General features: G+C 65.8%; 56 protein-coding genes and 1 other annotated feature (2 of these 57 only partly in view). Of the genes, 24 read left to right on the forward strand and 32 right to left on the reverse strand.

What is annotated here, in order from left to right; all coding sequences use genetic code 11:
* The 4 genes in view from C8J42_RS08600 to C8J42_RS08615 are tightly spaced (at most 40 nt apart) and all read right to left on the reverse strand, a layout consistent with a single transcriptional unit that may run on beyond the window.
* Positions 1–153, reverse strand: the 5' end (the start) of a protein-coding gene (locus tag C8J42_RS08600) for an arginine N-succinyltransferase (RefSeq protein ID WP_133019659.1). Its footprint begins 861 nt before the window's first position; the window shows 153 of its 1,014 coding nt (coding positions 1–153); the start codon lies at positions 151–153; the stop codon falls past the left edge of the window.
* A complete protein-coding gene (locus C8J42_RS08605) occupies positions 150–1,355 on the reverse strand; it encodes a hydrolase (RefSeq protein WP_133019660.1) in 1,206 nt (401 codons plus the stop codon). The genes C8J42_RS08600 and C8J42_RS08605 overlap by 4 nt, the downstream gene beginning before the upstream one ends.
* 40 nt (positions 1,356–1,395) lie before the next feature.
* On the reverse strand, positions 1,396–2,298 hold the full coding sequence (locus C8J42_RS08610; protein ID WP_056481996.1) for a DUF481 domain-containing protein: 903 nt from the start codon (positions 2,296–2,298) through the stop codon (positions 1,396–1,398).
* A 39-nt stretch (positions 2,299–2,337) separates the two neighbouring features.
* The gene (locus C8J42_RS08615; protein ID WP_133019661.1) at positions 2,338–2,832 is read right to left on the reverse strand and encodes an RNA pyrophosphohydrolase; all 495 of its coding nucleotides are present in this window, start codon (positions 2,830–2,832) and stop codon (positions 2,338–2,340) included.
* Between the two features lie 74 nt (positions 2,833–2,906).
* Between C8J42_RS08615 and C8J42_RS08620 the strand changes: the two genes are divergently transcribed.
* The 3 genes from C8J42_RS08620 (at position 2,907) to C8J42_RS08630 (ending at position 6,657) form a co-directional block, all read left to right on the forward strand.
* Positions 2,907–3,809: a histone deacetylase gene (locus C8J42_RS08620; RefSeq protein ID WP_133019662.1), complete on the forward strand. Its 903-nt coding sequence runs from the start codon at positions 2,907–2,909 to the stop codon at positions 3,807–3,809.
* 33 nt (positions 3,810–3,842) lie between these two features.
* Positions 3,843–5,204: a deoxyribodipyrimidine photo-lyase gene (locus tag C8J42_RS08625; protein ID WP_133019663.1), complete on the forward strand. Its 1,362-nt coding sequence runs from the start codon at positions 3,843–3,845 to the stop codon at positions 5,202–5,204.
* Positions 5,205–5,412: 208 nt separating this feature from the next.
* Positions 5,413–6,657: a cyclopropane-fatty-acyl-phospholipid synthase family protein gene (locus tag C8J42_RS08630; protein ID WP_133019664.1), complete on the forward strand. Its 1,245-nt coding sequence runs from the start codon at positions 5,413–5,415 to the stop codon at positions 6,655–6,657.
* Positions 6,658–6,738: 81 nt separating this feature from the next.
* On the opposite strand, the gene C8J42_RS08635 is transcribed toward C8J42_RS08630, so the two are convergent.
* Both C8J42_RS08635 and purF read right to left on the reverse strand, forming a co-directional pair.
* Positions 6,739–7,449: an SDR family NAD(P)-dependent oxidoreductase gene (locus C8J42_RS08635; protein WP_133019665.1), complete on the reverse strand. Its 711-nt coding sequence runs from the start codon at positions 7,447–7,449 to the stop codon at positions 6,739–6,741.
* Between the two features lie 16 nt (positions 7,450–7,465).
* Complete coding sequence (gene purF, locus C8J42_RS08640) at positions 7,466–8,923, reverse strand: amidophosphoribosyltransferase (RefSeq protein WP_133019666.1); 1,458 nt, start codon at positions 8,921–8,923, stop codon at positions 7,466–7,468.
* Between the two features lie 120 nt (positions 8,924–9,043).
* Between purF and hisI the strand changes: the two genes are divergently transcribed.
* From hisI to C8J42_RS08660, 4 genes are read left to right on the forward strand one after another with little or no spacing between them, the layout of a single operon-like run.
* Entirely contained in the window at positions 9,044–9,406 is a 363-nt protein-coding gene (hisI, locus tag C8J42_RS08645; RefSeq protein WP_133019667.1) for a phosphoribosyl-AMP cyclohydrolase, read from the forward strand.
* A complete protein-coding gene (locus C8J42_RS08650) occupies positions 9,403–9,888 on the forward strand; it encodes a hypothetical protein (RefSeq protein ID WP_133019668.1) in 486 nt (161 codons plus the stop codon). The genes hisI and C8J42_RS08650 overlap by 4 nt, the downstream gene beginning before the upstream one ends.
* 32 nt (positions 9,889–9,920) lie before the next feature.
* Complete coding sequence (locus C8J42_RS08655; RefSeq protein ID WP_056049049.1) at positions 9,921–10,373, forward strand: MerR family DNA-binding transcriptional regulator; 453 nt, start codon at positions 9,921–9,923, stop codon at positions 10,371–10,373.
* A gap of 3 nt (positions 10,374–10,376) precedes the next feature.
* Positions 10,377–12,179 (forward strand): acyl-CoA dehydrogenase C-terminal domain-containing protein, encoded by a 1,803-nt coding sequence (locus C8J42_RS08660; protein ID WP_133019669.1) that lies wholly within the window; start codon positions 10,377–10,379, stop codon positions 12,177–12,179.
* A gap of 141 nt (positions 12,180–12,320) precedes the next feature.
* Here C8J42_RS08660 and C8J42_RS08665 read toward each other — a convergent pair whose 3' ends face one another.
* The 3 genes from C8J42_RS08665 to C8J42_RS08675 are packed head-to-tail and all read right to left on the reverse strand — an operon-like array spanning position 12,321 to position 15,900.
* Entirely contained in the window at positions 12,321–13,634 is a 1,314-nt protein-coding gene (locus tag C8J42_RS08665; RefSeq protein WP_243644205.1) for a cell wall hydrolase, read from the reverse strand.
* Positions 13,631–14,551 carry a cysteine synthase A gene (gene cysK / locus C8J42_RS08670; RefSeq protein ID WP_133019670.1) on the reverse strand — a complete coding sequence of 307 codons (921 nt, stop codon included), beginning with the start codon at positions 14,549–14,551 and terminating at the stop codon, positions 13,631–13,633. The genes C8J42_RS08665 and cysK overlap by 4 nt, the downstream gene beginning before the upstream one ends.
* The gene (locus tag C8J42_RS08675) at positions 14,548–15,900 is read right to left on the reverse strand and encodes an MFS transporter (protein ID WP_133019671.1); all 1,353 of its coding nucleotides are present in this window, start codon (positions 15,898–15,900) and stop codon (positions 14,548–14,550) included. The genes cysK and C8J42_RS08675 overlap by 4 nt, the downstream gene beginning before the upstream one ends.
* Before the next feature lie 519 nt (positions 15,901–16,419).
* Here C8J42_RS08675 and pdhA point away from each other — a divergent pair.
* Both pdhA and C8J42_RS08685 read left to right on the forward strand, forming a co-directional pair.
* Positions 16,420–17,427 (forward strand): pyruvate dehydrogenase (acetyl-transferring) E1 component subunit alpha, encoded by a 1,008-nt coding sequence (gene pdhA, locus C8J42_RS08680; RefSeq protein ID WP_107955681.1) that lies wholly within the window; start codon positions 16,420–16,422, stop codon positions 17,425–17,427.
* On the forward strand, positions 17,427–18,857 hold the full coding sequence (locus tag C8J42_RS08685) for a pyruvate dehydrogenase complex E1 component subunit beta (protein WP_133019672.1): 1,431 nt from the start codon (positions 17,427–17,429) through the stop codon (positions 18,855–18,857). The genes pdhA and C8J42_RS08685 overlap by 1 nt, the downstream gene beginning before the upstream one ends.
* Positions 18,858–18,895: 38 nt before the next feature.
* Here C8J42_RS08685 and C8J42_RS08690 read toward each other — a convergent pair whose 3' ends face one another.
* The 3 genes from C8J42_RS08690 to C8J42_RS08700 are packed head-to-tail and all read right to left on the reverse strand — an operon-like array spanning position 18,896 to position 22,208.
* A complete protein-coding gene (locus C8J42_RS08690; RefSeq protein ID WP_133019673.1) occupies positions 18,896–19,687 on the reverse strand; it encodes a histidine kinase in 792 nt (263 codons plus the stop codon).
* Positions 19,678–20,277, reverse strand: coding sequence for a TadE/TadG family type IV pilus assembly protein (locus C8J42_RS08695; protein ID WP_243644207.1), 600 nt, complete (start codon positions 20,275–20,277; stop codon positions 19,678–19,680). Before C8J42_RS08695 ends, C8J42_RS08690 begins: the two co-directional genes overlap by 10 nt.
* Positions 20,274–22,208, reverse strand: a complete 1,935-nt coding sequence (locus C8J42_RS08700) for a TadE/TadG family type IV pilus assembly protein (RefSeq protein WP_133019674.1) — start codon at positions 22,206–22,208, stop codon at positions 20,274–20,276. The genes C8J42_RS08695 and C8J42_RS08700 overlap by 4 nt, the downstream gene beginning before the upstream one ends.
* Before the next feature lie 151 nt (positions 22,209–22,359).
* Here C8J42_RS08700 and C8J42_RS08705 point away from each other — a divergent pair, with 151 nt between their 5' ends.
* Together C8J42_RS08705 and C8J42_RS08710 are read left to right on the forward strand one after the other, a co-directional pair.
* Positions 22,360–23,016, forward strand: coding sequence for a squalene/phytoene synthase family protein (locus tag C8J42_RS08705; protein WP_133019675.1), 657 nt, complete (start codon positions 22,360–22,362; stop codon positions 23,014–23,016).
* A 50-nt stretch (positions 23,017–23,066) separates the two neighbouring features.
* Entirely contained in the window at positions 23,067–23,552 is a 486-nt protein-coding gene (locus tag C8J42_RS08710) for an EF-hand domain-containing protein (RefSeq protein ID WP_243644208.1), read from the forward strand.
* Here the strand turns inward: C8J42_RS08710 and trmFO are convergent.
* A complete protein-coding gene (gene trmFO, locus C8J42_RS08715; protein ID WP_133019677.1) occupies positions 23,488–24,855 on the reverse strand; it encodes a methylenetetrahydrofolate--tRNA-(uracil(54)-C(5))-methyltransferase (FADH(2)-oxidizing) TrmFO in 1,368 nt (455 codons plus the stop codon). The genes C8J42_RS08710 and trmFO overlap by 65 nt on opposite strands.
* Before the next feature lie 58 nt (positions 24,856–24,913).
* On the opposite strand from trmFO, the gene C8J42_RS08720 reads away from it, so the two are divergent.
* Entirely contained in the window at positions 24,914–25,357 is a 444-nt protein-coding gene (locus C8J42_RS08720; RefSeq protein ID WP_107955615.1) for a DUF488 domain-containing protein, read from the forward strand.
* A 172-nt stretch (positions 25,358–25,529) separates the two neighbouring features.
* Positions 25,530–25,585: a sequence feature (sul1 is cis-regulatory element that is thought to sense ions involved in sulfur or methionine metabolism; They are found in Alphaproteobacteria), on the forward strand.
* Positions 25,586–25,656: 71 nt separating this feature from the next.
* Positions 25,657–27,129 carry a SulP family inorganic anion transporter gene (locus C8J42_RS08725; RefSeq protein WP_133019678.1) on the forward strand — a complete coding sequence of 491 codons (1,473 nt, stop codon included), beginning with the start codon at positions 25,657–25,659 and terminating at the stop codon, positions 27,127–27,129.
* Between the two features lie 66 nt (positions 27,130–27,195).
* Here the strand turns inward: C8J42_RS08725 and C8J42_RS08730 are convergent, their stop codons facing one another.
* The 9 genes from C8J42_RS08730 to C8J42_RS08770 all read right to left on the reverse strand — a co-directional run bounded on the left by C8J42_RS08730 (position 27,196) and on the right by C8J42_RS08770 (position 34,389).
* Positions 27,196–27,537, reverse strand: coding sequence for a hypothetical protein (locus tag C8J42_RS08730; RefSeq protein WP_120300208.1), 342 nt, complete (start codon positions 27,535–27,537; stop codon positions 27,196–27,198).
* 11 nt (positions 27,538–27,548) lie between these two features.
* Positions 27,549–29,012 carry a L,D-transpeptidase family protein gene (locus C8J42_RS08735; RefSeq protein ID WP_133019679.1) on the reverse strand — a complete coding sequence of 488 codons (1,464 nt, stop codon included), beginning with the start codon at positions 29,010–29,012 and terminating at the stop codon, positions 27,549–27,551.
* Positions 29,013–29,140: 128 nt separating this feature from the next.
* A complete protein-coding gene (locus C8J42_RS08740; protein ID WP_133019680.1) occupies positions 29,141–29,956 on the reverse strand; it encodes an RNA methyltransferase in 816 nt (271 codons plus the stop codon).
* 126 nt (positions 29,957–30,082) lie between these two features.
* Positions 30,083–30,358 carry an HPr family phosphocarrier protein gene (locus C8J42_RS08745; RefSeq protein ID WP_133019681.1) on the reverse strand — a complete coding sequence of 92 codons (276 nt, stop codon included), beginning with the start codon at positions 30,356–30,358 and terminating at the stop codon, positions 30,083–30,085.
* Entirely contained in the window at positions 30,355–30,762 is a 408-nt protein-coding gene (locus tag C8J42_RS08750; RefSeq protein ID WP_056058662.1) for a PTS sugar transporter subunit IIA, read from the reverse strand. The genes C8J42_RS08745 and C8J42_RS08750 overlap by 4 nt, the downstream gene beginning before the upstream one ends.
* A 15-nt stretch (positions 30,763–30,777) precedes the next feature.
* Positions 30,778–31,692 carry an RNase adapter RapZ gene (rapZ, locus tag C8J42_RS08755; protein WP_056481931.1) on the reverse strand — a complete coding sequence of 305 codons (915 nt, stop codon included), beginning with the start codon at positions 31,690–31,692 and terminating at the stop codon, positions 30,778–30,780.
* Entirely contained in the window at positions 31,689–32,120 is a 432-nt protein-coding gene (locus tag C8J42_RS08760) for an aldolase (protein ID WP_133019682.1), read from the reverse strand. The genes rapZ and C8J42_RS08760 overlap by 4 nt, the downstream gene beginning before the upstream one ends.
* Before the next feature lie 9 nt (positions 32,121–32,129).
* The gene (locus C8J42_RS08765; protein WP_243644210.1) at positions 32,130–33,710 is read right to left on the reverse strand and encodes a stimulus-sensing domain-containing protein; all 1,581 of its coding nucleotides are present in this window, start codon (positions 33,708–33,710) and stop codon (positions 32,130–32,132) included.
* On the reverse strand, positions 33,682–34,389 hold the full coding sequence (locus C8J42_RS08770; protein ID WP_056058673.1) for a response regulator transcription factor: 708 nt from the start codon (positions 34,387–34,389) through the stop codon (positions 33,682–33,684). Before C8J42_RS08770 ends, C8J42_RS08765 begins: the two co-directional genes overlap by 29 nt.
* 180 nt (positions 34,390–34,569) lie before the next feature.
* On the opposite strand from C8J42_RS08770, the gene C8J42_RS08775 reads away from it, so the two are divergent.
* Positions 34,570–36,180 (forward strand): phosphoenolpyruvate carboxykinase, encoded by a 1,611-nt coding sequence (locus tag C8J42_RS08775; RefSeq protein ID WP_133019684.1) that lies wholly within the window; start codon positions 34,570–34,572, stop codon positions 36,178–36,180.
* A gap of 149 nt (positions 36,181–36,329) precedes the next feature.
* Here C8J42_RS08775 and C8J42_RS08780 read toward each other — a convergent pair whose 3' ends face one another.
* Together C8J42_RS08780 and C8J42_RS08785 are read right to left on the reverse strand one after the other, a co-directional pair.
* A complete protein-coding gene (locus tag C8J42_RS08780; RefSeq protein WP_133019685.1) occupies positions 36,330–36,803 on the reverse strand; it encodes an NfeD family protein in 474 nt (157 codons plus the stop codon).
* Positions 36,803–37,789 (reverse strand): SPFH domain-containing protein, encoded by a 987-nt coding sequence (locus C8J42_RS08785; protein ID WP_133019686.1) that lies wholly within the window; start codon positions 37,787–37,789, stop codon positions 36,803–36,805. Before C8J42_RS08785 ends, C8J42_RS08780 begins: the two co-directional genes overlap by 1 nt.
* A 119-nt stretch (positions 37,790–37,908) precedes the next feature.
* Between C8J42_RS08785 and guaB the strand changes: the two genes are divergently transcribed.
* The 3 genes from guaB to C8J42_RS08800 all read left to right on the forward strand — a co-directional run bounded on the left by guaB (position 37,909) and on the right by C8J42_RS08800 (position 41,577).
* On the forward strand, positions 37,909–39,366 hold the full coding sequence (guaB, locus tag C8J42_RS08790; RefSeq protein WP_056048837.1) for an IMP dehydrogenase: 1,458 nt from the start codon (positions 37,909–37,911) through the stop codon (positions 39,364–39,366).
* Between the two features lie 466 nt (positions 39,367–39,832).
* Positions 39,833–41,020 carry an RsmB/NOP family class I SAM-dependent RNA methyltransferase gene (locus C8J42_RS08795; protein WP_120300216.1) on the forward strand — a complete coding sequence of 396 codons (1,188 nt, stop codon included), beginning with the start codon at positions 39,833–39,835 and terminating at the stop codon, positions 41,018–41,020.
* A 56-nt stretch (positions 41,021–41,076) separates the two neighbouring features.
* A complete protein-coding gene (locus tag C8J42_RS08800) occupies positions 41,077–41,577 on the forward strand; it encodes a tetratricopeptide repeat protein (protein WP_183037968.1) in 501 nt (166 codons plus the stop codon).
* 119 nt (positions 41,578–41,696) lie between these two features.
* Here the strand turns inward: C8J42_RS08800 and rsmA are convergent, their stop codons facing one another.
* From rsmA to lptD, 4 genes are all read right to left on the reverse strand, one after another.
* Positions 41,697–42,512: a 16S rRNA (adenine(1518)-N(6)/adenine(1519)-N(6))-dimethyltransferase RsmA gene (rsmA, locus tag C8J42_RS08805; RefSeq protein ID WP_133019687.1), complete on the reverse strand. Its 816-nt coding sequence runs from the start codon at positions 42,510–42,512 to the stop codon at positions 41,697–41,699.
* Positions 42,513–42,523: 11 nt separating this feature from the next.
* Positions 42,524–43,531: a 4-hydroxythreonine-4-phosphate dehydrogenase PdxA gene (gene pdxA / locus C8J42_RS08810; protein ID WP_133019688.1), complete on the reverse strand. Its 1,008-nt coding sequence runs from the start codon at positions 43,529–43,531 to the stop codon at positions 42,524–42,526.
* A gap of 7 nt (positions 43,532–43,538) precedes the next feature.
* Positions 43,539–45,011 (reverse strand): peptidylprolyl isomerase, encoded by a 1,473-nt coding sequence (locus C8J42_RS08815; protein ID WP_243644212.1) that lies wholly within the window; start codon positions 45,009–45,011, stop codon positions 43,539–43,541.
* 97 nt (positions 45,012–45,108) lie between these two features.
* Positions 45,109–47,421, reverse strand: coding sequence for an LPS assembly protein LptD (gene lptD, locus C8J42_RS08820; RefSeq protein WP_133019689.1), 2,313 nt, complete (start codon positions 47,419–47,421; stop codon positions 45,109–45,111).
* A gap of 138 nt (positions 47,422–47,559) precedes the next feature.
* Here lptD and C8J42_RS08825 point away from each other — a divergent pair, with 138 nt between their 5' ends.
* From C8J42_RS08825 to C8J42_RS08840, 4 genes are all read left to right on the forward strand, one after another.
* The gene (locus tag C8J42_RS08825) at positions 47,560–49,035 is read left to right on the forward strand and encodes a leucyl aminopeptidase (RefSeq protein ID WP_133019690.1); all 1,476 of its coding nucleotides are present in this window, start codon (positions 47,560–47,562) and stop codon (positions 49,033–49,035) included.
* A 116-nt stretch (positions 49,036–49,151) separates the two neighbouring features.
* Positions 49,152–49,598 (forward strand): DNA polymerase III subunit chi, encoded by a 447-nt coding sequence (locus C8J42_RS08830; RefSeq protein WP_056058696.1) that lies wholly within the window; start codon positions 49,152–49,154, stop codon positions 49,596–49,598.
* Between the two features lie 72 nt (positions 49,599–49,670).
* Positions 49,671–50,093 (forward strand): nucleoside-diphosphate kinase, encoded by a 423-nt coding sequence (ndk, locus tag C8J42_RS08835; protein WP_056058698.1) that lies wholly within the window; start codon positions 49,671–49,673, stop codon positions 50,091–50,093.
* Positions 50,093–50,611, forward strand: a complete 519-nt coding sequence (locus C8J42_RS08840) for a GNAT family N-acetyltransferase (protein ID WP_133019691.1) — start codon at positions 50,093–50,095, stop codon at positions 50,609–50,611. The genes ndk and C8J42_RS08840 overlap by 1 nt, the downstream gene beginning before the upstream one ends.
* A 163-nt stretch (positions 50,612–50,774) precedes the next feature.
* On the opposite strand, the gene C8J42_RS08845 is transcribed toward C8J42_RS08840, so the two are convergent.
* From C8J42_RS08845 to purM, 4 genes are read right to left on the reverse strand one after another with little or no spacing between them, the layout of a single operon-like run.
* A complete protein-coding gene (locus C8J42_RS08845; RefSeq protein WP_133019692.1) occupies positions 50,775–51,380 on the reverse strand; it encodes a hypothetical protein in 606 nt (201 codons plus the stop codon).
* Complete coding sequence (locus tag C8J42_RS08850) at positions 51,377–51,742, reverse strand: MmcQ/YjbR family DNA-binding protein (RefSeq protein WP_133019693.1); 366 nt, start codon at positions 51,740–51,742, stop codon at positions 51,377–51,379. The genes C8J42_RS08845 and C8J42_RS08850 overlap by 4 nt, the downstream gene beginning before the upstream one ends.
* On the reverse strand, positions 51,739–52,311 hold the full coding sequence (gene purN, locus C8J42_RS08855; RefSeq protein ID WP_133019694.1) for a phosphoribosylglycinamide formyltransferase: 573 nt from the start codon (positions 52,309–52,311) through the stop codon (positions 51,739–51,741). Before purN ends, C8J42_RS08850 begins: the two co-directional genes overlap by 4 nt.
* Positions 52,304–53,419 (reverse strand): phosphoribosylformylglycinamidine cyclo-ligase, encoded by a 1,116-nt coding sequence (purM, locus tag C8J42_RS08860; protein WP_133019695.1) that lies wholly within the window; start codon positions 53,417–53,419, stop codon positions 52,304–52,306. The genes purN and purM overlap by 8 nt, the downstream gene beginning before the upstream one ends.
* Before the next feature lie 64 nt (positions 53,420–53,483).
* On the opposite strand from purM, the gene C8J42_RS08865 reads away from it, so the two are divergent.
* The 3 genes in view from C8J42_RS08865 to C8J42_RS08875 are tightly spaced (at most 16 nt apart) and all read left to right on the forward strand, a layout consistent with a single transcriptional unit that may run on beyond the window.
* Positions 53,484–54,728 carry a heavy-metal-associated domain-containing protein gene (locus C8J42_RS08865; RefSeq protein WP_133019696.1) on the forward strand — a complete coding sequence of 415 codons (1,245 nt, stop codon included), beginning with the start codon at positions 53,484–53,486 and terminating at the stop codon, positions 54,726–54,728.
* Positions 54,729–54,739: 11 nt separating this feature from the next.
* Positions 54,740–55,384 (forward strand): DnaA/Hda family protein, encoded by a 645-nt coding sequence (locus tag C8J42_RS08870; RefSeq protein ID WP_133019697.1) that lies wholly within the window; start codon positions 54,740–54,742, stop codon positions 55,382–55,384.
* Between the two features lie 16 nt (positions 55,385–55,400).
* A protein-coding gene (locus C8J42_RS08875) for an RNA degradosome polyphosphate kinase (protein ID WP_133019698.1) crosses the window boundary here: on the forward strand, positions 55,401–56,129 show its 5' portion. 1,437 nt of this gene lie beyond the right edge of the window; 729 of the gene's 2,166 nt are visible here — the first part of the coding sequence; it begins with the start codon at positions 55,401–55,403; its stop codon lies beyond the right edge, outside the window.

Here is a 56,129-nt window from a genome sequence, read left to right on the forward strand (position 1 = left end):
GGTGCGCGCGAAGGCGGCGTGGCTGCGTTCGAGCTTGGCGGTGAGCGCACGACGATCGGGCGGCAAATTGGTGAAGCCGCCGCCGGTCAGCTTGGCCATTTCATAGAGGTGCTGAAGGTCGTCGTCGACCGCAGCGCGGATCCTGAAGCTCACAAGCGGCCCTCCGCGATACGCAATATGGTGACCGCCGACAGCGCCGCGCGCTCGGCGAGGCTGTCGGGGATCATGAATTCGTCGGTCGAATGGATCGCGCCGCCGCGGACCCCCATCGTATCGACGACCGGTACGCCGGCGGCGGCGATGTTGTTGCCGTCGCAGACGCCGCCGGTGGCTTTCCAGGCGATGTCGAGACCGAGGTCCGCGCCCGATGTCTTGACGAGATCGAACAGTCGCGCCGCGCCGTCGTCGATCGGTTTGGGTGGGCGGTTGAAGCTACCATGGACCTCGATGCGGACGTCGTGCTCGGCAGCGACCATCGCGATCGCAGAGTCGATGTGAGACTGCGCCCGCGCGATGTCGTCGAGCGTGGCAGGGCGGAAGTTGATGCGGAGGATGGCGAGGTCGGGGACGACGTTGTTCGGGCCACCGCCCTCGATCCGCGCCGGGTTCACCGCGAGACGCGGGCCGCGGACCTTCGACAGCCGTACCGCGATGTCGGCGGCCGCGACGAGCGCGTTGCGGCCGTCCTCGGGGTTGCGGCCGGCGTGCGCGCTGCGACCGTGGACGATGATCGAGAAGTTGCCCGTACCGCCGCGTGCGCCGGCGAGCGTGCCGTCGGCGAGCGCGGGTTCGTAGGTCAGCGCGGCGACCTTGCCATGCGCGGCGCGGGCGAGCAGCCCGGCGGAAGAGAAGGAGCCGGTTTCCTCGTCCGAGTTGATGACGACGTCATAGCCGATCCGCGCGGCGAGGGGGCTGGCCTCGACCGCCTGAAGTGCGGCAAGCATCACCGCCAGCCCGCCCTTCATGTCCGCGACGCCGGGGCCGTTCAGTCGGCCGTCGTCGAGCCATTGCAGAGACTGGAACGCGTGATCGACCGGGTAGACCGTGTCCATATGGCCCGTGAACAGCATACGGACGGGCGCGTCGGGACGCACGACGAGGTGCAAGTGCTTGCCGTGCTCGATAGCAGAGACCACGCCGTCCGCGCCGACATTGTCGACAGGTGTTGGCTCGACCAGCGTGATCTCGCCCGGCAGGCTCGCGAACGCGTCGCCGAGCAATCCGGCCATCGCCGCCAACCCGGCAAGGTTGCGCGTGCCGCTGTTGACGGCCGCCCATGCCTCGACCTGCGCCAGCATCGGTGCAGCGCCCGCCGTGTCGACGGCATCGCGCTCTATCGGTGAAAGTCCCCTCATCACGCGACCCTAGCGAGGCCGGGCGCGTGTGGGAACAGCGTCAGAAGCTGTAGACCAGGGACGCGCGGCTGGTGGTGTCGGTCGAGACCGAGCCGACCGGCGGCTCGCTTTCATACTGGACGCTGTACGACAAGGCTGCGGAAAGCGGCCCGATCAGTTTGGCGTTCAGCGATGTCGTGCCGCTGAGCGTGCTGTTGTAGCGCTGGACATAGGCGGAAGCGACCTGGCTGACCGACAGGCCGCTCAGAATCCGCACGCTGAAATTCGCCGTGCCACGCGCGGCGATGCTGCTCTGCTCGGTATCGTCAGTAAATTCGGTGTAGCGATACGCCGGCCCGAGTTCGAGATCGAGCTTGGTCCCTGCGGTCTTGATTACGCTGTAGCCGGCACCGACCGAGGTCGAATAGCGGTTGAAATAGCCGAGGAACCGATCGCCTTCATATTGGGCGACGCCGTAGATATAGGCGCGGTCGTCGATCTTGTAGTTGGGCTCGTACGAGGCGAGGTAATGCTCGCGTGTCGTGATGTTCTGGTTCGACTGATAGTCCGCCTGCGCATGGAATTTCTGGCGCCAGCGAAGACCTTCGCGGTTGAGGTCGAGCACCGCGGTGCCGCCCGCCGTATCGGAATTGCCTGTCGTCAGATACCCGCCGACCTCGGCCTTGCCGCTCCACAGGTCGAGGAAGCTGGCTTGGCGAATGACCTGCGTGCGCTGCGCTGCACGGTCGGCTTTCCACTTTTCGGCGATCGCCAGCACCGCGTCGCCGCTGAGAGGATCCGCGGCGCGCGCGTATTTGGCGATCGTGTTGACGTCCGCTTCGTTCCCCGCCTCCAGCGCTGCGTCGAGCATCGCGCGGATCGTCTCGGGGATCATCACCGACTGCGGGTCGGGCGCGTTCGCCAGCAGCAGCGGGGCGAGCAGAAGAGGGGCTAAGCGGCGCACAGCCGTTCCGTAACGGCAGCGTGACGGAATGGGAACTGTTCAGCGTGTCGAGGTTGCGCCGAGATGTGGCGCGAAGGCGGCGAGTACCTGTTCGTAGAGCGCCTTCTTGAACGGCACGATCAGCCGCGGCAGGTCGGCGGGATCGCTCCAGCGCCATGCACGGAACTCCTCGTGGTCGGTGGCGATGTTGACGTCCGCGTCGGTGCCGAGGAAGCGGTACAGGAACCAGCGCTGTGTCTGGCCGCGCCATTTGCCCTTCCACACTTTCCCCAGCAATTCGGGGGGAAGGTCGTAGACGAATTCGCCGGGCGCTTCGGCGATCAGTTCGACCTTGTCCGGCATGACGCCGGTTTCTTCGCCCAGCTCGCGCAGTGCGGCGGCTTCGGCGTCTTCGCCGGGGTCGATCCCACCCTGCGGCATCTGCCATGCCTCCAGCGGCGAATCGTTGCGCTGACCGACGAAGATCTTCCCCTGCGCGTTCATGAGCATGATGCCGGCGCAGGGACGGTAGGGCAGGGTCGAAACGTCGGTCAAAATAATCTCCGCAACGCAGGTGCTTGGGACTCGGGGAACTTGGGGGTCGGCAGGCGCGCTCCTACCTACGGAGCATGATCCATGTCGTCCACCATCCCGACTATGTCACCCCCGCGCCGGCGCGCTCGACCTATCGCTGGAACAAGAACGGGCTGATCCGCGACCTTCTGCTCGAAAAGGGCGATGCGGTGGCGTGGCACTGCGCCGAGACGATTCCGACCGCGTGGTTGGAGGCGGTGCATGACGAGGATTACGTCGCCGAGGTGCTCTGCGCGGAGGTGCCGAAGGAGAAGGAGCGGCGGATTGGCTTCCCAGTAACGGCGGCGGTGGCGTCGCGCGCGGCGATCGTGCCGCACGGGACGTGGCTTGCGGCATGTCTCGCGCTGGAACACGGGTTCGCGGCGAATACCGCAGGCGGGAGCCATCATGCGCTGGCGAACACCGGCGCCGGGTTTTGCGTGTTCAACGATCTGGCGGTGGCGGCGGCGCGGCTGATCGACGAGGGGCGGGTGGCGCGCGTCCTCGTCGTCGATTGCGATGTGCATCAGGGCGACGGGACCGCGGCGTTGCTCGCGGGGCGGCCGGAGATCGCGACCTATTCGATCCATGCGGAGAAGAATTTTCCGGTGCGAAAGGCGCGATCGACGCTCGACGTTCCGTTGCCGGACAAGGTCGGCGACGCGGCGTATCTGGCGACGCTGGAGTCGACCCTGGTGCCGTTGCTCGACGAGTTCCGGCCGGAGCTGATCCTGTATCAGGCTGGCGTGGATCCGTTCGAGGGCGATCGGCTCGGGCGATTGGCGCTGACCTTGGACGGTCTGGCTCGACGGGAACGGCTTGTCGCTGGCCTTGCGATCGCGCGCGGCGTCCCCCTCGCGAGTACGGTCGGCGGGGGCTACGGCGACGATGCGCTCGCGATCGCCGAGCGGCACGTGGCGGCGATCATGACGCTGGGGGAAACTTTCGCAGCGGCGTGATGCTGGATCGCGGCTTGCTGCGTTGGGGATGCGATGACGACACCTGTTCTTCTCTGGCTGCGCCAGGACCTCCGCCTTCATGACCAACCCGCGCTGATCGCCGCCGCGCATGCCGGGCCGGTGATCCCGGTCTATGTGCTCGACGACGACGCGCCGGGGAAATGGACGATGGGCGGCGCCCAGCGGTGGTGGCTGCACCATACGCTCGACTCGTTTGCCAAGTCGTTGGAGGACAAGGGGTCGAAGCTGGTCCTGCGACGCGGCGATGCGGTCGAAGTGCTGACGGCGCTGATGGAGGAAACCGGTGCCGAGCAGGTGCACGCGATCCGGCATTACGAGCCTTGGTGGCGGAAGGCCGAAGCAGCGCTTGGCGATCGGCTGTGCCTGCATGACGGCAACCACCTTGCCCGCGTCGAGGATGTGAAGACGGGGTCGGGCGGGCAGTTCAAGGTCTATTCCTCGTTCTGGAAGGCGCTGAACCAGATGATGCCGCCCGGCAATCCCGAGCCGGCGCCGCGGACGATTCCGGCGCCATCGAAATGGCCGAAGAGCGAGGCGCTGGCGGAGTGGGATCTGCTGCCGACCAAGCCGGACTGGTCGACGGGGTTCGGCGACTGGACGCCGGGCGAGGCTCAGGCGTTGAAGAACGCGAAGGCGATGGCGCCGATCGTCGAGGCGTATGACGTCGACCGCAACATACCGTCGGTCGAGGGCACCTCGCGCCTTTCGCCGCATCTCCATTTCGGCGAGATCTCACCGCGTGCGGTGTGGCACGCGGTCGATGGACACGGCGACGCGACGACGTTCCGCAAGGAACTGGCGTGGCGCGATTTCACCGATGGCGTCGTCCTGACGATGCCGGAGTACGGCGATACGAACGGGCGGCCGAAGTTCGACAAGCTGCCCTGGCGCTCGGGCAAGGAGGCCGACGCGGACCTGAAGGCGTGGCAGGAGGGCAGGACCGGCTATCCGATCGTCGATGCCGGGATGCGCCAGCTTTGGGCGACCGGATGGATGCACAACCGCGTGCGGATGATCACGGCGAGCTTCCTGGTGAAGCATCTGCTGATCGACTGGCGCGAGGGGGAGCGCTGGTTCTGGGACTGCCTCGTCGATGCGGATTACGGGAATAACTCGGTGAACTGGCAATGGGTGGCGGGGACCGGGGTGGATTCGAACATGTTCGGGCGGATCATGGCCCCGCTGACGCAGTCGGAGAAGTTCGATGCGAGTGACTATATCCGCGAGTGGGTGCCGGAACTGGCGAAGGTAACCGGCGAAGCGATCCATGATCCGGACGAGTCGGGCTGCCGGCCGAAGGCGTATCCGGCCAAAATCGTCGGCCACCGCGAAGGGCGGGAGCGGGCGCTCGAGGCTGGGCGGCACGCGCGCTAGGGTTGATTCTTCTCCCCTTCCTGGAAGGGAGGGGTTGGGGGTGGGTCGGGTTCCGCTTGGTCGACGGTCGTTGGCTCGAACCGGCCTACCCACCCCCGGCCCCTCCCTTTCAGGGAGGGGAGCGCGTTGTGGCCTTGGATCGCGTTCCAACCGGTACGACGTGGACGCCTCTTTCCTAGCCGCCGCCCGTGTTGCATGGAGCGCCGCGATGACCGCCGTTCCCGCTTTCGACGATGTGCCCGCCGCGCAGGTTTCCCCGGTCGCGCGTCTCCTCGCGCCAATGTTTCACCGTCTGCTCGACCGGATCGACGCGGGGCTGGAGAGCGGTGGCATAGACGCGCACTTGCCCGACGGCACGCGGCGGCTGATCGGCGGACGGGCTCCGGGGCCTTTGCCCGTCGTGACTTTGCACCGCTGGCGCGCGCTGGTCCGTCTGGCGACCGCGGGATCGGTCGGCTGGTACGAGGGCTGGGCGGCAGGCGACTGGTCAAGCCCCGATCCGGTGCCGCTGTTCGACCTGTTCATGCGCAACCGCCGCTCGCTCGGGAGTTCGGCGCGGTCGGGCGGCGTGGTGCGGTTGGCTGCGCGCGCGTGGCACCGGATGCGGCGTAACGACCCGACTGGCTCGCGCAAGAACATCGCGGCGCATTACGACCTCGGCAACGACTTCTACGAGACGTGGCTCGACCCAAGCCTGACCTATTCGAGCGGGATCTTCTCCGAGCCGTTCGACGATGCCGAACCGCATGAGGCGGCGCAGGGGACCAAGCTGCGCGCAATCCTCGACCGGACTGGGGCGCGGGCGGGCGATACGATCCTGGAGATCGGCTGCGGTTGGGGATCGTTCGCCGAGATGGCGGCGCGTGCGGGGGTCGGCGTGCACGCACTGACGCTGTCGACCGAGCAGAAGCGGCAAGTCGACGACCGGATCGCGGCGGCGGGGCTCGACGGCGTGCGTGTGGCGCTGACCGATTACCGCGACGTCACCGGCACGTATGACGCGGTCGCGAGCATCGAGATGGTCGAGGCGGTCGGCGAGGAATACTGGCCGGTGTATCTCGACGCGATCGCGCGCGCGCTGAAGCCGGGCGGGCGCGCGGCGTTGCAGTATATCTCGATCGATGATGCGATCTTCGATTCCTATTCGCGGAGTGTCGATTTCATCCAGCGTTACGTGTTTCCGGGCGGGATGCTGTTGTCCGAGCCGCGGTTTCGCGCGCTGTCGGAGGCGCGGGGGCTCGTGTGGGAGGACCGGCGTGGGTTCGGGCTGCATTATGCCGAGACGTTGCGGCGGTGGCGCGTGGCGTTCGATGCCGCGGTAGCGGAGGGGCGGTTGCCGGCGCGGTTCGATGCGCGGTTCGTAGCGTTGTGGCGCTACTATCTGATGTATTGCGAGGGCGGGTTTCTCGGCGGCGGGATCGATGTCGCGCAGGTTACGCTGGTGAAGCGGTAGTGTTTTCCTGCGAACGCAGGAGCCCAGGGTAACGGGGGGTGGCGATTGTGATCCTGGGCTCCTGCGTTCGCAGGAGAACGGTTAGCCGACCCGCTCGAAGTGACCGGCTTCAAAACCTTCGATTGCCAGCGCGACGATGCGATCGGCCACGACTGTCGGTTCCTTGACCGAGCTCGGATCCTCGCCCGGATAGGCGCGTGCGCGCATCTTGGTCCGCGTTGCGCCGGGATCGACGATCGCGGTACGGATAGCGCTGATCTCGGCCATCTCGTCGCCGTACGCGCCGAGCAGAGTCTCGAACGCCGCCTTCGACGCGCCGTAGAGGCCCCAATAGGCGCGGGGTTTGCGGCCGACGCTGGAGGTCACGCCGATCACGCGGGCCGACTTCGCCTTCTTCAGCATCGTGTCGAACGCAGCGATCATGGCCGCCTGCGCGCTGACGTTGAGCGTCAGAACCTGCGCCATTTCCTTCGGATCGATCGCCGGCACCGACGACAGCGAGCCGAGCATGCCGGCGTTGAGCACGAGGATGTCGAGCGCATCCCAGCGGTCGCCGATCGCCGTCGCCAGCCGCCCGATGGCTTCGCTCTCCGCCAAGTCGAGTGGTGCGATTGTCGCCGAGCCGCCGGCTGCGTGGATCGCCGCCTCGACTTCTTCGAGACCACCCGGCGTACGCGCCGTCAGGACGACGTGCGCACCCTTTGCCGCCAGCGCGACCGCGGTCGCGGCGCCAATGCCGCGGCTGGCACCAGTGACCAGCGCCAGCCGGCCTTCGAGAGGCTTGTCCGTCATATCAGCTCCGCGAGTATCAGATGACGCGTTCGGCGAGCATCGCGAACTGGTCGACTTCCGAGCCTTCGTCATGGTCGGTCAGCGTCGTCGGGTAATCCCCGGTGAAGCACGCATCGCAATATTTCGGGCGGACATCCGCGCGCTTCGCCTCGCCGAGCGCCTTGTAGAGGCCGTCGATCGAGATGAAGTTGAGGCTGTCGGCATGGATGAAGCCGGTCATGCCGCCGAGATCGAGCTTGGCCGCGAGCAGCTTCTCGCGCTCGGGCGTGTCGACGCCGTAGAAGCACGAATGCCGCGTCGGCGGGCTGGCGATCCGCATATGGACTTCGGCCGCGCCTGCCTCACGCATCATCTCGACGATCTTGAGCGAGGTCGTGCCGCGGACGATCGAATCGTCGACGAGGATGACCCGCTTGCCCTTGATCAGCGCGCGGTTGGCGTTGTGCTTCAGCTTCACGCCAAGATGGCGGACCTTGTCGCCCGGCGAGATGAACGTGCGTCCGACATAATGCGAGCGGATGATGCCGAGCTCGAACGGGATGCCCGATTGCTGCGCATAGCCGATCGCCGCCGGCGTGCCCGAATCGGGGACCGGGATGACGAGATCGGCATCGACCGGCGATTCGATCGCAAGCTGCGCGCCGATCGCTTTCCGCACCGAATAGATCGAGTGATCGTCGACGATCGAATCGGGGCGCGAGAAATACACCCACTCGAAGATGCACGGCCGCGCCGCCATTGGCGCGAACGGGCGGATCAAGCGGATCTCCGAACCCTGGACGATGACCAGTTCGCCCGGCTCGATCGCGCGGACGAAGGTGGCGCCGACGACATCGAGAGCGACCGTCTCCGAGGCGAAGATCACCGCGTCGCCGAGCTTGCCCATCACCAGCGGACGAATGCCCAAAGGATCGCGGCAGGCGATCATGCCCTCGGGCGTCATCACGATCAGCGAATAGGCGCCTTCGATCTGCTTCAGTGCGTCGATGAAGCGATCGAGCAGCGTCCGGTAGTTCGACGTTGCGACGAGGTGGATGATCGTCTCGGTATCGCTGGTCGACTGGAAGATCGAGCCGCGGCGGACGAGTTCGCGCCGCAGCCGCATCGCGTTGGAAATGTTGCCGTTATGCGCGATCGCGAAGCCGCCGGTTGACAGCTCGGCATAGAGCGGCTGGACGTTGCGCAGCGCGGTCTCGCCGGTCGTCGAATAACGGACATGGCCGCAGGCGACGGTGCCCGGCAGCGACCGGATCACGTCGTCACGGTCGAAGTTCCCGGCGACGTGACCCATCGCGCGGTGCGTATGGAAATGCGCGCCGTCGAAGGTCGTGATGCCAGCGGCTTCCTGGCCGCGGTGCTGCAACGCGTGCAGCCCCAAGGCTACGAGTGCGGCCGCGCCATCGGTGGCCGAAACGCCAAACACCCCGCATTCTTCGCGGAGTTTGTCGTCATCATAAGGGTTTGTCGTCAGCATGCCGGTTCTCACGTCGTGCGGAAGCTGCCCTATACGAGCGGATCGCCGGCTTGTCGCCTGTTTGTAATAACATTGCGCGCTGCTGGTCGCATCGGGCCGGCTTTTGGGTATATCCAGGCCATGACACACAGCCGCGACACGGGCCTGACGCTCGATCCGAAATTCGATTCCGCCGGGCTCCTGACCGCGGTCGTCACCGATCGCGTATCGGGCGACGTGCTGATGGTCGCGCACATGAACGCCGAGGCGCTGGCGGAAACTCAGGCGACCGGCGAGGCGCATTTCTGGTCGCGGAGTCGAGAGAAGCTCTGGAAGAAGGGCGAGACGTCGGGGAACGTCCTGCGCGTCGCCGAGCTTCGGATCGATTGCGATCAGGATGCGGTGTGGGTGATCGCGGACCCGGCGGGGCCAGCGTGCCATACCGGCGAGCGTACCTGCTTCTTCCGGCGGATCGAAGGGGGCAAGTTGGTGCCGGCCGAATGAAGCGGGTGCTGTTGCTCGCGCTCATGCTCGGCGGGTGTGGGCGGGAGCCGACGACTGCGGTGGCGGACAGCGCGGGAGCTCGGCTCGAGTCTGCGGCGGAGACGGCGGGGATCGTGCCCGACCCGAATGCGCCGCTAGAAGGATCATGGGCGCGCGATACAGACCGGGTCTGCGTTGTCGGCATCGAGAAGACCGCCCGTATCGGCGTCAGCGTCGACTATGGCGAGGATCAGGCGTGCGCCGGATCGGGGACCGTCGAGCGCGCGAACGATGCGCTGAAACTCGCGTTCGGCGCATGCAAATTCGACGCGCGCTTCGACGGCGATCGGATCGTGTTTCCCGCCGAAGTCCCCGAAGCCTGCGAGTCCCTCTGCACCGGCCGCGCCTCGCTCGCGGCACTGACCGTCGACCGGCTGAGCGAATCGCGATCGGAGGCCGCGACGCTACGGTCGACTAAGGGAAAGTTGCTTTGCGGCAATTGACGTTGACGTAAACGAGAGTTATTTCTCCGGGGATGGCGACACAAGCATCCCCTCGATTGCAGGCGACCCCGCAATCCTACGCGGTGATCGAGCCGCGACATGATCGCGAGAGCTTCACGATCTCCGACCTGTCGGCCGAGTTCGACGTGACCGCGCGGGCGCTCCGGTTCTACGAGGACGAGGGCCTGATCGCGCCCGAGCGTCGCGGGACGCAGCGTATCTATTCGCACCGTGATCGCGCGCGGCTCGCCTGGATCCTGCGCGGCAAGCGCGTCGGGTTCAGCCTCGGCGAAATCCGCGAGATGATCGATCTCTACGATCTCGGCGATGGCCGCCGTGCGCAGCGCCAGGTCGTGATCGAGCGCAGCCAGGCGCGGATCGCGCTGCTGACCGCGCAGAAGCGCGACATCGATCTCGCCATCGACGAACTCACCAGTTTCGTGGCCCTCCTCGAAGTGAGCCGCGCCCAGGACAACCAAGGATAAACCATGCCCCAGTATACGCCCCCCGTCCGCGACACGCGTTTCGTCCTCGAGCATGTCGTCGGTCTCGATCGCTACAATAACCTCCCCGGCTTCGATGCGGCCTCGCCCGACGTCGTCGACGCAGTGCTCGAAGAAGGCGGCAAGTTCGTCGCCGAAGTGCTGTTTCCGCTCAACCTGTCCGGCGACCAGCAGGGTTGCACGCGGCACGAGGACGGCTCGGTGACGACGCCGGACGGCTTCAAGGAAGCGTACAAGCAGTATGTCGAGAGCGGCTGGGCGACACTCGGCAACCAGCCCGAATATGGCGGGCAGGGCATGCCGCACGTCGTATCGACCGCGTTCCAGGAATACATGATCTCGTCGAACATGGCGTTCGCGATGTATCCAGGGCTCACGCACGGCGCGATCGCCGCGCTGATCGCCAAGGGCTCGGACGCGCAGAAGGCGATGTACGTGCCGAAGATGGTGTCGGGCGAATGGGGCGGCACCATGAACCTGACCGAGCCGCAGTGCGGCACCGATCTGGGCCTGATCCGCACCAAGGCCGAGCCGCAGGCAGATGGATCGTACGCGATCACCGGCACCAAGATCTTCATCTCGAGCGGTGAACACGACCTGACCGAGAACATCATCCACCTCGTGCTGGCCAAGACGCCGGGCGCGCCGGACAGTTCGAAGGGCATCTCGCTGTTCGTCGTGCCGAAGTTCCTCGTCGAGGAAGACGGGTCGCTCGGCGCGCGCAATGGCGTCACCTGTGGGTCGATCGAGCACAAGATGGGCATCCACGCGAACTCGACCTGCGTGATGAACTATGATTCGGCGACCGGCTGGCTTGTCGGCGAGGAGATGAAGGGCCTCGCCGCGATGTTCATCATGATGAACGCCGCACGTCTTGGCGTGGGCTTGCAGGGTCTCGGCGTTGCCGAGGTCGCCTACCAGAACGCCGTTCAGTATGCGCAGGACCGTCGCCAGGGCCGCGCGCTGACCGGGCCGAAGGAGCCGCAGGAGAAGGCGGACACGCTGTTCGTCCATCCCGACATCCGCCGCATGCTGATGGAGGGCAAGTCGCTGACCGAGGGCCTGCGCGCGCTGATCCTGTGGACCGCGCTCCAGGCCGATCTCGAGCATCATGCCGAGACCGAGGAAGAGCGCCAGCTCGCCGGCGACATCATCAGCCTGCTGACCCCGGTCATCAAGGGCTACGGCACCGACATGGGCTATGCGATCGCGACCAACGCGCAGCAGGTTTACGGCGGTCACGGCTACATCGCCGAATGGGGCATGGAGCAGTATGTCCGCGATGCCCGGATCGCGATGATCTACGAAGGCACCAACGGCGTGCAGGCGATGGACCTGGTCGGGCGCAAGCTCGCGCAGAATGGCGGGCGCGGGATCCAGGCGTTCTTCAAGCTGGTGGCGGACGACGTCGCTGCGGCGAAGGGCGATGAAGCGACGTCTGTGTTCGCCGAGGCGTTGGAGAAGGCGAACGGCCAGCTTCAGGCGGCGACGATGTGGTTCATGGCCAACGGCATGAAGAACCCCGAGAACGTGGGTGCGGGCGCGGTCAGCTACATGCACCTGATGGGCATCGTCGCGGTTGGCACGATGTGGCTGCGGATGGCGGTCGCTGCGGCGAAGCTGAAGGCAGCGGGCGAGGGCGAGACCGCGTTCCTCGACGCCAAGCTGGTGACGGCGCGGTTCTACGCCGAGCGGATCCTGCCGGATGCGGGCGCGCTGCGTCGCAAGATCGAAGGTGGGGCGGAGTCGCTGATGGCGCTGCCACCCGAGATGTTCATGGCCGCCTGATCGGATCTGCCTTTTGCTCCCCTCCCTGGAAGGGAGGGGCAGGGGGTGGGTCGGTTTCCGCGGATCCGAACCGTTGTGGCTCAAGCGGGCCGACCCACCCCCAACCCCTCCCTTTCAGGGAGGGGGGCAGGTTGCGCTTCCCTACTTAGGAGCGGCGGTAGAGACTGGCGTGGTCGTCGGCAGGGGCGGGGTAGCCACCACCGTCTTCCGCCGCACTCCGTTCAATTCGGCAGCCGCCGGAGCAGTTGGCAAAACCGCGGCAGGCACCGGCACAGCCGTCAGCGTCGCCTGAACCTTCATGCACTGCGTCGGATCGACGCGCTTGAACTGGCGGCAGTTCCACAGCGACTTCTCATAATTGCTCGACCGGTCGCGCAGGTAGCTGAAGCCCAGCGCGGCGGTCTGGGCGGGTGCCAGCGGGAGCGATGTCGCCGCCTTGCTGCCGTCTGTCCACGCCATGTACCGGCAGAACGGCTTGTCCCCGCACGCCTGTGCCGCGAGCGTAGTGAGTCCGTCGGCGGTCTGGCCACGGGGCAGGGCTACGAGGATAGTATCGCCATCGACTGGCACCGCGGGAGCAGGCGTCGTTTCCGCAACGGGTCCGAACCCCATCGCGATCGACGCCTCTGCAAGCGCGGCATCCGCCTCAGCCAACGCAGCGCCGGTTTTGTGCGCGTCCGACAGTTCCGCGAGCTGCGCGATGACCGGCTCGACGGTCTCCGGGTGACGCCCGAACGCAGGCGGCGTGCCCCACCAGCCCGACCAGCGGAAGAACAGGTGCGTGTTCACCGCGGTGATCTTGTCGAGGCTCGACTGCCAGTACGGCACGACCCAGTCGGTATGGTAATGCGTGGCATAGCCGACCTGCTTGAACACCGCGCCGGACAGTGACGCCGCAGCAACTTCGCGCGCGCGACGCCAGGCGTCGTCGGTCGGGTGCCACCGGGTAAGCGCGCCGTCGCAGCTGAAGCTGAACTGGCAGCCGGTCGAACGGTCCTGCCCCTCGAACACGACGCCGCACACGGTCTTCGGAAAGGCCGGGTGGCGCAAGCGGTTCAGCACGACCTGCGCGACCGCGCGTTCGCCAAGCGTATCATCGCCCGCCTCGTAGAGGATGCCCGCCGCCATGCAGTCCGTCGCGCGCGCCAGATCCTCCGGCCCGCCGGCGAAGCGGAACGGCCGCGCCGCCGGGTTGGGATCGGTCGAGAACGGCACGGTCGCGTTGAACGCACGCGCGTCTTCGGGGCTGAGATCGACGAACTTGACCGGCTCGACCTCAGGCACTTCGGCTTGCGGCACGACCCGGCCCGCGGGCAGCTTCACCCGCTTCGACACGTGGACGATCGTCGGCGCGTTGGCGACGACCAGCACAGGCCCAACGATCGCCAGCCCGGAGACGCCGACGAGGATGGCGCGCAGCACGTTCGTGCCGCGCGCGGAAAGCTCTGCTGTCACTGTTCGGGCAGGAAGTCCGGGACCGACAGATAGCGCTCGCCGGTGTCGTAGTTGAACCCGAGAACCCGAACGTTGTCAGGCAGATCGGGGAGCTTCTGAAGGATCGCTGCGAGCGTCGCGCCCGAGCTGATGCCGACCAGCATGCCCTCTTCGGTCGCCGAACGGCGCGCCATGTCCTTCGCCACCGCGGCGTCGACCTCGATCACGCCATCGAGCGCCTGCGTGTGCAGATTGACCGGGATGAAGCCTGCGCCGATGCCCTGGATCGGGTGAGGCCCCGGCTGGCCGCCGGCGATCACCGGCGATGCGGCGGGCTCGACCGCGTAGACCTTGAGCGACGGCCATTCCTTCTTCAGCGCCTCGGCGACGCCGGTGATGTGACCACCGGTGCCGACGCCGGTGATGATCACGTCGATCGGCGTGTCGCGGAAGTCGGCGAGGATTTCCTGTGCGGTCGTAGCGAGATGCACGGCGATGTTCGCAGGGTTTTCGAACTGCTGCGGCATCCACGAGCCGGGCGTCTGCTCGACCAGTTCCTTCGCACGCTCGATCGCGCCCTTCATGCCCTTCTCGCGCGGAGTCAGGTCGAAGGTCGCGCCGTATGCGAGCATCAAGCGACGGCGTTCGATCGACATGCTCTCGGGCATGACGAGGACGATCTTGTAGCCCTTCACCGCGGCGACGAGGGCGAGGCCGATGCCGGTGTTGCCGCTGGTCGGCTCGATGATCGTGCCGCCGGGCTGAAGATGGCCGTCCTTCTCCGCTGCCTCGATCATGGCTAGCGCGATGCGGTCCTTGATCGACCCGCCTGGGTTCGAACGCTCGGACTTCACCCACACTTCGGATTCGGGGAACAGCTTCGACAGGCGGACGTGCGGCGTGTTGCCGATCGTATCGAGGATCGAGTTGGCCTTCATGGCTTGGCTTCTCCGTGTTCGGGTTCGGTCTCTAGGATCTCTGGGGGATCAAAGGTTTTCGCGCGGCCTAGTTCCGGGAACAGTCGCGCCCAGCCGATCGTGATCGCAATAGCACCGACGCCGCCGAACACCACCGCGCCGACCGGACCGAGCAGCGACGCCATCACGCCGCTCTCGAATTCGCCCAGTTCGTTCGAGGCCGAAATGGTGAGCTGCGACACCGCGCTGACGCGGCCGCGCATCGCGTCGGGCGTGTGGAGCTGGATGAGCGACTGGCGGACATAGACCGAGATCATGTCCGCGCCGCCCGCGACGATCAGCGCGACGAGGCTGAGGACGAAGGCGGGCTGGACGGGGATGCCGCCGATCGTTCCGGGCGCGATGCCGAGCAGGTTTACGATGGGCGTGGCGACGCCGAAGGTCAGGATCGCGAGGCCGAACACAACGACAGCCACGAGCATCTTCACGCCGACGTTGGTGCTCATCGGTCGGACCGAGAACCAGATCGCCGTCACCGCCGCGCCGATCCCCATGCCGGCGGCGAGAACGCCGAGCCCCTGCGAGCCGACGTGGAGGATGTCGCGCGAATAGACCGGGAGTAGCGACGTGGCGCCGGCGAGCAGCACCGCGAACAGGTCGAGCGTGATGGTGGCGAGGACGAGGCGGTTGCGCCGGACATAGGTGAAGCCCTCGATGATCCGGGCGAGGGGGCGGTGGTCGGTCTGCGCGGCGGGCTGCGGCACCGGGCCGATCAGGAACATGAAGAGGAGCGCGACGACGAACAGGATCGTCGCGACGCCGTAGGCGACCTCCGGGTGGATCGCGTAGAGGAGGCCCCCGACGCTCGGGCCCGCGATCGTGCCGACCTGCCAGGCGATCGAGCTGATTGCGATCGCGGTCGGAAGGACGGCGCGTGGGACCAGGTTGGGGGCCAGTGCTGAATAGGCTGGGCCAGAGAAGGCTCGGGCGACGCCGAACGCTACCGCAGCCACGAACAGCACGCCGAGCGTGAGGTGCCCCGTCCAAGTCAGCAACCATAGGGTTGCGGCCGTCAGTACCAGCAGCGCGGTCGTGCCGCGAACGATCCAGCGGCGGTCGAAGCTGTCCGCGACCAAGCCGGTGATCGGGGTGAGGAGGAACAGCGGCACGAACTGCGCGAACCCGATCATGCCGAGCATGAAGGCCGCCTGGCGGATGTCCATCGTCTCGCGGGCGATGTTGTAGACCTGCCACCCGATCACGATCGACATCGCGCTGACGGCTATAGTGCCGGTGAAGCGGGACAGCCAATAGGCGCGGAAATTGGCGATCCGTAAGGGATGCTGGTGGGGGTCTGCGGTGGAGTCCATTGCGGTTGGCTTTAGGCTTGGGTGAACGGGCAGGGCAACCGGAGCTTTGCTTGGGGTGGGGATAGAGGCTCAAGCCGAGGATGCCCAACCGAAGAAAGCTTGTTTCCCCGCGAAGGCGGGGACCCAGACTGGGCTCCCGCCTTCGCGGGAGAACAAGGAAGCGGGAGGTGTCCCGTCTGAGCAACCAGATCGTCACCACCGCTATCCCTGCATATCGGCACCACCCCGGCGAAGGCCGGGGCCCAATTGGGGGACGTCGCCAACTGAGCGATGAGCGTCGTTACTACAACCTTACCAATTGGGCCCCGGCCTTCGCCGGGGTGGTTTGCTCGTGCGGTAGGGCTCGCGCGACCTATCGAGCGCCCCATCCCACACCCCGCAAACCGACATACCCCAGACGGGAATTGATGTTCCGCCCCGTCCGCGCCTATAGGCTCCCTCAACTCCCCTACGGAAAACGAGGTTTCCCACATCGTGGCCAAGACCCCCCCACCAGCACGCGCAATCGCCGAACCGCCGATTACGAACCGCGAACGACCGGCCGAACCAAAGCCGTACGAGGCGTCGAAGGACGAACTGCTCGAAATGTATCGGCAGATGCTGCTGATCCGACGTTTCGAGGAAAAAGCGGGCCAACTCTATGGCTTGGGCCTGATCGGTGGCTTCTGCCATCTCTACATCGGCCAGGAAGCGGTCGCTGTCGGCCTGCAGTCCGCGCTCAACGGCGAGACCGATTCGGTGATTACCGGCTACCGCGATCACGGCCACATGCTCGCCTACGGGATTGACCCGAAGGTGATCATGGCCGAGCTGACCGGACGCAATTCGGGGATCTCGAAGGGCAAGGGCGGGTCGATGCACATGTTCTCGACCGAGCATAAATTCTACGGCGGCCACGGCATCGTCGGTGCGCAGGTGTCGCTCGGCACCGGCCTCGCGTTCAAGCATAAATACTCGAACGACGGCGGCATCTGCATGGCCTATTTCGGCGACGGCGCCGCGAACCAGGGCCAGGTGTACGAGAGCTTCAACATGGCCGAGCTGTGGAAGCTGCCGATCATCTTCGTGATCGAGAACAACCAGTATGCGATGGGCACCAGCGTCAATCGCGCCTCGGCCGAGGACCAGCTGTATCGCCGCGGCGAGAGCTTCCGTATTCCCGGTATCCAGGTCGACGGCATGGACGTGCTCGCCTGCCGCGGTGCCGCCGAGGAAGCGCTGGCGTGGGTCCGCGCCGGCAAGGGCCCTGTCATCCTCGAGATGAAGACCTATCGCTATCGTGGCCACTCGATGTCCGATCCGGCCAAGTACCGCACGCGTGACGAGGTCCAGGCGGTCCGCGACAAGTCGGATCCAATCGATCACATGAAGAAGCTGCTCGACGCGCAGGGCGTGACCGAGGCGGACCTCAAGTCCCTTGAACAGGAAATCAGGAAAATCGTGAACGAAGCCGCCGATTTCGCCGAGCAGACCCCGGAGCCGGATGCTGCCGAGCTCTACACCGACGTTCTGGTGGAGAAGTACTGATGGCGATCGAGATCAAGATGCCCGCGCTCTCCCCGACGATGGAAGAGGGCACGCTGGCCAAGTGGCTCGTCAAGGAAGGCGACAGCGTCAAGTCGGGCGATATCCTCGCCGAGATCGAGACCGACAAGGCGACGATGGAGTTCGAAGCGATCGACGAAGGCACGATCGGCTCGATCAGCGTCGCCGAAGGCACCGACAACGTGAAGGTCGGCACCGTCATCGCGACGATCCTCGAAGAGGGCGAGAGCGCGACCGACGCCAAGCCAACCGAGGCACGCTCCGGCGATGCGGCCAACGCCGCGCCGAAGGAAACGCCATCGGACGACAAGGCTCCCCCGGTTCCCGAAGGCGCCTCGCCCGCGAAGGCCGAGAGCGGCACGCAGCAGCTCGTAGCGTCGGCAGAGAAAGTCGGCATCTCCGACCCGGCGATCCCCGAGGGCACCGAGATGGTCAAGACGACCGTCCGCGAAGCCTTGCGCGATGCGATGGCCGAGGAAATGCGCGAGGACGACCGCGTCTTCGTGATGGGCGAGGAAGTCGCGCAGTATCAGGGCGCGTACAAGGTCACGCAGGGGCTGCTCGACGAGTTCGGCGACCGTCGGGTGATCGACACGCCGATCACCGAATACGGCTTTGCCGGCATCGGTGCAGGCGCGGCGATGGGGGGCTTGCGCCCGATCGTCGAGTTCATGACCTTCAACTTCGCGTTGCAGGCGATCGACCACATCATCAACTCGGCCGCCAAGACCAACTACATGTCGGGTGGCCAGATGCGCTGCCCGATCGTGTTCCGTGGTCCGAACGGCGCGGCGTCGCGCGTGGGTGCGCAGCATTCGCACAACTTCGCGGCGTGGTATGCGAGCGTACCCGGCCTGATCGTGATCGCGCCGTATGACGCGGCGGACGCGAAGGGCCTGTTGAAGGCGGCGATCCGCACCGAGGATCCGGTCGTGTTCCTCGAAAACGAGCTGATGTACGGTCGCAGCTTCGACGTTCCCAAACTCGACAACCACGTCCTGCCGATCGGCAAGGCGCGGATCGTCCGCGAGGGCAAGGACGTCACGATCGTCAGCTACTCGATCGGCGTGGGCATCAGCCTCGAAGCCGCCGAGAAGCTCGCCGAAGAGGGCATCGACGCGGAGGTCATCGACCTGCGCACGCTGCGCCCGCTCGACACCGAGACGGTCCTGAAGAGCCTCGCCAAGACCAACCGCATGATCATCGTCGAAGAGAATTGGGCAACCTGCTCGATCGCCTCGGAGATCGTGTCGGTGGTGATGGAGCACGGCTTCGACGACCTCGACGCGCCAGTGCTGCGCGTCACGAACGAAGACGTGCCGATGCCCTATGCGGCGAACCTCGAAAAACTGATGCTGGTCGACGTCGCGAAGGTCGTGACGGCGGTGAAGAAGGTTACTTACAAGAAGTGATCGAGGGTGCAGTCGCGGCCTCACGCGGCGACTGCACCTCAGCTCGTGTATTTGTTGCAGGTCATCAGTGTGGCCGCCGGTGACGGATTATAGACCTGGCCGAAATCGCGCCGGTCGCGGACGATGAACGATGCGATGTAGCGGAGCTTGGCTGCCCCGTTCGGCAGCCAGCCGGTGCCGACGACTGGCTTGTAGTCGTAGTTGATCTCGACGAACATCACGCCTGAATTGTTGGGTGATACGACCTTGGCACCGGTCTCGCCCATACCACCGGGGATGACGCTCCCCGGATGGGATGCCGAATTGTCCGCACCTGACATACTGGTGTTGACCCCCGCAGTTGGATCATAGGGCGCGGTGGTGCTATCGGCAGCGGCCGGAGAGCCGCCCGATATCGTCGTACGACCATAGGTCGAATCATAGCCGGCACCGGATTTCATGCCGAGGCACCGTTGCCAGTGTATCGTCTGCTTGCCGTCCTTGTCAGCCTCCAGGCTGGACAAGGTGATACGTCCGCGAGTGGTAAGGTCCCATGCCGCCCCCTGGGCCCTGGCGGCGGCAAAGACGTCGTTGATATCCACTTCGCGCAGTTGCTGGGTTACCAGCGTACTCTGGACGCCGACGCGCGAGGCGTTGTCGGCAAGATTGAGCGCAACTTGGCTGACGCGTAGATTGGCGAGCGCGAGATTGGCAGTCTCGACACCCCATAGGCCGAGCGTGACGACCAGAGGCGCGGTGAAGGCGAACTCGAGCAGCGCAAGCCCCGATCGATCGTCACGGAACCGACGGGCGAACGCTGTCGCGCGGTCATACACGGTAATCAAGTGCATATGTTCTTCACCGTGACGGCGGACTGTGAGGCATAGGGCTGGTTCTTCAGGAACGTCTTGGCGACGATCGTCTGGGTGGGGGCAACACCAAAGAAGCTGGCGACCGGAAAGAGCCGCGGATAGCTGATCTTGACCGTGTAGAGCGTGACGTCGTTGGCACCGCCCTGGCCGGATGCGCCGGGATCGGTGTCGTACGTCCCGTTGCCATTGATGTCGTCGAAACACTCTTTTGCATCGCGTACGCCGTTGCCGTTCGTATCGGTGAATGGTTCGGGCTTTGCCGAAGTGAACGTCGCATAGTTCGCGCGCTTGGGCGTACCGACGAAGCTGGCGCCGGACGAGATCGTCTTTACCATGTCGAGCACGGACTGGTCGATCGCAGCAGCATTGTCCGCCCCGCCCTGGATCGCTGAATCGCGACCCGCTTTCTGGATCGCACCTTCGAGGATCGATTGCGCATAGACCTGATACATCAGTTCGCCCAACCCCATGATCATGGCGAGCATGACGGGGAGGACCATCGCGAATTCGATCACCGTCACGCCACGCCGGTTGTTGCTGAAATAGCGAAAGATGTCGAGCTTCCTCACTTCGAGATCCGCAGCATGGCGACCTGATTGGCGATCGACTTGAACGCCGCCTGCAGCGAGTCATTGTCGCTGGCGTAATAGGCCTGCCCGGGAGAGGCGCACGCGGTCAGTTGCGTCGTCAGCGTCTGTCCGAACCCGACCACGAACACCTTGATGTTGCGCGCCTTGGCTGCAGTACATTCAGCGACGAACCTCGCATTGTGATCGTCGAGTTGATCCGAAGAGTCGCCGCCGGTGACACGCTTGTCGTAGCGTTCAATGCCATACATTCCGTAGAGGTCGTAGTTCGGCGTCATGTCGCCATCGGTCATGAATACGATGTAGCGGTTCGGCGCGGATCGGCCCGGCCAAGGTGCCGTATCCGCAGCGAACATACCGGTCGGTGAGATCATCCGGGTACCCCAGATCATGCCGGTATCGTGATACGTGCCGCCTTGTGCCTTGAAGTCGCTGGCGTTGACGTAATCATCGACGTCGTCTCGAGACAATTTTGCCAGGCGTTGCACCTTCTTGCCGCAGGACACGTAACCGAGCGATATGTTCTTGTTCCAGGCCGGCGTCGGGTTGGCGATCATATTGGTGTATGCGGTCATCTGCTGATCGTTCGCGTTGACATAGTAATCGCCATAGGGCGTCGCGCTGTTACCCGCATAGGTAACGCCGTTGTTCGTCGCCGACGTGCCTGTGCCGCGGTAATAAATCACATCGGGCCACATCGGCCGCCATCGTGTGTCGTCATTCGTCGCCGGCAGATCGGGATCCAGATCGGCGGGCAGGCTGCTCTGGTTGAACGACGACGCGCCTGCGGTTGTGGTGCGCTCCTCAACGCAGCCCTGCCACTTCGCGGTCGTGCCAGTGATCTTGCTCGGATCGGGAACATCGACGCCCGTAATGTACTTGCTGACGTCGTAGTTGACCTGGGTGTAAAACCAGTTGGGCTTCACCGGTTGCGACGTCACGGTGCAGGTTCCCACGTTCGACGTCGACGTATTCCCGGTCCAAGACACGGTCGACGCCGTTGCGGTGCCCGACGTCGTGTAGCCACGCGACGGAGACCGTGTCGCATAGCCGCTGCAGACCGATTGCGTGATGTTCCTGTATGTCGTCGTGCTGGCCTGGCCGTTGTTCGCATCGCCGATAATTCTGCGGCTCTCATAATTCCAGGTTTTCACGAGATTGTCCGGGGACAGGCTCGTCAACGCGTAGCCAGCGTTAACCGTAGACGTATACGTGACGAAGCCGTAGCGGATGTTCGTGGTGGGATCGACGTTGCCTGCCAGCGTATCGTAGAAATTGAGCACTGCACTGCGCAAGCCAGACAATTTCGACTCGCTTTTTTCGGTGACGTAGTAGCCGGTGTTGCCGTCGTCTTGCCTATAGGACACGACAGGCTGGCTGCAGCCCCCCGTACCGTCCGCGGTCGTGCAAGCCATGGACCCGGTCGTATCGAGGACGAACATGATGTCGGCGTCGGCAACGTCGTAACGTGCTTCGCATTTTACGCTCAGCGTCACGTCGGGAGCGCCGAACATCTTCATGATGGTCATCGGAACCGAAGAACTGGCAACGCCCGCGACCTGCTGATCGGTTGTTTTCGACGGCGTGAAGATTGCGGTCTTCGTGCCCATCCAACCGAGGCGGAAATTGTTCTTGAAGAACGCGTTTGCCTGGTCGGTGGCGGTCTTGTCCAGTGTCGTGAGGTTGCTGCTGGTCATGAATTTGCGCCCGGCGAGGGCACCGGCATCGCAGGCCTGCTGAAGGCGGACCTTTACGACATACAGCCGCGCGACGTCGATTGCAGAACCGGCCAGCGCAGCCAGCGGGATCATCGCTGCCGCCATGATGGCAATGGTATTGCCGCGCACGTCGTTACGCAGCCGACCGAGAACGGTCGTCGCCTTTATCGTCTGCATGCCGTGCTTCGTGGTCATGGGTATCCCGACAGGATCATCATCGATCTCGCCGCGTCATGCGGTACGACCCCGTAAGCCGGGCTCAAAACATATGGTTAATTGAGTAGTAACTAGGTCATGCCGAATGATGCGGGATGATCGACGCGATCGGGGGCGCTATGGGCAAGGCATGAACTCTGCCGATCCGGGCCATGCCCTTGCTCTGAGCTACGCTCCGCCGGCCGCGCGGGTCGCACTGGAAACGCTGTTTGCGCTCGATGACCGACTTGCGACGATCGTTCGTTCCACGCGCGAGCCTCTGGTCGGGCAGATGCGGTTGACTTGGTGGCACGAAGCGTTGACGCGACTGGACACGGCACCCGCGCCCCAAGAGCCTGTACTACAAGCGATTGCGCTATCGGTGTTGCCAGGCCGCGTATCCGGAACGTCGCTCGCGGCGATGACTGATGGTTGGGAGACGCTGCTGCAGGCGGAGGTCGATCCGGCGACGATCGAAGCCTTTGCTGTCGAACGGGGCGGCCGGTTGTTCGAAGCGGCGTCGATGATCCTTGGCGTCGAGGACCCGCGGGTGGGTATCGCAGGCGAAGGATGGGCGCTGGTCGATCTCTCCCGAAGCGTGACGGATCCATCGCTGGCCAACCTCGCGCGGTCATTGGCCCATGCACGGTTTGAAACGGCGTTCGGGGCGCGGTGGCCGCGGGCTGCCCGATCGCTGGGTGCCATCGCGTTGCTCGCGCAATTCGACAACGCTGCAGCAATGGGTGGTTCGCCGGGGCCGACACGGCGCATCGCGCGGTTGGCGTGGCATAGATTGACCGGATACTGACCAATCGGATGGGGATCGTCTGCGGCGAGGCCTAGCGTGCGGGCTGGGCAATGGGGGCGGCGGCGATGTGGCGGTATCTGGCGGGCGGTGCGGCGTTGATCGCGTTGATCGCGGCGGGGTTCATGGTGTTCAGCGGGAAGGCGCGGCCGGGTCCGCTGCTACCGCCTCAGCCGATGGCGCAGGTGAGCGACGCCGCGGGCGCGTCCGATCCGCTACCCGATGCCGCGCCTGAGGCGACCGAAAAGACTCGCGAGCAGAAGCGGTTCGATCGCTACGACAAGGACCGCGATGCCAAGATCACGCGCGAAGAATATCTGGTCCAGCGGCGCAAGGCTTACGCGCGGCTGGACGTCGATGGCGATGGCAAGCTGTCGTTCGACGAATGGGCGGTGAAGGCGACGACCAAATTCGCCGACGCCGACCGTGACAAATCGGGAACGATGACCGCCCCCGAATTTGCCACGACGGCGGTCAAGCGGAAGGGGCCAGCTCGGATGAATTGTCCGCCGGTTCAGGCTGTTGCCGAGGAGAGTTGAGCCACTCTGCGAGCGCCGCGCGGCCACGATCCGTGTACATCCGCTTGCGATCCGCCTTCTTGGTGCGGCCCGTGATCGGCGGGAACAGGCCGAAATTGACGTTCATCGGCTGATACGTCTCGACCTCTGCGCCGCCGGTGATGTGGCCCAGCAGGGCACCGAGCGCCGTCGCATAGGGCGGGGGCATCAGAGTCGTGCCTGTGAGTTCGGCCGCCGCGAACAGCCCGGCGAGCATCCCGATCCCGCAGCTCTCGATATATCCTTCGCACCCGGTGATCTGGCCTGCGAAACGAATGTTCGGGCGCGACTTCAACCGCAGCGTCTCGTCGAGCAATTCCGGCGATCGGATGAAGGTGTTGCGGTGCAGGCCACCCAATCGCGCGAACTCGGCATTCTCAAGACCGGGGATGGTGCGGAACAAGCGGACTTGGTCGGCATGCTTCATCTTGGTCTGGAAGCCGACGATGTTCCACAGCGTGCCCTGCGCGTTATCCTGCCGGAGCTGGACGACGGCGTGCGGCCAGCGCCCGGTCTTCGGGTTGTCGAGCCCGACCGGCTTCATCGGGCCATAGCGCAGCGTATCGACGCCGCGCTCCGCCATTACCTCGATCGGCATGCAGCCGTCGAAATACGGTGTGTCCTTCTCCCATTCCTTGAACGGGGTCTTCTCGCCATCGATCAGGCCCTGGTGAAAGGCCAGATACTGGTCCTTGTCCATCGGGCAGTTGATGTAATCCTTGCCCTCGCCCTTGTCCCAGCGCGACGCGAACCACGCGGTGTCCATGTCGATCGAATCGCGGTGGACGATCGGCGCGAGCGCGTCGAAGAACGCGAGCGCCTCGCGGCCGGTCTCGGCACCGATCCCGGCGGCCAGCGAGGCGGCGGTGAGCGGACCGGTGGCGATGATCGTCGGGCCGTCGGGCAGTGCGTCGATGCGTTCGCGAACGAGCGTGATGTTCGGATGCTGGTCGATCGCCTCCGTCACGCTGGCCGAGAAATTGTCGCGGTCGACGGCGAGCGCGGAGCCGGCGGGGACGCGGTGGATGTCCGCCTGCCGCATGATCAGCGATCCGAGCGTACGCAGCTCCTGATGGAGCAGCCCGACCGCGTTGGCCTCGGCATCATCCGAGCGGAAGCTGTTCGAGCAGACGAGTTCGGCGAGGCCGTCAGTCTGGTGCGCAGGGGTCTCTTCGCCGCTGCCGCGCATTTCGGACAGGCGGACCTTGAGGCCGGCTTCAGCGAGTTGCCAAGCGGCTTCGGAGCCGGCGAGGCCGCCGCCGATGACATGGATATCGTGGGTCATTCGGGTCAGATAGCGACGGACGCTTGCCGTGTCAGGTCCGCAATACCACTTCGCCTGCATGACAGACCCGACGAAGATCTTCACGATCGGCTATGAGGCCACGACGATGGCCGATTTCCTCGCGGCATTGAAGGCGGCGGGGGTGGAGCGGGTGATCGACGTCCGCGCGCTTCCGTTGTCGCGGCGACCAGGGTTTTCGAAGACCTCGCTTGCCGCTTCGTTACGCGAGGTAGAGATCGATTACGTGCACCTGAAGGCGCTCGGCACGCCGAAGCGCGGGCGCGATGCGGCCAAGAAGGGCGACGTCGCGACGCTGACGGCGGTCTATGACGAACAGCTTGAGCTTCCCGAGGCGCAGGCGGCCGCAGCGATCATGCTCGGGCTGGCGGCCGAGAAGCCGAGCGCGCTGCTGTGTTATGAGCGCGACCCGTGCCATTGCCACCGCACCTTGCTGCTGCAGGCGGTAGGCGAGGGTGCCGAAGTGGTGGATCTGTTCACTTAGAAGAGGTCGAACTCGCTTCAAACGCTCCGTCATCCTGACGACAGTCAGGATCCAGAGTAATTGCGGACTGGCCTCATGGCTCTGAATTCTGACTTTCGTCAGGATGACGGGCATGGGTTCATGGCCGAACGTTGCTTTCAGCCTCACGCGCCGCTAACGAGCACCCATTCGCCCTGGACCCGGTGCAATTCCGGGTGGCTATTCCGGCCGCCGATCCGCCGGACAACGCAACGACGCCTCTGAAGTGAACCGCCTGCCAAGACAGCGCCGCGGTTCGTGCGTCCTATGCGGATACATCCATGACATCCTTATCTTTTTCTCGTTACCGCGCCGAATGGTTCAGCGGCCCGACCGCCGCGCGCCGCGACATTCTCGCCGGGATGGTCGGCACCTTCGCGCTGATTCCCGAGGTCATCGCCTTCTCGTTCGTCGCGGGCATCGATCCCGAAGTCGGCCTGTTCGCGTCGTTCGTGATCGGCATCGTCATCGCCTTTGCCGGCGGGCGCCCAGCTATGATCTCCGGCGCGGCCGGCTCTGTTGCGCTGGTGGCCGCCGCGCTGGTCCACGCCCACGGCCTGCAATACCTGCTGGTCGCGACGATGCTCGCAGGGCTGCTCCAGATCGCGTTCGGGCTCGCCAAGCTCGACGTGCTGATGCGGTTCGTCTCGAAGTCGGTCCGCACCGGGTTTGTCAACGCACTCGCAATCCTGATCTTCTCCGCGCAGGTGCCGCAGATGGTCGGCGTCAGTTGGCAGGCCTATGCGATGATCGCCGGCGGTCTCGCGATTATCTACCTCATGCCGCGCATCTCGAGCGTAATACCGTCGCCGCTGATCTGTATCGTCGTGCTGACCGCGATCGCGATGTGGGTGCCGATGCCGCTGAAGACGGTCGGTGATCTCGGGCGGTTGCCGTCGACCCTGCCGTCGTTTGGCCTGCCGGACGTGCCCTTCACCTGGGACACGTTGCGGATCGTTGCCCCCTATGCGCTGGCGATGGCCGCGGTCGGGTTGCTCGAATCGATGATGACCGCCAGCGTGGTCGACGAGCTGACCGAGACGACGAGTTCGAAGGCGCGCGAGTGCACCGGGCTGGGCCTCGCCAACATCGCCGCGGGCGCATTCGGTGGCATCGCCGGTTGCGGCATGATCGGCCAGACCGTCGGCAACGTCCGCTATGGCGGGCGAGGACGGCTGTCGACGCTGGTCGCAGGCGTGTTCCTGCTGGTCGTCATGGTGCCGCTCAGGCCATGGGTCGCGCAGGTGCCGGTCGCGGCGCTTGTCGCGATCATGATCATGGTGTCGATCAGCACCTTCTCTTGGGGTTCGATCCGCGAACTCGGCCGGCATCCCAAGATGTCGAGCGTGGTGATGGTCGCAACCGTGATCGTCACCGTCGCAACGCACGACCTTTCGCTTGGCGTCGGTGTCGGCGTGCTGCTCAGCGGCGTGTTCTTCGCGTGGAAGGTCACGCGGCTGATGGACGTCACGGTCGAGCACGACACGGCAAGCGACACGCGGATCTACCGTGTCGGCGGTCAGGTGTTCTTCGCTAGCGCCGATATCTTCGCGGACCGCTTCGATCTTCGCGAGACTGCACGCGCAGTGCGGATCGACCTGACGCGCGCGCATCTTTGGGATGTCACCGCCGTCGCTGCGCTGGAAGACGTGGTGGCCAAGCTGCGGCGTCACGGCACGATGGTCGAAGTCGTCGGGCTCAATACGGCGAGCGAGACGCTGGTCGATCGCCACGCGCCCCTGCTGCTCGACTAACGTACAGGCTTGGCAGCTTCAATGAAGTGAAGCTGCCAAGCCTTTGTTATAGAATAGTTTTGTTTACTACTGAGGAACGGTGTCGTTCTCGACCGGCGCTTCGTCACGCGTCACGCGTGCCGTCATACCCGTCGCATCGGCATCGTCGCGCATTTGCTCGTCGGGCGCGACCGGCGGTTCGCGTTCCGGCTCGACCGCGTTCACCGTCGGGGGAGCCTCGACCGGTGCCGTCTCGACCGGCGCCGGAGCAGGCGTCGGCGCTGCTTCGGACTCGGTGACGCCGGTATCCTCGACCATGTTGGTATCGGTCGGCGGCTGATCGGGCTCCGAGCGTGAGCAGCCGGCCATGGCCATTGCGGCAAGCAGGCCGCCGGCAATGGCGGTACGCGTGCGGTTGGAAATCGTCATGTCTGATCCTCTCAACGAGCGGCGATCGTCTGGCGAGCGGTGCGCGCCTCGATCTTGGAAGCGAGGGTGCCGTCCCAGTTATAAGGGTCGGCGCGGAAGTTCATCTGGCCGTTGCCACTAGCAAACGCGGTCCAGTAGAGCAGATACACCGACACAGGCTTGGTCAGGCGAGCACGGACCGTGTCACCCTTGGCGACCGCGGCGTCGACCATCTCGGGCGTCCAGGATGGATCACCCTTGAGCAGCAGGTCTGCGAGTTCCGCAGGCTTTTCAAGGCGAACGCAGCCATGGCTCGCAAGCCGGCTGAAACTCGCAAACTTCGCACGGCTGGGCGTATCGTGGAGATAGACCGAATAGTCGTTGGCGAAATCGAACTTGAACCGCCCCAGCGCGCTCTGGTCGCCGGCTTGCTGCTGCAACCGCGTGCCGTCGATCACCTTGATGCCGTTGCGCTTGAAATAGCCGGGGTTGGCCTTCTCCTTCGGCCACAGTTCCTTGGTCGCGATCGACGTCGGCACGTTCCACGGCGGATTGATCACAATGCTGTGGATCGTCGAGGACAGCATCGGCGTCTCGTCCCCGGGCCGGCCCGTCACCGCGCGCATCGACTGCACGGGGGTATCGCCATCGAACACCGTCAGCACGGCCGCGGCGATATTCACCTGGATACGATCGCGCGGCAGGTCCTGGGGCAGCCAGCGCCAGCGCTCCATGTTCGCCATGATCTGACGCACGCGATCACCGGCGGAGACATTGAGCGCGGCGAGAGTCTGCGTCGAAACGATCCCGCTCGGGTTGAGACCATAGCGACGCTGGGCACGGCGTACCGCTTCCACCAGCGGCGCGTCGAAACGGTCGCCGCTGGTCGCGACGTCCTTGTCCTCCGCCGCGAGACGCTTGCGCAGCGCGATCACGCGAGGACCGGTCGCGCCGATCGTAAAATCGGGACCCGACGCGAGCGGAGCCCAGCCGCCAGCAGACGCGATCGACCGGTAATTTTGGAGGCCCTTCCGCAGGCCATCATAGCCTGCATAGGGCGGTGGCAGCGATGCGAACCATGCTGCGATCCGGTCGAGCCGCACGGCATCGGCAAAGGCAGGCGTCGGATCATAGGCCGGTGGACGCAGGCCCCAATCCCGCTGAAAGTCGGCTTCGCTCAGCCGCCCAGCATGCACCGCGCGGGCATGGTCGAGTGCCGCGCGGACGAGTTCGTCCTTGCTCGGCGCGGTAGTCGACGCGGTTGCGGCCGACTTCAGCCCCTGCGCGACGATGTCGCCATTGAGTAGTCTGTCGAGCAAGGCGGCCTGCGCGTCGCTCAACGGCGGCACGGTGATGACCGGCGGCGCGAGCGTCGGCGTCGGCATGGCGGCGGGCGCAGTCGGGACGACCGGCGGCGGCGTAACCTGCGCGAACGACGCGGTCGCCATCAACAGCGGTGTTGCCGCGAGCACCGACCGGACCACGCCAGTCTTCATTCGTCCATCATCGAAACCGCGAGCCATAATCGTCCTGTCTTGTATCTGGTCGATGCTTTCGCACGACGTAGCTCTCCCTTAGCTGAACCGGACCCGCTAAGCATCGCCAATCGGGCAAAATGAACGGTTCAGGCCAGGGGGGCGGGTTTTTCCTGCCGGGCCAGCACTTCGTAGGCCATCACGGCGGTCGCGACGGCGGCATTGAGGCTGTCCGCCTTGCCGAGCATCGGGATCTTGACCAGCACGTCGCACGCCTCGGCCATCTCCGGCGGCATGCCCTGCGCTTCGTTACCCGTCAGCAGGAAGGTCGGGCCGGTATAGGTCGCCGCCCGGTAATCGGTGTCGGTGTCGAGGCTGAGACCGACGAGCTGCCCGGGGCCGGTGCGCAGCCAGGTGTGGAACGGCTCCCACTCGGTCTTGACGACGGGGATCGTGAACAGCGCCCCCATGCTCGCGCGGACTGCCTCGACCGAGAAGGGATCGACCGACTCGCCGATCAGGATCAGCCCGCCCGCGCCGACCGCATCGCCGGTGCGCAGGATCGTGCCGAGGTTGCCCGGATCGCGTAGCCGTTCGGCGACCAGCCAGATGCCGGAGGTGGTGCGATCGAGGTCTTCGAGCGTCGCATCGAACTCGTCGAACACCCCGACGACTGCTTGCGGGTTATCCTTGCCGGACAGCTTTGAAAGAATGTCCGGCGTGGTCTGGATCGAATCACCGCCGGCATCCTCGACGTCCATCGACAGCGCGTGGACGAGGGGATGGTTCGCACTCGCCGCAGCGTAGAACAGCGTACGCGGCAGGCGACCGGTCTCGCGCGCTTCGGTGAGGATGCGCAGGCCTTCAGCGAGGAACTGCTTGGCCGCGCGCCGATGTCGCTTGTCGCGCAAGTCGCGGACGTACTTGATCAGCGGGTTCGAAAAGGCGGTTATCTCGCGGGGCATTCTTGTCCTCCCCTCCCGTATGCGGGAGGGGCCGGGGGTGGGCTCCCGGCCTCAGCAAATGGTTCGATTATGGTGAGCGCGCGCCCACCCCCAACCCCTCCCGCCTGCGGGAGGGGAGTAAGAAGGTCAATCCTCGCCGAACTTCGCCTCGACCAGTTCGGCGAGCGCCGCGACCGTATGCTCCGCGCCGTCACCGGTCGCGCTGATCGTGATCGCGTCACCCATGGCAGCACCGAGCATCATCAGTCCCATGATCGACGTGCCGGTGACGTGGTCCGACCCATCCTTGGTCACGCTGACCTCGACCGGGTGCGAAGACGCGAGCGTCACGAACTTCGCACTCGCCCGCGCATGGAGCCCACGACGATTGGTGATCTGGACGGTGCGCGAGACCTCGCTCACGCCGCAGCCTCGCCGAGAACCTCGGAGGCGACCGAAATATATTTGCGCCCGGCCTCGCGCGCTGCCGCAACCGCCGCGACGACGGTCATCGACTTGCGCGCCGAGCCCAGCCGGATCAGCATCGGCAGGTTCATGCCCGCGATCACCTCGATCCGACCGCGCTCCATCAGCGAGATGGCGAGATTGGACGGGGTGCCACCGAACAGGTCGGTCAGCACGATCACGCCGCGCCCGACATCGACCGCCTGGATCGCGGCGGCGATATCCGCGCGGCGCTCCTCCATGTCGTCGTCGGGACCGATCGCGATCGGCGCGACGCGTTCCTGCGGGCCGACGACGTGGATCATCGCGCGAACGAATTCCTCGGCCAGTCGACCGTGCGTTACCAGAACAAGGCCGATCATGTCAGCGTTTCATACTCATAAGACGACCGGTGATCCTTCGAGCGCATCTTGTGGAGCGGCCCCCAGGTCGCGGTGTGCGATACTGGGCGAAAATCCCGCGTCGCGCAACCGTCGCGCCACGCGGTCAGCGACGTGGACCGACCGGTGTCTCCCTCCGGTACACCCGAACGCGACGGTGACATACGACTTGCCTTCCGCCCGGTAGCGCGGGAGCAGCAGCATCAGCAGCTCCTCGATCCGACTCACTGCGGCTTCGTAGGCGGGGTCGTCCATGATGTAGGCGGACACGTCGGCGTCCAGCCCGGTGCCGGGGCGCAACTCCGGGTCCCAGTGCGGATTGCGCAGGAAGCGCATGTCGAACACGAGGTCGGCGTTGCGGGGCAGGCCGCGGGCAAAACCGAACGAGCGGATCGACAGCGTCGGCGCGCCGAGTTCCCCGCCCGCAAAGCTCGCGCGAATCTGTTGCGCGAGTTCGTTGGCAGCCATGTCGGTCGTATCGATCAGGCGGTTCGCCCAGTCGCGAAGTGGCGCGAGCAGCTCGCGCTCGCGGCTGATCCCGTCGTTTGCGGGACGGTCTAGTGCGAGCGGGTGGCGACGGCGGGTCTCGGAATAGCGACGTTCGAGTTCGGCGCCCGAGCAGTCGAGGAACAGCATTCCGATCTCGAGCCCATGACGGTCGCGGAGATCACGGATGCGGCCGACGATCCGTTCGGGGTCGAAGTCGCGTGTCCGCGCGCCGATACCGATCGCGAGCGGCTGCGAGTCGTTGGTCGATCCTTCGGGGAGCGGTGCGTCGAGCAGGCGGTCGAGCAGCAACAGCGGAAGGTTGTCGACCACTTCCCAGCCGAGATCCTCCAGCGTCTTGAGCACGGTGGATTTGCCCGCCCCTGACATGCCGGTGACGAGAAGGATGTCCTTAGGACGCGTCATTCTAATGGCTCCGGATTGCGCAATGCGAGTTCGACCTTGATCGGGGCGGAGGCTTCGAAGGGATCGATCGCGATCTGGCGGACGTCGATCCCGGCAATGTTACATACGGGGCGTTCGGGCATCCGTTCGATCGCGCTATCGACACGGACGAGGAGCCCGACGGGAACGTCCTCGACGTACGGCATGGCGAGGATGCCGATCCCGCGGACTTCGATCCGTCCTGCGATCGTAATCGGTGCACGCGCGAGCAAGGTATCGCCCGTGCGCACCACGAGCGTCTGGTCGTCACTGACGAGGATCGCGCCACGATCGATCAGGCGCAACGCGAGGTCGGACTTGCCCGATCCCGACGCGCCCTCGATCATCACGGCCATGCCGTCGATCGCGACCGTGGTGGCGTGGAGCCTGTCAGAGGAAGGAACGACCACGCGGCGTCCTTACCCCGGCAATTCGGCGAGCGGTAGCCTTACGACGAAGCGCGCGCCATCGAGCCGGTCCTCACGCGATTCGACGAAGATCGCCCCTTGGTGGCCGTCGACGATCGTGCGGGCGATCGCGAGGCCCAGCCCGGAATGCTGGCCGAACGTCTCGCTGTCGGGGCGGACCGAGTGGAAGCGCTTGAACACGTCCTCGCGCGCCTCCTCGGGAACGCCGGGACCTTCGTCCTCGACACGAATGACGAGGTCCTCGCCCTCGCGAATTGCGGAGATCGCGATCAGGCCGGCGTCGGGCGAAAAGGAGAGTGCGTTGTCGATCAGGTTCTCGAACACGCGTTCAAGTCTCGCGCCTTCGCCGAGTATGATCGCACGATCGTCTGGGTTGCGATCGAACCGGAGCCGGATGCCGCGCTCGACCCCGCGGGCTTCACGTTGTGCGACCAGCCCGTCGATCATCGCGGCGATGTCGACCGGTTCGAACTTGGCGCGGCTCAGCTGCGCATCGAGTCGCGAGGCTTCGGAGATGTCGGAGAGCAGCCGATCGAGCCGCTGAACGTCGTCGCGCACGATAGCGAGCAGTTGCGCCTGAAGCGCCGGGTCCTTCACGCGCGACAATCCCTCCACCGCGGACCGGAGCGAGGCGAGGGGGTTCTTCATCTCGTGCGTGACGTCCGCGGCGAACGCCTCGGTCGCATCGATGCGCGCCCTGAGCGCGAGGCTCATGTCCGACAACGCGCGCGCAAGCATGCCGAGTTCGTCACGGCGAGAGGGGAGGCGCGGCACGACGACTTCACGTGCACGACCTAACCTGACTCGCACCGCCGCCCGGGCGAGACGACGAAGCGGGCGGACGATCGTGCGGGCGAGGAACAGCGACAGCAGGACCGAGACGATCGACACGCCGAGCAGCACCATGCTGAGCCGGAACCGCTCGATCCGCACCGTCTTGGTAATGTCCCGCGCATTGACCGTCGTCATCACGACCCCGCCAGCGCGGAGCGGCGCGGCGGCGGTCAGCACGGGCGTGCGGTCGGGCGCGCGCCAGACCGTCGTGGAGACGGCGCTGCGGCCGCGGACTGCGCTCACGTCGGGCCATTGCTGCGTACCGCTGCGCTCGCGGTAGAGCGGCGGGCGGGGCGCCATTACGATCACGTCGATCGACGCGTCGAGAAAGCGGGCGATCGTCTGGTCCCAGTCTTCCTTGTCCGGATCCATCAGCACGAAGTTGCGCAAGCCCAGAGCGCGACTGTCGGCGATCGTGCGCCCTGCCGCATCGAACAGCCGAATCCGTGACCCCGTATCGCGGGCAAGCCGCAACACCAGCGGATCGCGCAACGCCGGATCGACCGCGGCAATCGCCTCGCCGATCAGCCGTGCTTCGCGCGCCGTCTGCGCAACGCGGTTGTCGACCACCCGGCTGCGATACGAGTCGAGATAGAAGAACCCGCCCGCAAGCAGCAGCAGAGCGAAGATGTTGACGGCCAGGATACGCCGCGTGAGCGAAATCTGTCCCGACCACCGCAGCGTGAGGTCGCGGCCGTCGACGCCCAGCTCATTCCTCAGAAAATCGATACCCGGCACCATATAATGTCTCGATCGCGTCGAAGGCTGGGTCGACCTGCCGGAACTTGCGGCGAAGTCGTTTTATGTGGCTGTCGATGGTCCGGTCGTCGACATAGATATCGTCCTGGTACGCCGCATCCATCAACTGGTTGCGCGTCTTCACGATGCCGGGCCGCTGCGCGAGCGTCTCGAGGATCATGAACTCGGTAACCGTCAGCGTGACCGGCTCGCCGCCCCACAGCGTGCGATGCCGCGCCGGATCCATGCTCAGACGCCCGCGATCGAGCGGCCCGGCGGCTTCCGCCTCGGTCTCGGTACCCGGCGACTGCGTCAGCTCGGTACGGCGCAGGATCGCACGGATGCGGGCGATCAGCAGCCGCTGCGAGAACGGCTTGGCGATATAGTCGTCCGCGCCCATCGCAAGCCCGAGCGCCTCATCGAGCTCATCGTCCTTGCTCGTCAGGAAGATCACAGGGATCTGGCTCTTCTCGCGCAGCCGGCGCAGCAGTTCGAGCCCGTCCATTCGCGGCATCTTGATGTCGAACACCGCAAGATCGGGCGGGTTGTCGGTCAGCGCCTTCAGAGCGGTCTCGCCGTCCGAATAGACACGCGTGACGAAGCCCTCGGTCTGCAGCGCGATCGACACGGAGGTCAGGATGTTGCGGTCGTCGTCGACCAGCGCGATCGTTGCCGTCATGTTGGGTTGGTTCGCCTCGGTCGTTGGCGTGTCGGCGTAGGGCAAACCGCCGCCGCACTCAACTAGAGCCGTATCGGGACGGCGCTGCAGATCAGTGGATTTGACCGGTGGAAAACTGCCCCGTACAGCCGGCCGCAACGACATACATACGTATGCGATAAAACTTAGGAGAGAGAGCCCGTGTCGAGCGAGCGTATTCCGGCCGTCGGCCTATCCGCGCAAGGGATCGAAACCCGCGCCAATCTACACTGGAACCTGGTCACAGCGCAGCTCGTCGAGGCCGCGCTGGAGCGGGGCGAGGGGACGCTGTCCGCCGATGGCCCGCTGGTGGTCGAGACCGGCGCGCATACCGGTCGCTCGGCGCAGGACAAGTTCATCGTCCGCGATGCCGAGACCGACGCGACGGTCTGGTGGGGCAAGAGCAACAAGGCGATGGAGCCCGCGCATTTCGCCGCGCTGAAGGAGGATTTCTTCGCCGCACTGGCCGCCAAGGACGAGCTGTTCGTGCAGGACCTGTATGGCGGTTCGCAGCCCGATCACCGGGTGAACGTCCGCGTCGTCACCGAACTGGCGTGGCATAACCTCTTCATCCGGACGATGCTCGTGCGCCCCGAGCAGGCTGCGCTGAAGGACTTCGTCGCGGACTACACCATCGTCGACCTGCCGAGCTTCCGCGCCGATCCCGCGCGTCACGGCTGCCGTAGCGAGACGGTGATCGCGGTCAACTTCACCGACAAGCTGATCCTAATCGGCGGCACTAAATATGCCGGCGAGATGAAGAAGTCGGTGTTCGGCCTCCTCAATTACCTCCTCCCGCCGACCGGGGTGATGCCGATGCATTGCTCGGCGAACATGGGCGCTAACGGCGACACCGCGGTGTTCTTCGGCCTGTCGGGCACCGGCAAGACGACGTTGTCGGCCGATGCCAGCCGGACGCTGATCGGCGACGACGAGCATGGCTGGTCGGACACCGCCGTCTTTAATTTCGAGGGCGGGTGCTACGCCAAGATGATCCGCCTCTCCGCCGATGCCGAACCGGAGATTTTCGCGACCACCAAGCGCTTTGGCACGGTGCTGGAGAACGTCGTGATGGACCCGGCGACGCGGCTGCTCGATCTCGACGATCATACGCTCGCCGAGAACAGCCGCGGTGCGTATCCGATCGACTTCATCCCGAATGCGTCGGCCGAGAACATGGGGCCGGTCCCGCGCAACATCGTGATGCTGACCGCGGATGCCTACGGTGTCCTCCCGCCGATCGCGAAGCTCACGCCCGACCAGGCGATGTATCACTTCCTCTCGGGCTACACCGCACGCGTCGCCGGTACCGAGATCGGGGTGACCGAGCCCGATGCAACCTTCTCGACCTGCTTCGGCGCACCGTTCATGCCGCGGCATCCGTCGGTGTACGGGAACCTGCTGAAGGAGCGGATCGCGAAGGGCGGCGTCGATTGCTGGCTGGTCAACACCGGCTGGACCGGCGGCAAATACGGCGTCGGCAACCGCATGCCGATCAAGGCGACGCGGGCGCTGCTGAACGCGGCGCTAGACGGCAGTTTGAACGATGCCGAGTTCCGTACGGACCCTAACTTCGGGTTCCAGGTGCCAGTGAGCGTACCAGGAGTCGACAGCGCGATGCTCGATCCGCGAGCGACCTGGGCGGACACGGACGCATACGACGCGACCGCGGCCAAGCTGGTTGACCTGTTCGTCGAGAACTTCGCCCAGTTCGCCGAGCATGTCGACGAGGGTGTCCGGCAAGCGGCGCCGAAAGTGAAAGAGGCGGCCTAACCCTAAACTTCTCTCCCCTCGGGGAGAGGAAGGGGCCCACACGACGAAGTCGAGCGGGCAGTGGAGGACACGTAGCGTGCTCGTCGTCTTCCTTCCTACAATCCGTCATCCTAACGAAAGTCAGGATCCAGAGTAACGGGCGCTGCGCATCATGGCTCTGGATCCTGACTTTCGTCAGGATGACGGGAGAGAGGCTCTACCACGACCTCCCCGTCGACAACCGCAGTAACCCGAACCCGGGCGCCAACCTCAGCATCCTCACCCCGCGCCGGCCAACTCCCATCGCCCACCAGTACCCTGCCACGCCCGCCAACGATCGCGCCCTCGACCACCACAATCTGACCGACCAACCGAGCAGACCGATCGTTCAACATCGGATCCCCACCCTCGACCGGGTAATCCCGGTACCAGCGCTTCCCGATCAGCACCGCAACCGCGCTCCAGACCCCGAACGCCGCCAGTTGCGCAGCCACCGGCAGGTCCGGCAACACGAACACCGCCACCCCGGTCACCGCTGCCGCAATCGCGAGAAACACCAGGAACACGCCCGGCACCACCAGTTCGGCGATCCCCAGCACCAGCGCCGCGATCAGCCAAGCGCCAGCCGCCCCGATCGCGTCCATCAGCTTTTCGGTACCTCGGTCGACTTAGACAATTCGAACGGCCCGCGACCCGCAGGCTTGGCCGGAGGCGACGCGGTCGCATCCCGCAACGCATCCTTAGCCAGCTCGCCGATCCCGCCAAGCGTCCCCATCAACTGCGTAGCCTCGACCGGAAACAGGATCGTCTTCGCATTGGGCGAGGTCGCGAACTTGCCGATCGCCTCGACATATTTCTGCGCGATGAAATAATTGATCGCCTGCGCGCCGCCCTCCTCGATCGCCTGAGACACCGCCCGCGTCGCCGAAGCCTCCGCCACAGCCGCCCTCTCGCGCGCCTCGGCATCGCGGAAGGCCGATTCCTTGCGCCCCTCGGACTCGAGGATACGCGCCTGCTTCTGCCCCTCGGCCCGCAAAATCTCGGAAGCCCGCGAACCCTCCGCATCCAGAATGTTCGCCCGCTTCTCGCGCTCGGCCTTCATCTGCCGCCCCATCGCGTTGACGATATCCGCCGGCGGACGGATGTCCTTGATCTCGACGCGCGTGATCTTCACGCCCCACGGCGTCGTCGCATGATCGACCACGTTGAGCAGCCGCGCGTTGATCTCGTCGCGTTTCGAAAGCGTCTCGTCGAGGTCCATCGACCCCATCACCGTGCGCAGGTTCGTCGTCGTGAGCTGCAAGAGCGCCTGGTACAGGTCCGACACCTCGTACGCCGCCTTGGCCGAGTCGAGCACCTGGAAGAACACGACCCCGTCGGTCGAGATCATCGCATTGTCCTTGGTGATGATCTCCTGGCCGGGGATGTCGATCACCTGCTCCATCATGTTCACTTTGCGGCCGACGCGGTAGAAGAACGCCGGGTAGAAATTGAAGCCGGGCCGGGCGACCGTGGTGAAGCGGCCGAAATGCTCGATCGTGTATTGATAGCCTTGGTGGACGATCTTGATGCTGGTGAAGAGGTACAGCAGCACCAGCGCCAGCAGGAGCGCGGCAACGATCAGGCCCATCGAACAATCCCCATCCGTGTATCGCACCGCTATAGCACGTCCGCGAAGGACAGGCCTAGCCGTACGCCGCGCCTTTGGTTACATGGCGCGCCACCTCACACCCAGGAACGGCAGCTCTCATGGATATCCGCCTCGGCCTCACATTCGACGACGTCCTCCTGTATCCGGGGGAATCGGACGTGCTGCCAAGCCAGGCCGATACCCGCACGCAGCTGACGCGCGGCATCGCGCTCAACATCCCGATCCTCTCGTCCGCGATGGACACCGTCACCGAAGCCGACATGGCCATTGTCATGGCACAGCTCGGCGGCATCGGCGTGCTCCACCGCAACCTGACCGTCGAGGAGCAGGTCATCGCGGTCCGTCAGGTCAAGCGGTTCGAGTCGGGCATGGTGGTCAACCCGATCACGATCAAGCCGACCGCGACGCTCGGCGAGGCGCAGGCCCTCATGTCGGGCCACCGCATCAGCGGCATCCCGGTCGTCGAGGCGGACGGCAAGCTTGTCGGTATCCTCACCAATCGCGACGTGCGGTTCGCGGGCGATCCAAAGCAGCCCGTCAGCGAGCTGATGACACACGAGAACCTCGCCACCGTCTCGACCGAAGTCGGCAAGGAAGAGGCGCGTCGCCTGCTCCACGCCCGCCGCATCGAGAAGCTGCTAGTGGTCGACGCGCAGTATCGCTGCGTCGGCCTGATCACCGTCAAGGACATCGAGAAGGCGGTGATGTTCCCGGATGCGACCAAGGACGAGGCGGGCCGCCTGCGCGTGGCGGCGGCGACGACGGTCGGCGACAAGGGTTTCGATCGGACCGAACAGCTGGTCGACGCCGGCTGCGACCTGATCGTGATCGACACCGCGCACGGCCACAACCGCGACGTCGGTCGCGCGGTCGAGCGCGTGAAGAAGCTGTCGAACTCGGTGCAGGTGGTGGCGGGCAACGTCGCCACCGGCGAAGCAACGCGTGCGCTGATCGGCGCAGGCGCGGACGGGATCAAGGTCGGCATCGGCCCGGGCTCGATCTGCACCACGCGGGTGGTGGCCGGTGTTGGCGTGCCGCAGCTCACCGCGGTGATGGATTGCGCGGAGGCTGGCCACAAGGCTGGCGTGCCGGTGATCGCCGACGGCGGCATCCGCACCTCGGGCGACATGGCCAAGGCGCTGGCGGCGGGCGCTTCGACGGTGATGATCGGCTCGCTGCTCGCAGGCACCGACGAGGCACCTGGCGAGACGTTCCTGTACCAGGGGCGGGCGTATAAGTCGTACCGCGGCATGGGTTCGGTCGGCGCGATGGGGCGCGGGTCGGCGGACCGCTATTTCCAGGGGGACATCAAGGATCAGCTGAAGCTGGTTCCCGAGGGCATCGAGGGGCAGGTCGCGTATAAGGGACCGGCGAGGGATGTCGTTCACCAGCTCGTCGGCGGCATCAAGGCGGCGATGGGCTATACCGGCTCCGCGACGATCCCGGATCTCCAGGCGCGGGCGGAGTTCGTGCAGATTACCGGTGCGGGGCTCATGGAGAGCCATGTCCACGACGTGACGATCACCCGCGAAGCCCCGAACTACCCGACTCGGTGACGACACTTCCCCCCTCCCTGGAAGGGAGGGGCCGGGGGTGGGGCGGTTTGCCCAAGCTCGTCTGCAGGTGGCTAGAACGAGCCGACCCACCCCAACCCCTCCCTTACAGGGAGGGGAGATCGTAGTGCCCGTCGCTGCGTGGCAACCTAAACGCGATCATGGCTAAAGCCCGCAACTACTTGGGGGGGCACGCACATTCCTGTGCGGCTCCCATTTTCCGTCATCCCGGCGAACGCCGGGACCCATGGACACGGCGGACCCAGCGACAGCGCGCCACCACAACCCAAACCGCAACCATAGGTTCCGGCGTCCGCCGGGATGACGGAGGGGGAGGGTGCTAACCACACGACCTACCCCAGGCCCCGAAATTATTCCCCTCCCGCGCGCGGGAGGGGCTAGGGGAGGGGATGATGACGAACACTCCGTACCAAACTCTCCCGCTCTGCCTGCAAGCTGGAGCCCAGAAGTGACTCCCCCAGCACGCACCCAGGCCGCGATCGAACTCCTCGACCAGATCATCGCTGCCGCCCGCGAGTCAGGTGCCGCTGCCGACACGCTGATCGCGCGCTATTTTCAGACCCGCCGCTACGCCGGCTCCAAGGACCGCCGCGCGGTCCGCGACCTCGTCTACGCCGCAATCCGCAAGGCCGGAGACCGCCCCGAAAACGGCCGCACCGCGATGCTCCTCGTCGCCGACGCCGATCCGGAAGTCGCCGCGGCCTTCGACGGCTCCACCCATGCGCCCGCGCCGATCGCCAAGGACGAACCGCGCGCCCGCGCGGGCGTCGCGCCGCAGTGGCTGTCCAAGGCCCTCCGCGCCTCCGGCCTAGACGGCGCCGCCCTTACAGACCTAGCCGGCCGCGCCACGCTCGATCTCCGCGTCAACACGTTGATCTCCGACCGCGCGACCGTCCTCGCCGCGCTCCCCGAAGCCGAAGCCACCCCCCACGCCCCCGACGGCATCCGCCTCCCGACCGGCACCAACGTCGAAGCACTCCCGCTCTTCAACGAAGGCGCGCTCGAAGTGCAGGACGAAGGTAGCCAGCTCGTCGGCCTCGCGATGCAGGCCAAACCCGGCGAACGCATCGTCGATCTCTGCGCCGGCGCTGGCGGCAAGACGCTCGCACTCGCCGCGACCATGAAGAACGAAGGCGTGATCCTCGCCTGCGATACCGACCGCAACCGTCTCGCACGCCTCGCCCCCCGCGCAACCCGCGCTGGCGCGACGATCGTCGAGAGCCGTCTGCTCAACCCGACGCGCGAGATCGAGGCGCTGAGCGAATGGGCAGGCCGCGCGGACAGCGTGCTGGTCGACGCCCCCTGTTCGGGCACCGGCACATGGCGACGCAATCCCGAGGCGCGCTGGCGGCTCACCCCCGACCGCGTCTCGCGGCTGCAATCGACGCAGCAGCAGGTGCTCTCCGTGGCCGCCACGCTGGTGAAACCGGGCGGCGCGCTTGTCTACATCGTCTGCTCCCTTCTCGACGCCGAGGGGACGGAACAGGTCACTTGGTTCCTGAACGCACACCCCGGCTGGACCACGGAAGCCCTGTCGCTTCCCGCCGGCGCGAAGCACGGCCACGGCGTTCGCCTCGAACCCGGCCGCGACGGCACCGACGGCTTTTTTGTCGCGCGCCTCCGGGCTGCGTGCTAGCCAGCCGATCTATGGCTCAACTCACGGCCAAACCTGTATCCCGCCTGGAGACGATGATGCGTTTTTCGTCCGTTGCCCTTGCCGCCGCGCTGACCGTGGTATGTGTCTCGACGTCGCTCAGCGGCCAACGCCCCGACGCCCAGATTGACGCGCGTTCGATGCAGTTGTTGGCGCAGGGTCGTTCGCTGGTCGCGGCTGGTAATCTAGACGGTGCCACGGATGTGCTCGAAACGTCGGTAGCGGTCGATCCGCGCAATCGTGCGGCGTTCCTGTTGCTCGCGCGCGTCGCGGAAACGCGTGACTTGCCAGGCAAGGCGATCCGCTTGTACCGCGAAGCCCTGCTGCTAGAGCCGAACGACGTCGCGGCGTTGAAGGGGCAGGGCGAGGCACTGGTCGCCAAGGGCGCCGTAGTCCGCGCGAAGGACAATCTCGTGAAGATCCGTACGCTCTGCAAGGGCGTGTGCCCGGAAGCGACGCAACTCGCGGCGGTGATCGCGAAAGGTCCGCCGATCGCGACGGCGCAGGTCGAGAAGACCCCAGTAGCCGCCAAGGACTGAAGCGCTCCCCTCCCTGAAAGGGAGGGGTTGGGGGTGGGTAGGCCAGCTCTGGTCGCTACCGTCACCTCATACTGAAACCGACCCACCCCCGGCCCCTCCCTTCTAGGGAGGGGGGAAGATCAGCCGACCGCCTTCGCCAACGCCGTAAAATCCGCGACCGACAGCGTCTCAGCCCGCCGCGTAGCCTCGACCCCGATCCGCTCCAGCGCATCGAGCGCCCCCGGAACCCCCTTCAGGCTCTGCCGCAACATCTTTCGCCGCTGGCCAAAAGCCGCGCCCGTCAGTCGCTCCAAAACCGCGAAGTTCACACCCTCCGGCGCTTCCACCGGCACCAGATGCACCACCGCCGACATCACCTTCGGCGGCGGCGTGAACGCCGACCGGTGCACCGGCATCGCGATCCGCGCGGTCGAGCGCCACTGCGCCAGCACCGCGAGCCGCCCATAATGATCGTCGTTGGTCCTCGCGACGATCCGCTCGGCGACTTCCTTCTGGAACATCAGCGTGCACGACTGCCACCACGGCAACCACGACGTCGACAGCCACCCGACCAGTAGCGCAGTGCCGATGTTGTACGGCAGGTTCGAGACGATATGCGGCTTGCCCTCGAACAACGCGGGCGCGTCGACTTCCATCGCGTCGCCCTCGATGACCCGCAGCCGCCCCGGATAGGCCTCACCAAGCTCTGCCAGCGCAGGGATACACCGCCGGTCACGCTCGATCGCCGTCACGCGCGCACCCGCCGCGAGCAGCGCGCGCGTCAGGCCACCGGGACCGGGACCCACTTCGAGCACCTCGGCATCCTGAAGGTCACCCGGCACCGCCGCGATCCGCTTCAACAACTGCCCGTCGAACAGGAAGTTCTGCCCAAGCGCCTTGCTCGCATTCAGTCCATAGCGCGCGATCACCTCGCGCAGCGGGGGAAGCTCCGTCAATGCAGCCTCGCTCACGACTGGGCAGCGGTCTGCGCGCGCCGGTCCGCCGCTTCGCCCGCCATCGCGATCGCCGCGATCATAGCACCGGGCTCGGCCAGATTCTTGCCCGCGATCGCGAACGCCGTGCCATGATCGGGCGAGGTCCGCACGATCGGCAGGCCCAGCGTCATGTTCACGCCTTCGTCGAAATGGATCGTCTTCAACGGCACCAGCGCCTGATCGTGATAACAGCACATGACGACGTCATAGGTCGCCCGCGCCCGCGGATGGAACATCGTGTCCGCCGCGAACGGCCCGGTCGCATCGATGCCTTCCTCGCGAAGGATCGCGATCGCCGGCGCGATGATCTCGATCTCCTCGCGCCCGAGCGCACCCTGTTCACCCGCATGCGGATTGAAGCCGGCAAAGGCCAGCCGCGGATTCTCGATCCCGAAGTTCCGCAGCAGCCCGCGGGCAGTCGCGCGAGCCTTGGCGACGATCAGTTCGACCGTCAGCAAAGCCGAAACGTCCTTCAACGGCACGTGGGTCGTGATCGGCACCACCTTCAGCGACGGTCCCGCCAGCATCATCACAGCATTATCGCCCGCAACCCCGTAGCGCTCGGCGACGAACTCGGTCTGCCCCGGATGCGTGAAGCCGATGGCGTACAGCTGCGACTTGGACACCGGCCCGGTCACCAGCGCACGCGCCGCGCCGGTACGAACGAGACCGACAGCCAGCTCCAGTGAATGCAGCGCGCACCGCGCCCCGTCCGCGTCAGGCTCGCCCGGTACGATCGCACCCGCGTCGCCCACCGTCAGCACGGGCAACGCCTCGCCGAAAACCGCTGTCGCCGCGCTCAGATCGGCAATCCGTTCAATCGGGCCGGCCCAGACCCGCTCGATCGCCCGCGCATCGCCCACCGCGACGAACGGCGGCAAGCCATGAGTCTCGCGCGCATCCCACGCCTTGGCGATGATCTCGGGCCCGATCCCCGCGGGATCGCCCATCGACACCGCCAGCGGCGAGATGCGGCTCACGATCCGATCACCGATATTCCACCACGGCGTCGCGCCGCAGATCGCGGAGCTTCTGCTGGGCGCGCAGATTGACGCGCTGCTGCTCGAGCTGGCCCTGGATCTGCTCGGAGTTCGGCACCGAACCCCCAGCCGCCTCGTCGCGACCGCACAGCACGAGCGCGCGAACGCCCTGCTCCGCGGACCCGAATGGCGGGCTCGACTCGCCGACCTGAAGCTTCAGCATCACTTCCTGCAGCTGCGGCGGCAGGTCGCGGATTCGGACCGTGTCGTTGTCGACCACGTCGGCACCAATTCCGGCAGCGACCTTCTCGACCGTGCCACAGCCACGCAACTCCTGCGTCGCCTTGGCGAAGGCCTGCGCACGCGCCGAAGCCTGCGCCTGGTTGGTGTTGGGCGGGAAGCGCAACGTCAGCTGCTTCAGGCTGAGCTTCGCATCACGCGGATCGGCGGTCAGAACCTGGCGCTTGTCGGTCAGATACAGGATCGAATAGCCGCCCGAGACCTCGATCGGTCCGGCAACCTGGCCGACCTGCATCGTCGTAGCCGCCTCAGCCAACTGCCCCGGCAGCGTCGCCGCACGGATCCACCCAAGATCGCCACCGACCGCACGCGTCGACGCTTCGGAGAACTGTCGCGCGTAATATTCGAACGGCTGCGCGCCCTTCTGGATTTCCTGCAGGATCTGCTTGGCGTTCGCATAGACCTGCTGGCTGTTCGCCGGGGTCGCCGCGAGATAGATTTCCTTGAGGTTGAACTCGTCAGTGCCCTTGGCCGCCTGGAGACGATCGATGATCGACTTCACCTCCTCGTCGCCGACGTTGACGAACGGCTCGACGCGGCGACGCAGATAGCGCTGCCACGCCAACTCGCCCTCGATCTGGCGCTTCAGCGACCGCTCGGACGATCCGGATTCGCGCAGATACGCGCGCATCGCGACCGGCGTACGATTGAAGCGCTTCGACACGCCATCATAGCTCTGCGTCAGCTCGGCCGGTGTAATCGTGATGTCGGCGGTCTTTGCTTCCTGAATTTGGAGCGTCTCGTCGATCAACTGGCGCAGGACCTGCAACTTAAGCCGCTCGCGATCTTCGGGCGACAGCTTCGCCTCGTTCGCCATTGCCACCAGGGCGACGCGCTGGTCGACGTCGGTGCCGGTGATGACGGTATCGTTGACGATCGCGGTCGGCTTACGGACGTTGGGGTCGACCTTGCCGAAGATCTGGAGGTTGGTCGGGATGTCGAGACCGGTATTGTCCGGCACGCTCTGGTCCTGGACGGTCTGTCCCGGAGCCGAGGGCGCCGGCTGGGCCTGGGCCGGTTGCCCCTGAGCCGGCTGGGTCGGCGCAGGGCGCGCGCCGCGTTTGCCCTGCGCGGCCTTGGGGGGCACCGCCTGAGCGATCGCGCCTGCTGCCAGCGCAGCCAGAACCACAGAACCGATCACACGGCCGCCACGCGCCGCCATTCGAACATCATGCTTCAAGTGTCGGTATCCCATCATCGCACGCCGTAATCCGCACCGTCATTGCCATGGCGGCGCATATCCGGCGACGTTTGCCTCAAAGTAGCTGAACGCGGGCTTAGCGGCCGAGGTTGGTGAAGGCCAGCGTCAACAGGAAGCTGTTGCCCTTACGCGCGTCACCGGTGTCGTTGTACGTCCGCCGCCACGTTCCGCCGAGACGCAGACAGTCGTCTTCATACTGTACGCCCAGCCGGTGGCGGATCGGCGTGAAGCCATCGCTGCGGGACAGAGGATCCTCCGATGCGTTGGTGAGATCGACCACGCCCGAACCGAACGCCGACCAGAACCGCGCGAACTGCACCCGGCCGGCAACGCGGACTTCCTCGCGGTCGCGCAGATCCTCGATCGATGCATCGATGTTGCGGTTGAGCTTGAGATACCCGACTAGAACATAGGTCGCGCGCGAGCCGATCGTCGCGTCCAGCTCGTTGCGGCGGATCGCAAAGCCATCCTTGTCGAGCCGGTAGCGATGGACGATCGACACGAAGTCGCGGAACCGAAGCTCGCTGCGCCCGACGATGTCGGAAAACCGGTCGCTGAGCCCGGTACCGTCCGGCAGGATGGTCGGCCGCTTGTCGACGCGATAGCTCTGGCCGACGTTGGTGGTGAACGCGATTCCCGGCAGGTCGAGCGCCCATTCGCCACCATAGGTGACGCGCGACGAATCCTCGAACCGGTCATAGCCGGCGAACCGGTTGAGCGAGAACAGGTTGGTGTCGTCCAGGTCGACGGCCCGCGAATCCTCGTTCGGCAACGAAAGATTGGCGACCTTCGGTGCTGCGACGAACTGCACCTGCGGCGTAAAGCGCTGCGTACCGCCGAGGAACGTACCGATGAACGGCCATTTCACATCGACCGCAGCCGCACCGATGGCACGCTGGCGAAAGCCGCCAAACCCCCGATAGGTCTCGATGAGCGTCTTATCGATCTCGTTGCTGTTATACAGATCGCCCCGTGCGAACGCGGTGAACGTGACCTCCTGGCCCCAGTTCGTGAAGCGGCGCAGATCCCATTGCAGGCTCGCGAACGCGCGCTGCGTGTCCTGGCCATCGGTGCGGGTCAACGCCAGCGTGTTCAACTGGAGCTGGAACCGGCCACCGACGAGGCCGTCGTCGAACCGCTTGCGATAGTCGATCTCGGGCAGCGCGATCGGCTGGTCCCCCTGCCTGTCGTTGACGCGCAACGTCTGCGCGTACCAGCCGGCCAGCGAAAAGTAGCTGCTGTCATCGATCCGCTCGAGGCTCGCGGTGGTGCGCAACCGGTCGTCGCGCGAAATGTCGTAGCGGCGCAGGAACGTGCGGTCGGTCGTCAGGCGGAGCGACCCGCTCGCGGTCCAGTTCGGCGTCAGCTGATAGCGTGCCATCCCGTCGATATAGCCGCGAAACGCCATGCTGGTGTCGGTCGGGGTGGCGGTCGTCAGGTCGTCACTGCGCCGGCTTTCGGTCGCATAGGCGCGGACCTTGAACGCACCCTTCGAATTGAGCGCGGAATAATCGACCTGCGCCATCGGTAGCACGCTGCTGTAGATGTGCGGCGTGATGACCAGCCCTTGGTTCGGGGCGAGCTTCCAGTAATAGGGGACGCTGACTTCGACGCCGTTGACGCGGCTATAGCCGCCGTTGGGCGAGAGCAAGCCACTGTCGCTGCCGCCACCGACCGGGTTCGAGAACTCGGGAAGCGGCAGGCTCGGCAGGCCGAACAGGTGCAGCCGCGCGCCCTTGTAGAAGATCCTCTGCCGCTCGGGGCGATAGGTGACGCGGACCGCGGTGATCTTCCACGTCGGTTCCTTGGGACAACCGGCGGTGTTGGTGACGCTGCACGGCGTGTAGGCGGCGGTCTTCAAATTGACCGTGCCGTCCGCGTCGCGCGTGCCCTGCTGGGCCGCGAGCCGTCCGCCTTGTTCGAGCACGACGAGCATGTTGTCGACCACGCCGTCCTTGAGCGAATCGGTGAGGTTGATCTCGTCGCCGTAAGCGATGTCGCCTTCGGGATTGGTGACCGCGATGTTGCCGGTCGCGACGACCTTGCCGGTCTTGCGGTTCCAGACGACCTTGTCGGCGCGAAGCCGGCTGCCCTGCCGGAACATCCGGACTTCACCCGTCGCGGTGACGATATCGGTGTTGGTGTTGTACTCCAGCGCGGTGGAACTGAACTGCACCTGATCTTCGGCGGGCGTCGCGGTCGACGCATTGGCGACCGGCGGGTCCTGCACCGGAGGCGCGACTGGGCGGTTCTGAAAATCTTGGGCCTGGGCTGGCGCAGCCGCGATCCCGGTCGCCAACGCGAGCGAAAGGGCGCAACCCGTCAAAAGGTCGATACGCAACACGATCCGAACCAACCCCTTTGGCACTGGGCAGCCGTTTGCCGCCATATCGCTCGCCTATCGCACCACCGGCGCTTCGCTGCAATCGCCGTGAGATGACAGGCCGCCACCTTGCTTTGCCAAGCCCGCGGCATCAACTTAGGGCCAAGCCCATCCTATCGTTCAAAAGCTCCCCGAGGTTTCTTCATGCAGATCGTCTTCGCCCCGACCGTTCCCGCCAACGCCCCGATCCTCGCCGTCCCCGTTGCAAAGGACGGCGTGGCCAAGATCAAGTGGAGCGCGATCGGCGGGGATGTCGAGGCAGTGGCGACCAGCGCAGCGACTGCGGCACGCTTTGCAGGCGAGGCAGGCTCGGTCGTCGAGCTATTCGTGCCGGTCGACGGCGCGGTTCGCCAGCTCCTGCTCGTCGGATTCGGTGCCGGCGAGATCGCTGATTGGGAGAAGGCCGGCGGTGCGATCACCGCACGTCTGCTTACCTCGGGTGCAACGTCGGTCGTCGCAGACTTGTCGGCCGGCGCCACGCCGACGCCTAAGGCCGCCGCGCACTTCGCCGCCGCCGCCGCGCAGCGCGCATGGCGTTACGACACGTACCGCACCAAGCTGGCCGAGAAGTCGAAGCCCACGCTGACCGAGATCACCATCGCCGGCGCTCCCGACGGCACCGATGCAGCATGGGAGGAAGCGGCTGCGGTTACCGGCGGTCTCGACCTGACGCGCTGGCTGGTCACGTCGCCGCCGAACGTCGTCTACCCCGAGAGCTTCGTCGAGAAGGTGACGAAGGACGTCGAGGGTCTCGGGCTTGAGATCACCGTGCTCGACGAGGCGCAGATGACCGAACTCGGCATGGGCTCGCTGCTTGGCGTCAGCCAGGGTTCGCGGCGTGAAGCGCGCATCCTCGCGCTGAAGTGGAACGGGGCAGGGGCCGATGCGCCGACGCTCGCGTTCGTCGGCAAGGGCGTGACGTTCGATTCGGGCGGCATCTCGATCAAGCCCGGCGCGGGCATGGAAGACATGAAGTGGGACATGGGCGGCGCAGGCGCCGTCGCCGGCGCGATGAAGGCGCTCGCCAGCCGCAAGGCCAAGGCGAACGTCGTTGGCGTGATGGGCCTGGTCGAGAACATGCCCGACGGCGCGGCGCTGCGTCCGAGCGACGTCATCACCTCCATGTCCGGTCAGACGATCGAAGTGCTCAACACCGACGCCGAGGGTCGCCTCGTGCTGTGCGATTGCGTCACCTGGGTGCAGCAGGCGCACAAGCCGACCACGATCGTCGATCTCGCGACGCTCACCGGTGCGATGATCGTCGCGCTCGGCACCGAGAATGGCGGCATCTTCGCCAACGACGACGCGCTCGCCGACCAGCTGATCGCAGCGGGCAAGACCACAGGCGACACGCTCTGGCGTTTCCCGCTGTCGCCCGCCTACGACAAGCTGATCGACTCGCCGATCGCCGACATGAAGAACGTCGGCCCCCGCGGCGCCGGCTCGATCACCGCGGCACAGTTCATCAAGCGCTTCGTCGACGAGGGCGTGAAGTGGGCGCATCTCGACATCGCCGGCATGGTCTGGTCCGACAAGCCCGGCACCAACCACGACAAGGGCGCTACGGGTTACGGCGTGCGCCTGCTCGACCAGTTCGTAGCGGACAATTTTGAGGGCTGAGGCCAAGAATTCCCCTTCCGCTTGCGGGAGGGGTTAGGGGAGGGGCCAACCGCGAGCGGCGTCGAGCGAGGCAAAGCCCTCCCCCGACCCCTCCCGCAAGCGGAAGGGGAGTAAGCATGCAGGTCGATTTCTACCACCTAACCAGCCCCCTCGACCGCGTCCTCCCACGCATCGCCGAGCGCGTCGTCCAAACCGGCGGCCGCCTACTGATCGTCGCCGAACCCGAAGAACAGCGTGTCGCGCTCGACCGTCTCCTCTGGTCCTACGCTCCCGAGAGCTTCCTCCCCCACGCCCAGGCCGGCAGCAACGATGATGCCGCACAACCCATTCTAATCGCTCAGGATATTCAGGAAACCGCCCCCGCCAATACCGCCCGCAACGTCGCGGTGGTAGACGGACGTTGGCGTGACCTTATCCTAACCTTTGACCGTGCCTTCCACATCTTCGACGACGAAGCCATCCGCGAATCCCGCCTAGCCTGGAAGGCGCTCGCCGACCGCGACGGCATCGAACGCCGCTACTGGAAGCAGAACGACTCCGGCCGCTGGGAACAGGCCGCATAGGTTGCTTTAGCCGCGTCCCCCGCCTAAGCGCCGCGCATCCGATTACCGTCAACACAGGAGCCCGTGACCATCATGGCCGCGAACCGTACCTTTTCGATCATCAAGCCCGACGCAACCCGCCGCAACCTGACCGGTGCGGTCACCAAGATGCTCGAGGAAGCCGGCCTGCGCGTCGTCGCTTCGAAGCGCATCCAGATGACCCGCGAGCAGGCCGAAGGCTTCTACGCGGTCCACAAGGAACGTCCGTTCTTCGGTGAGCTCGTCTCGTTCATGATCTCAGGGCCTGTCGTCGTCCAGGTTCTCGAAGGCGAGAACGCGATGCAGCGCAACCGCGACATCATGGGCGCCACCAACCCCGCCAACGCCGACGCCGGCACGATCCGCAAGGAACTCGCCGAGTCGATCGAAGCCAACTCGGTCCACGGTTCGGACTCGGACGAGAACGCCGAGATCGAGATCGCGTACTTCTTCAAGCCCGAAGAAATCGTCGGCTGATGACCTGGCGGCTGCGACGGGCTGAGCCGGGCGATGCGCCCGCGCTGTCGCTCGTCGCATCCGCCACGTTCCTCGATACCTATGCGACCGTGCTGTCAGGCGCCGACATCGTCGCCCACTGCACGATAAAGAACAGCATCGCCGCGTTCGAGACCTGGCTGGGCGATCCCGCGACGATCGTGACGCTGGCCGAGTACGAGCCCGGCAACGCGCCGATCGGCTACACGGTGTTGACCGCGCCGGACTTCCCGATCGAGCCCGGCCCCGCGGACATCGAACTCCGCCGCATCTATCTTATGAAGCAGGCTCAGGGCTCTGGGCTGGGTGCTGCGCTATTGGCCCGCGCACTCGAAGACGCCGTAGCGGCGAGCCGAACCCGCGTCCTGCTAGGCGTATGGGACCAGAACACCCGCGCCCGAGCCTTCTATGAACGGCAAGGATTTGAGGTGATCGGCGCCCGCCAGTTCATGGTCGGCACCACCCTCCACGACGACCCGGTCTACGCGCGAGCGGTGTAAATTCCCCCGGCGAAGGCGCCGTACCTCATAGCAGCGCTACCACCCCGGCGAAGGCCGGGGCCCAATTGGAAAGGTCGCAGTAACAGAACGCTGCCCTCCATTAGCAACGTTCCCCAATTGGACCCCGGCCTCCGCCGGGGTGGTGCCGTTTAGAGGTAGGCAATCACGCCGCCGGCTTCTCTTTCGCCCAGATCGCATCAAGCTTCGCCTGATCGCCACCACGCTGCCGAACCCGCAAGCCCTCAAGCTTCAGCGCACGACCGCGCAGCATCCGCCCCTCGGTCTTCCAGATCACATCGTAGATCCCGCTCGCCGACCGCGTCGTATCCCCATCGAAATACTGCACGCTGACCAGCACCGGCAACCGCCCCGCACGATCGTCCGGGCCACCGTCGGTAAGCTTCAGCAACGGTGCCGAAAACCACGACCCATCGATGACCGGTTCCGCCGGCGGCCGCTGCGGCGAGACGCCAAGCGCGCGTGGGAACGTGATCGTCACGTCCTGAAGATCATGTCGCGCGTCCTTCAGCAACAGCGTGTCGCCGCCATCCTGCACGATCGCCGCGAGGTCGATCTTCGTCCGCTCGCGCGCCGCACTCGACTGTGCCGCGATCTTGTCGGCCTCGTTCGCACGGTGATCCGACCAGTTGGTCCACAACGTCAGCGCCGCGATCAGCACACCCGCAACGGCCACGACCTCGGCCAGCGTCACCCAACGCCGCCGCGTCGCCGCAGCCTCGCGCCGTTCGGTCGGAGTCTGGGTGCTCATCGCCCACCAGCCTCCAGCAGCCGGGCAGGAGCCGCCAGTTCCCAACTCCGCGCAATCCGGTCCTCGACCAAGGCCCAGTCCGGATCGTCGGCGACATTCATCCCGACCCAACCGGTCGCACCGAGATACGCCGGCCGCGAATATACGGCCGGGTCCGCCTCGATCAGCGTCGTCTGTTCATCCGTGCCACTGGTCTTCACGCACACCATTGTCAGTCCATCGCCGTGATGATCCGCCCGAAACTGCGCGAACTGCTTGTCGGCCACGAAGAAGGTTGGCTGGCCGTGTGAAACCTTCTCCTCGGTCTCGGGCAACGCCAGCGCCGCCGCGCGAATGCGGTCGAGGGGGGACAGATCGGTCATCGCGTCACGAACTCCGCCAAGGTCTTAGGGTATAACGCATGTTCCGCCGCCAGCACGCGAACCGCAAGCGCATCCGCATCGTCGCCGGGAAGGATAGGTACCTCGGCCTGGCCCAGCACCACGCCGCCATCGAGTTCCTCGGTCACGACATGCACCGAGCACCCGCCGACCGCATCCCCTGCCGCGATCGCCCGCGCATGCGTGTCGAGCCCCTTGTACTTGGGCAGCAGCGACGGGTGGATGTTGACAATCCGGTCCGGCCACGCCGCGACGAACCCGTCGGACAGCAGTCGCATATACCCGGCGAGTGCAACGACCTCGACGCCAGCCTCGCACAGCGCCGCATCGATCGCTGCCTCATAGGCCGGCTTCCCCAGACCCTTCGGTGACAGCGCGAACGTCGCCACCCCTTCCGACCGCGCCCATTCGAGCCCCGCCGCGTCCGGCTTGTCCGAAGCGACCAGAGCGATCTCGTACGGACACTCCGCCGCGTGCGATGCGCCGACGAGCGCCATCATATTCGATCCGCGCCCGGAGATCAGCACGCCGACGCGCGTCTTGTCAGCCATGCGTCGCGGTCCAGTCCTCGCGCGCGCTCCACGTACCCGCCGACCCACGAACCGTGCAGCCATGTGTGCCCGCCTCGATCCGCCCGATCGTGAACACCGTCTCGTTCGCCGCTTCGAGCGAAGCGGTCACCGCCGCGGCCTCGTCCGCACTCACGATTACGACCATGCCGATCCCGCAGTTGAACGTCCGCGCCATCTCCTCCGGCTCGATCGCGCCCTGCGCCTGCAGGAAGGCCATCAACCGCGACTGCGCCCATGCATCCGCATCGACCACCGCATGCACGCCGTCGGGCAGCACGCGCGGAATATTCTCGAGCAGGCCACCGCCGGTGATATGCGCCAGTCCCTTGATCTTCCGCTCGCGCAGCAACGGCAGCAGGCTCGCGACGTAGATGCGAGTCGGCGCCATCAGGTGATCGATAAGCAACCGATCCTGGTCGAACAGCGCAGGACGATCGAGCTTCCAGCCGCGATCGGTAGCCAGCCGGCGCACCAGCGAGAACCCGTTCGAATGCACGCCCGACGACGCTAGCCCGAGCATCACGTCGCCCGCCGCGATCTCGCGCGCGGTCAGCACGTTGGTCCGCTCGACCGCCCCAACGCAGAAGCCCGCCAAGTCGTAATCGCCGTCCGCATACATGCCCGGCATCTCGGCGGTCTCGCCCCCGATCAGCGCACAACCGGCGGTCTTGCACCCTTCCGCGATCGAGGCGACGACGCGCTCTGCAACCGCGGCATCGAGCTTCCCGCTCGCGTAATAATCGAGGAAGAACAGCGGCTCGGCACCCTGCACGATCAGGTCGTTGACGCACATCGCGACGAGATCGACGCCGACGCCTTCATGCCGGTCCCATTCGATCGCGAGCTTCAGCTTGGTGCCGACGCCATCGTTCGCGGCGACCAGCAGAGGATCGACGAACCCCGCAGCCTTCAGGTCGAACATCCCGCCGAAGCCGCCGAGATCGGCGTCCGCCCCCGGCCGCCGCGTCGAGCGCGCGAGTGGGGCGATCGCCCGCACCAGCGCGTTGCCCGCGGCGATCGAAACACCCGCCTGAGCGTAGGTGTAAGGGCCCGAAGCGGGAGCGGCGGAGTCTGGCGTATCGGTCATGATCGGTGCTGCTAGCCACATCGCGCTTGGATTTCCACGTCTGCTTCGCCAAAAGGCCCGCTTGATGCGTATCCGTACCCTTCCCACCGCCCTTGCCGGCGCCGCACTGCTACTCAGCGGTGGAGCCGTGCTCGCGCAGATCGAGGGCGGCAGCCGAGGCGCAGCCCCGGTCGACAGCGGCAGCGCGTACGAGGTGAGCGGCGTCACGGTCGATGTCGCTGGCAAGACCGCCGACGCCGCACGCTATTCCGGCTGGCGGCTCGCCCAACGAAAAGCCTGGGTCCAGTTGTCGAACCGGTTAGGCGGTGGCGGTGGGCTTGTCTCCGATGGCACGCTCGATTCGCTGGTGTCGGGGATCGTCGTCGAGAACGAACAGATCGGCCCGCAGCGCTACATCGCCAAGCTCGGCGTGCTGTTCGATCGCAGCCGCGCCGGATCGATCCTCGGTATCTCGACCTACGCCGATCGCTCGCAACCCATGCTCGTCATCCCCGTCCAATATTCGGGCGGAGTCGGCCAGGCGTTCGAGCAGAGCACGCAGTGGCAGCAGGCCTGGGCGCGCTATCGCACCGGCAACAGCAGCATCGACTATGTCCGCCCTTCCGGCTCCGGTCCCGACGCGCTCCTGCTCAACGTCGGCCAGACCCAGCGTCCCGGCCGCGGCTGGTGGCGGACAGTGCTCGACCAATACGGCGCAAGCGACGTGCTGATGCCGGTCGTGAAGCTCTATCGCCAATGGCCCGGCGGCCCGGTGATCGGTGTGTTCGAAGCACGCCACGGCCCCGACAACGAGCTGATCGGCAGCTTCACGCTGCGAGTCGGTACGCCCGACGGCCTGTCGCAGCTGCTCGATACCGGCGTGAAGCGGATCGACGACCTGTACCAGCAGGCACGCCGCAACGGCTCGCTCCACGTCGACGACAGCCTGTCGCCACCGCCGCCGCCCGAAGCCGCGGTGATCGACGACCTGCCGACCGACGACACCACCGACGCCAACACGGCGGTGCTGACCGGCGGCGCGGGCATTTCGATCATCGTCCAGTTCGACACGCCTGCCGCGACCGCCGTCTCGTCCACTGAAGCCGCACTTCGCGCCATCCCCGGCGTCCGCTCGGCGGCGACCACCAGCCTCGCGCTGGGCGGCGTCTCGCTGATGCGCGTCGCCTATGACGGGGACCCAGCCGCGCTGAAGACCGCGCTCGAAGCCCGCGGCTACCAGGTATTCGGCTCCGGCCAGACGATCCGCATCCGCCGGGTCGCCCAACTTCTTCCGCCGGACTTGCCCGCGGACAATGCGACGACAGGGTGAGCGCGACCAAGATGACTCAAATCGCGCTGCCACTTGGTTGGCCGGCGGACCCTCGCGGCGACGCCTTCCTGGTTACCCCATCGAACTCGCGGGCGGTCCACACGCTGGAGCATACCGCGACCTGGCCGGTCATGACCGCCATCCTCACCGGACCGCGCAAATCGGGCCGCAGCCTGCTCGCGCGAATCTTCGCGGCGAAGAGCGGCGGGACGATCATCGACGATGCCGAGCGCGTGCCCGAGGCGCAGCTGTTCCACGCCTGGAACCGCGCGCAGGAGGAACACAGGCCGCTGCTGATCGTCGCCGACGCCGCGCCGCCCGAATGGAAGGTGAAGCTTCCCGACTTGCGCTCGCGTCTCGCCGCCAGCCCGATCGCGGCGATCGGCGCGCCTGACGACGAACTCATGCGGTTGTTGCTGGCCCATCTGTTCGAGCGCCGCAGCCTCGATGCGCGGCCCGATCTCATCGACTGGCTCGCCACCCGAATCGAGCGCAGTCATATTACCGTAACGCGAACCGTCGATGCGCTCGATCAGGAGGCGATGGAACGTCGCAAGCGCTTGTCCATTCCTCTTGCACGAACCACACTCACCGAGGCCGGCTTGATCCTCCGGCCGCAACTCGCTCTCGACCTCCCGCTCTTCACGCCACCATAAGCCCCCAAGAGGCCCGATGAACCGTCCAGCCCATATCGTCCGCCAATCGGAAGACGACGACGATCCCATCGGCGCAGAGCCGAACGACCGGTTTTTCAACCGCGAGCTGTCCTGGCTCGCATTCAACCGGCGCGTGTTGGAAGAAGCGTGCAACCCGGCGCATCCGCTGCTGGAGCGGCTTCGCTTCCTGTCGATCTCGGGGTCGAACCTCGACGAGTTCTTCATGGTCCGTGTCGCCGGCTTGAAGGGCCAGCAGACGCAGGATGTCGACCGGCGCTCGGCGGACGGGCTTACCGCGGGACAACAGCTGACCGCGATCGTCCGCGAGGCCGATGCGCTCATGGCCAGCCAGCAGGCAGTATGGGGCGACCTGCGCGTGCTGCTCGACGAGGCGGGCTTATTCGCGCTGCGTCGTGAAGCTGTGGAAGGCGAGGCGGACGAGTGGCTCGAAACGCATTTCCGCGATCAGATCTTCCCGATCCTGACTCCGCAGGCGCTCGACCCCGCGCATCCGTTCCCGTTCATTCCCAACCGCGGCCTGTCGGTGATCTTCGACCTCGTCCGCCGCTCGGACAACGAACCGGTTCGCGAACTTGTCATGCTCCCGCACACGATGACGCGTTTCGTTCGCCTGCCTGGCGAGCCTGCGCGCTACATCTCGATCGAATCGATCCTGAAGCGGTTCGCGCCGGTCTTGTTCCCCGGCTACGAAGTCCTCGCCGCTGCCAGCTTCCGCGTCCTGCGA

It is taken from the genome of Sphingomonas sp. PP-CE-1A-559, from assembly GCF_004340965.1.
Lineage (GTDB): Bacteria > Pseudomonadota > Alphaproteobacteria > Sphingomonadales > Sphingomonadaceae > Sphingomonas.

Bases quoted from the DNA above. Each gene is read 5' to 3' on its own strand.
- C8J42_RS08625 (WP_133019663.1), top strand. From the start codon at position 3,843: ATGACGACACCTGTTCTTCTCTGGCTGCGCCAGGACCTCCGCCTTCAT.
- C8J42_RS08690 (WP_133019673.1), bottom strand. From the start codon at position 19,687: ATGCACTTGATTACCGTGTATGACCGCGCGACAGCGTTCGCCCGTCGG.
- trmFO (WP_133019677.1), bottom strand. From the start codon at position 24,855: ATGACCCACGATATCCATGTCATCGGCGGCGGCCTCGCCGGCTCCGAA.
- C8J42_RS08710 (WP_243644208.1), top strand. From the start codon at position 23,067: ATGGGGGCGGCGGCGATGTGGCGGTATCTGGCGGGCGGTGCGGCGTTG.
- C8J42_RS08720 (WP_107955615.1), top strand. From the start codon at position 24,914: ATGACAGACCCGACGAAGATCTTCACGATCGGCTATGAGGCCACGACG.
- C8J42_RS08635 (WP_133019665.1), bottom strand. From the start codon at position 7,449: ATGACGGACAAGCCTCTCGAAGGCCGGCTGGCGCTGGTCACTGGTGCC.
- C8J42_RS08800 (WP_183037968.1), top strand. From the start codon at position 41,077: ATGCGTTTTTCGTCCGTTGCCCTTGCCGCCGCGCTGACCGTGGTATGT.
- C8J42_RS08830 (WP_056058696.1), top strand. From the start codon at position 49,152: ATGCAGGTCGATTTCTACCACCTAACCAGCCCCCTCGACCGCGTCCTC.
- C8J42_RS08785 (WP_133019686.1), bottom strand. From the start codon at position 37,789: ATGGGCCTGATCGTTGCCGCGCTCCTGCTGGCGCTGGTGCTGCTGTAC.
- purM (WP_133019695.1), bottom strand. From the start codon at position 53,419: ATGACCGATACGCCAGACTCCGCCGCTCCCGCTTCGGGCCCTTACACC.
- C8J42_RS08730 (WP_120300208.1), bottom strand. From the start codon at position 27,537: ATGACGATTTCCAACCGCACGCGTACCGCCATTGCCGGCGGCCTGCTT.
- C8J42_RS08780 (WP_133019685.1), bottom strand. From the start codon at position 36,803: ATGGACGCGATCGGGGCGGCTGGCGCTTGGCTGATCGCGGCGCTGGTG.
- C8J42_RS08750 (WP_056058662.1), bottom strand. From the start codon at position 30,762: ATGATCGGCCTTGTTCTGGTAACGCACGGTCGACTGGCCGAGGAATTC.
- guaB (WP_056048837.1), top strand. From the start codon at position 37,909: ATGGATATCCGCCTCGGCCTCACATTCGACGACGTCCTCCTGTATCCG.
- C8J42_RS08845 (WP_133019692.1), bottom strand. From the start codon at position 51,380: ATGAGCACCCAGACTCCGACCGAACGGCGCGAGGCTGCGGCGACGCGG.
- C8J42_RS08870 (WP_133019697.1), top strand. From the start codon at position 54,740: ATGACTCAAATCGCGCTGCCACTTGGTTGGCCGGCGGACCCTCGCGGC.
- C8J42_RS08735 (WP_133019679.1), bottom strand. From the start codon at position 29,012: ATGAAGACTGGCGTGGTCCGGTCGGTGCTCGCGGCAACACCGCTGTTG.
- lptD (WP_133019689.1), bottom strand. From the start codon at position 47,421: ATGGCGGCAAACGGCTGCCCAGTGCCAAAGGGGTTGGTTCGGATCGTG.
- C8J42_RS08660 (WP_133019669.1), top strand. From the start codon at position 10,377: ATGCCCCAGTATACGCCCCCCGTCCGCGACACGCGTTTCGTCCTCGAG.
- rapZ (WP_056481931.1), bottom strand. From the start codon at position 31,692: ATGACGCGTCCTAAGGACATCCTTCTCGTCACCGGCATGTCAGGGGCG.
- C8J42_RS08770 (WP_056058673.1), bottom strand. From the start codon at position 34,389: ATGACGGCAACGATCGCGCTGGTCGACGACGACCGCAACATCCTGACC.
- C8J42_RS08725 (WP_133019678.1), top strand. From the start codon at position 25,657: ATGACATCCTTATCTTTTTCTCGTTACCGCGCCGAATGGTTCAGCGGC.
- C8J42_RS08605 (WP_133019660.1), bottom strand. From the start codon at position 1,355: ATGAGGGGACTTTCACCGATAGAGCGCGATGCCGTCGACACGGCGGGC.
- C8J42_RS08685 (WP_133019672.1), top strand. From the start codon at position 17,427: ATGGCGATCGAGATCAAGATGCCCGCGCTCTCCCCGACGATGGAAGAG.
- C8J42_RS08740 (WP_133019680.1), bottom strand. From the start codon at position 29,956: ATGCCCCGCGAGATAACCGCCTTTTCGAACCCGCTGATCAAGTACGTC.
- purN (WP_133019694.1), bottom strand. From the start codon at position 52,311: ATGGCTGACAAGACGCGCGTCGGCGTGCTGATCTCCGGGCGCGGATCG.
- C8J42_RS08840 (WP_133019691.1), top strand. From the start codon at position 50,093: ATGACCTGGCGGCTGCGACGGGCTGAGCCGGGCGATGCGCCCGCGCTG.
- C8J42_RS08650 (WP_133019668.1), top strand. From the start codon at position 9,403: ATGAAGCGGGTGCTGTTGCTCGCGCTCATGCTCGGCGGGTGTGGGCGG.
- purF (WP_133019666.1), bottom strand. From the start codon at position 8,923: ATGCTGACGACAAACCCTTATGATGACGACAAACTCCGCGAAGAATGC.
- C8J42_RS08825 (WP_133019690.1), top strand. From the start codon at position 47,560: ATGCAGATCGTCTTCGCCCCGACCGTTCCCGCCAACGCCCCGATCCTC.
- C8J42_RS08850 (WP_133019693.1), bottom strand. From the start codon at position 51,742: ATGACCGATCTGTCCCCCCTCGACCGCATTCGCGCGGCGGCGCTGGCG.
- C8J42_RS08705 (WP_133019675.1), top strand. From the start codon at position 22,360: ATGAACTCTGCCGATCCGGGCCATGCCCTTGCTCTGAGCTACGCTCCG.
- C8J42_RS08865 (WP_133019696.1), top strand. From the start codon at position 53,484: ATGCGTATCCGTACCCTTCCCACCGCCCTTGCCGGCGCCGCACTGCTA.
- C8J42_RS08700 (WP_133019674.1), bottom strand. From the start codon at position 22,208: ATGACCACGAAGCACGGCATGCAGACGATAAAGGCGACGACCGTTCTC.
- ndk (WP_056058698.1), top strand. From the start codon at position 49,671: ATGGCCGCGAACCGTACCTTTTCGATCATCAAGCCCGACGCAACCCGC.
- C8J42_RS08655 (WP_056049049.1), top strand. From the start codon at position 9,921: ATGGCGACACAAGCATCCCCTCGATTGCAGGCGACCCCGCAATCCTAC.
- hisI (WP_133019667.1), top strand. From the start codon at position 9,044: ATGACACACAGCCGCGACACGGGCCTGACGCTCGATCCGAAATTCGAT.
- C8J42_RS08620 (WP_133019662.1), top strand. From the start codon at position 2,907: ATGATCCATGTCGTCCACCATCCCGACTATGTCACCCCCGCGCCGGCG.
- C8J42_RS08675 (WP_133019671.1), bottom strand. From the start codon at position 15,900: ATGGACTCCACCGCAGACCCCCACCAGCATCCCTTACGGATCGCCAAT.
- cysK (WP_133019670.1), bottom strand. From the start codon at position 14,551: ATGAAGGCCAACTCGATCCTCGATACGATCGGCAACACGCCGCACGTC.
- C8J42_RS08630 (WP_133019664.1), top strand. From the start codon at position 5,413: ATGACCGCCGTTCCCGCTTTCGACGATGTGCCCGCCGCGCAGGTTTCC.